This window comes from Pseudomonas sp. GM48 (assembly GCF_000282335.1).
Classification (GTDB): domain Bacteria; phylum Pseudomonadota; class Gammaproteobacteria; order Pseudomonadales; family Pseudomonadaceae; genus Aquipseudomonas.
Window position 1 is genome coordinate 1 of record NZ_AKJM01000011.1, and the last position, 57251, is coordinate 57251.

Annotated in this window: 50 protein-coding genes and 3 pseudogenes (1 of these 53 running past the window's edge); 15 read left to right on the forward strand and 38 right to left on the reverse strand. The window is 58.5% G+C overall.

The annotated features are described in order from the left end of the window. A partial coding sequence (locus PMI28_RS26530; RefSeq protein ID WP_007981882.1) for a glutathione S-transferase family protein occupies window positions 1–249 on the forward strand: 249 nt, incomplete at its 5' end. Window positions 250–501: 252 nt separating this feature from the next. On the opposite strand, the gene PMI28_RS26525 is transcribed toward PMI28_RS26530, so the two are convergent. Continuing rightward, window positions 502–960: an HvfA family oxazolone/thioamide-modified RiPP metallophore gene (locus PMI28_RS26525; protein ID WP_007981886.1), complete on the reverse strand. Its 459-nt coding sequence runs from the start codon at window positions 958–960 to the stop codon at window positions 502–504. Window positions 961–1349: 389 nt separating this feature from the next. After that, window positions 1350–2366 (reverse strand): M14 family zinc carboxypeptidase, encoded by a 1017-nt coding sequence (locus tag PMI28_RS26520; RefSeq protein WP_007981887.1) that lies wholly within the window; start codon window positions 2364–2366, stop codon window positions 1350–1352. Between the two features lie 171 nt (window positions 2367–2537). On the opposite strand from PMI28_RS26520, the pseudogene PMI28_RS29215 reads away from it, so the two are divergent. Further along, a pseudogene (locus tag PMI28_RS29215) lies at window positions 2538–3023 on the forward strand (TetR family transcriptional regulator C-terminal domain-containing protein); the annotation flags it as partial. Here the strand turns inward: PMI28_RS29215 and PMI28_RS30900 are convergent. The 6 genes from PMI28_RS30900 to PMI28_RS26485 all read right to left on the reverse strand — a co-directional run bounded on the left by PMI28_RS30900 (window position 2979) and on the right by PMI28_RS26485 (window position 9932). Continuing rightward, the gene (locus tag PMI28_RS30900) at window positions 2979–3983 is read right to left on the reverse strand and encodes a DMT family transporter (protein ID WP_007981891.1); all 1005 of its coding nucleotides are present in this window, start codon (window positions 3981–3983) and stop codon (window positions 2979–2981) included. The pseudogene PMI28_RS29215 and the gene PMI28_RS30900 overlap by 45 nt on opposite strands. Beyond that, window positions 3983–4681: an ABC transporter permease subunit gene (locus PMI28_RS26505; protein ID WP_007981893.1), complete on the reverse strand. Its 699-nt coding sequence runs from the start codon at window positions 4679–4681 to the stop codon at window positions 3983–3985. Before PMI28_RS26505 ends, PMI28_RS30900 begins: the two co-directional genes overlap by 1 nt. Window positions 4682–4699: 18 nt before the next feature. Beyond that, window positions 4700–5413, reverse strand: coding sequence for an ABC transporter permease (locus PMI28_RS26500; protein ID WP_007981895.1), 714 nt, complete (start codon window positions 5411–5413; stop codon window positions 4700–4702). 147 nt (window positions 5414–5560) lie between these two features. Further along, the gene (locus tag PMI28_RS26495) at window positions 5561–6343 is read right to left on the reverse strand and encodes a transporter substrate-binding domain-containing protein (RefSeq protein WP_007981896.1); all 783 of its coding nucleotides are present in this window, start codon (window positions 6341–6343) and stop codon (window positions 5561–5563) included. Window positions 6344–6370: 27 nt separating this feature from the next. After that, a complete protein-coding gene (locus PMI28_RS31370; protein ID WP_007981898.1) occupies window positions 6371–8374 on the reverse strand; it encodes an aminotransferase class I/II-fold pyridoxal phosphate-dependent enzyme in 2004 nt (667 codons plus the stop codon). 157 nt (window positions 8375–8531) lie between these two features. Continuing rightward, the gene (locus PMI28_RS26485; protein ID WP_007981900.1) at window positions 8532–9932 is read right to left on the reverse strand and encodes an MFS transporter; all 1401 of its coding nucleotides are present in this window, start codon (window positions 9930–9932) and stop codon (window positions 8532–8534) included. A 268-nt stretch (window positions 9933–10200) separates the two neighbouring features. On the opposite strand from PMI28_RS26485, the gene PMI28_RS26480 reads away from it, so the two are divergent. Further along, on the forward strand, window positions 10201–11088 hold the full coding sequence (locus PMI28_RS26480) for a LysR family transcriptional regulator (RefSeq protein ID WP_007981902.1): 888 nt from the start codon (window positions 10201–10203) through the stop codon (window positions 11086–11088). Between the two features lie 7 nt (window positions 11089–11095). Here the strand turns inward: PMI28_RS26480 and PMI28_RS26475 are convergent, their stop codons facing one another. Next, window positions 11096–11548, reverse strand: coding sequence for a cupin domain-containing protein (locus PMI28_RS26475; RefSeq protein WP_007981904.1), 453 nt, complete (start codon window positions 11546–11548; stop codon window positions 11096–11098). Between the two features lie 183 nt (window positions 11549–11731). Continuing rightward, a complete protein-coding gene (locus PMI28_RS26470; RefSeq protein WP_007981907.1) occupies window positions 11732–12259 on the reverse strand; it encodes a winged helix-turn-helix transcriptional regulator in 528 nt (175 codons plus the stop codon). Window positions 12260–12358: 99 nt separating this feature from the next. Here PMI28_RS26470 and PMI28_RS26465 point away from each other — a divergent pair, with 99 nt between their 5' ends. Both PMI28_RS26465 and PMI28_RS26460 read left to right on the forward strand, forming a co-directional pair. Further along, complete coding sequence (locus tag PMI28_RS26465; protein ID WP_007981909.1) at window positions 12359–12991, forward strand: isochorismatase family cysteine hydrolase; 633 nt, start codon at window positions 12359–12361, stop codon at window positions 12989–12991. Next, window positions 12991–14556 carry an aldehyde dehydrogenase (NADP(+)) gene (locus PMI28_RS26460; protein ID WP_007981911.1) on the forward strand — a complete coding sequence of 522 codons (1566 nt, stop codon included), beginning with the start codon at window positions 12991–12993 and terminating at the stop codon, window positions 14554–14556. The genes PMI28_RS26465 and PMI28_RS26460 overlap by 1 nt, the downstream gene beginning before the upstream one ends. Before the next feature lie 140 nt (window positions 14557–14696). Here PMI28_RS26460 and PMI28_RS26455 read toward each other — a convergent pair whose 3' ends face one another. The 4 genes from PMI28_RS26455 to PMI28_RS26440 all read right to left on the reverse strand — a co-directional run bounded on the left by PMI28_RS26455 (window position 14697) and on the right by PMI28_RS26440 (window position 21006). Continuing rightward, a complete protein-coding gene (locus PMI28_RS26455; RefSeq protein ID WP_007981913.1) occupies window positions 14697–16115 on the reverse strand; it encodes an efflux transporter outer membrane subunit in 1419 nt (472 codons plus the stop codon). Next, window positions 16115–19306: an efflux RND transporter permease subunit gene (locus PMI28_RS26450; RefSeq protein ID WP_007981915.1), complete on the reverse strand. Its 3192-nt coding sequence runs from the start codon at window positions 19304–19306 to the stop codon at window positions 16115–16117. The genes PMI28_RS26455 and PMI28_RS26450 overlap by 1 nt, the downstream gene beginning before the upstream one ends. Before the next feature lie 12 nt (window positions 19307–19318). Further along, window positions 19319–20560, reverse strand: coding sequence for a multidrug efflux RND transporter periplasmic adaptor subunit MexE (mexE, locus tag PMI28_RS26445; protein ID WP_007981917.1), 1242 nt, complete (start codon window positions 20558–20560; stop codon window positions 19319–19321). 152 nt (window positions 20561–20712) lie between these two features. Beyond that, window positions 20713–21006, reverse strand: coding sequence for a LysR family transcriptional regulator (locus tag PMI28_RS26440; RefSeq protein ID WP_007981919.1), 294 nt, complete (start codon window positions 21004–21006; stop codon window positions 20713–20715). A 147-nt stretch (window positions 21007–21153) separates the two neighbouring features. Here PMI28_RS26440 and PMI28_RS26435 point away from each other — a divergent pair, with 147 nt between their 5' ends. Next, a complete protein-coding gene (locus PMI28_RS26435) occupies window positions 21154–21753 on the forward strand; it encodes a TetR/AcrR family transcriptional regulator (RefSeq protein WP_007981921.1) in 600 nt (199 codons plus the stop codon). A 313-nt stretch (window positions 21754–22066) separates the two neighbouring features. Next, entirely contained in the window at window positions 22067–22345 is a 279-nt protein-coding gene (locus tag PMI28_RS26430; protein WP_007981923.1) for a DUF2790 domain-containing protein, read from the forward strand. Between the two features lie 70 nt (window positions 22346–22415). Here PMI28_RS26430 and PMI28_RS26425 read toward each other — a convergent pair whose 3' ends face one another. Further along, entirely contained in the window at window positions 22416–22988 is a 573-nt protein-coding gene (locus PMI28_RS26425) for a hypothetical protein (RefSeq protein ID WP_007981925.1), read from the reverse strand. Window positions 22989–23241: 253 nt separating this feature from the next. Then, window positions 23242–23940 (reverse strand): hypothetical protein, encoded by a 699-nt coding sequence (locus tag PMI28_RS26420; RefSeq protein ID WP_007981927.1) that lies wholly within the window; start codon window positions 23938–23940, stop codon window positions 23242–23244. Window positions 23941–24245: 305 nt separating this feature from the next. On the opposite strand from PMI28_RS26420, the pseudogene PMI28_RS30915 reads away from it, so the two are divergent. Beyond that, window positions 24246–24347: pseudogene (locus tag PMI28_RS30915) on the forward strand (GNAT family N-acetyltransferase); the annotation flags it as partial. A gap of 91 nt (window positions 24348–24438) precedes the next feature. Here the strand turns inward: PMI28_RS30915 and PMI28_RS26415 are convergent. The 5 genes and pseudogenes from PMI28_RS26415 to PMI28_RS26405 all read right to left on the reverse strand — a co-directional run bounded on the left by PMI28_RS26415 (window position 24439) and on the right by PMI28_RS26405 (window position 32615). Then, the gene (locus PMI28_RS26415) at window positions 24439–25095 is read right to left on the reverse strand and encodes a response regulator transcription factor (RefSeq protein WP_007981931.1); all 657 of its coding nucleotides are present in this window, start codon (window positions 25093–25095) and stop codon (window positions 24439–24441) included. Between the two features lie 101 nt (window positions 25096–25196). Next, window positions 25197–25805 carry a lecithin retinol acyltransferase family protein gene (locus tag PMI28_RS29225; protein WP_007981933.1) on the reverse strand — a complete coding sequence of 203 codons (609 nt, stop codon included), beginning with the start codon at window positions 25803–25805 and terminating at the stop codon, window positions 25197–25199. A gap of 156 nt (window positions 25806–25961) precedes the next feature. Then, entirely contained in the window at window positions 25962–31433 is a 5472-nt protein-coding gene (locus PMI28_RS26410) for a trifunctional serine/threonine-protein kinase/ATP-binding protein/sensor histidine kinase (RefSeq protein WP_007981935.1), read from the reverse strand. 116 nt (window positions 31434–31549) lie between these two features. Beyond that, window positions 31550–31660, reverse strand: a pseudogene (locus PMI28_RS31530) (oxidoreductase); the annotation flags it as partial. A gap of 19 nt (window positions 31661–31679) precedes the next feature. Next, the gene (locus tag PMI28_RS26405) at window positions 31680–32615 is read right to left on the reverse strand and encodes a LysR family transcriptional regulator (protein ID WP_007981937.1); all 936 of its coding nucleotides are present in this window, start codon (window positions 32613–32615) and stop codon (window positions 31680–31682) included. 389 nt (window positions 32616–33004) lie between these two features. On the opposite strand from PMI28_RS26405, the gene PMI28_RS26400 reads away from it, so the two are divergent. From PMI28_RS26400 to PMI28_RS26385, 4 genes are all read left to right on the forward strand, one after another. Beyond that, window positions 33005–33397, forward strand: a complete 393-nt coding sequence (locus PMI28_RS26400; protein WP_007981939.1) for a response regulator transcription factor — start codon at window positions 33005–33007, stop codon at window positions 33395–33397. A gap of 244 nt (window positions 33398–33641) precedes the next feature. After that, window positions 33642–34844 (forward strand): NAD(P)/FAD-dependent oxidoreductase, encoded by a 1203-nt coding sequence (locus tag PMI28_RS26395; RefSeq protein WP_007981943.1) that lies wholly within the window; start codon window positions 33642–33644, stop codon window positions 34842–34844. Between the two features lie 140 nt (window positions 34845–34984). After that, window positions 34985–35941 (forward strand): MBL fold metallo-hydrolase, encoded by a 957-nt coding sequence (locus PMI28_RS26390; protein WP_007981945.1) that lies wholly within the window; start codon window positions 34985–34987, stop codon window positions 35939–35941. Between the two features lie 286 nt (window positions 35942–36227). Next, window positions 36228–37058: an alpha/beta fold hydrolase gene (locus PMI28_RS26385; protein WP_007981947.1), complete on the forward strand. Its 831-nt coding sequence runs from the start codon at window positions 36228–36230 to the stop codon at window positions 37056–37058. 394 nt (window positions 37059–37452) lie between these two features. Here PMI28_RS26385 and PMI28_RS30700 read toward each other — a convergent pair whose 3' ends face one another. The 6 genes from PMI28_RS30700 to PMI28_RS26370 all read right to left on the reverse strand — a co-directional run bounded on the left by PMI28_RS30700 (window position 37453) and on the right by PMI28_RS26370 (window position 43866). Beyond that, the gene (locus PMI28_RS30700) at window positions 37453–37791 is read right to left on the reverse strand and encodes a hypothetical protein (protein WP_177318949.1); all 339 of its coding nucleotides are present in this window, start codon (window positions 37789–37791) and stop codon (window positions 37453–37455) included. An 8-nt stretch (window positions 37792–37799) separates the two neighbouring features. Continuing rightward, window positions 37800–38252: a hypothetical protein gene (locus PMI28_RS30705; RefSeq protein WP_177318950.1), complete on the reverse strand. Its 453-nt coding sequence runs from the start codon at window positions 38250–38252 to the stop codon at window positions 37800–37802. Between the two features lie 860 nt (window positions 38253–39112). After that, window positions 39113–40591, reverse strand: coding sequence for a DASS family sodium-coupled anion symporter (locus PMI28_RS26380; RefSeq protein ID WP_007981951.1), 1479 nt, complete (start codon window positions 40589–40591; stop codon window positions 39113–39115). Between the two features lie 54 nt (window positions 40592–40645). Continuing rightward, window positions 40646–41593: a lactate/malate family dehydrogenase gene (locus PMI28_RS26375; RefSeq protein ID WP_007981953.1), complete on the reverse strand. Its 948-nt coding sequence runs from the start codon at window positions 41591–41593 to the stop codon at window positions 40646–40648. Window positions 41594–42272: 679 nt separating this feature from the next. Next, on the reverse strand, window positions 42273–42527 hold the full coding sequence (locus PMI28_RS0128215; protein WP_033063037.1) for a hypothetical protein: 255 nt from the start codon (window positions 42525–42527) through the stop codon (window positions 42273–42275). A 448-nt stretch (window positions 42528–42975) separates the two neighbouring features. Next, window positions 42976–43866, reverse strand: coding sequence for a LysR family transcriptional regulator (locus PMI28_RS26370; protein WP_007981958.1), 891 nt, complete (start codon window positions 43864–43866; stop codon window positions 42976–42978). A 202-nt stretch (window positions 43867–44068) separates the two neighbouring features. Between PMI28_RS26370 and PMI28_RS26365 the strand changes: the two genes are divergently transcribed. Further along, window positions 44069–45130 carry an aldo/keto reductase gene (locus PMI28_RS26365; protein WP_007981960.1) on the forward strand — a complete coding sequence of 354 codons (1062 nt, stop codon included), beginning with the start codon at window positions 44069–44071 and terminating at the stop codon, window positions 45128–45130. Window positions 45131–45520: 390 nt separating this feature from the next. Here the strand turns inward: PMI28_RS26365 and PMI28_RS26360 are convergent, their stop codons facing one another. The 3 genes from PMI28_RS26360 to PMI28_RS26350 all read right to left on the reverse strand — a co-directional run bounded on the left by PMI28_RS26360 (window position 45521) and on the right by PMI28_RS26350 (window position 47107). Then, the gene (locus tag PMI28_RS26360; RefSeq protein ID WP_007981962.1) at window positions 45521–45949 is read right to left on the reverse strand and encodes a TOBE domain-containing protein; all 429 of its coding nucleotides are present in this window, start codon (window positions 45947–45949) and stop codon (window positions 45521–45523) included. Window positions 45950–46064: 115 nt separating this feature from the next. After that, window positions 46065–46418, reverse strand: a complete 354-nt coding sequence (locus tag PMI28_RS26355; RefSeq protein WP_007981964.1) for a gamma-glutamylcyclotransferase family protein — start codon at window positions 46416–46418, stop codon at window positions 46065–46067. 23 nt (window positions 46419–46441) lie between these two features. After that, window positions 46442–47107 (reverse strand): M24 family metallopeptidase, encoded by a 666-nt coding sequence (locus PMI28_RS26350; RefSeq protein WP_007981966.1) that lies wholly within the window; start codon window positions 47105–47107, stop codon window positions 46442–46444. Window positions 47108–47279: 172 nt separating this feature from the next. Here PMI28_RS26350 and PMI28_RS26345 point away from each other — a divergent pair, with 172 nt between their 5' ends. Then, window positions 47280–47921 carry a TetR/AcrR family transcriptional regulator gene (locus PMI28_RS26345; protein WP_033063041.1) on the forward strand — a complete coding sequence of 214 codons (642 nt, stop codon included), beginning with the start codon at window positions 47280–47282 and terminating at the stop codon, window positions 47919–47921. A 185-nt stretch (window positions 47922–48106) separates the two neighbouring features. Here PMI28_RS26345 and PMI28_RS26340 read toward each other — a convergent pair whose 3' ends face one another. The 5 genes from PMI28_RS26340 to PMI28_RS26325 form a co-directional block, all read right to left on the reverse strand. After that, a complete protein-coding gene (locus PMI28_RS26340; protein ID WP_007981970.1) occupies window positions 48107–48514 on the reverse strand; it encodes a hypothetical protein in 408 nt (135 codons plus the stop codon). A gap of 105 nt (window positions 48515–48619) precedes the next feature. Then, window positions 48620–49102 carry a hypothetical protein gene (locus tag PMI28_RS26335; RefSeq protein WP_007981972.1) on the reverse strand — a complete coding sequence of 161 codons (483 nt, stop codon included), beginning with the start codon at window positions 49100–49102 and terminating at the stop codon, window positions 48620–48622. Between the two features lie 143 nt (window positions 49103–49245). Then, entirely contained in the window at window positions 49246–49785 is a 540-nt protein-coding gene (locus PMI28_RS26330) for a hypothetical protein (RefSeq protein WP_007981974.1), read from the reverse strand. A 374-nt stretch (window positions 49786–50159) separates the two neighbouring features. Then, the gene (locus PMI28_RS29235; protein ID WP_007981976.1) at window positions 50160–50594 is read right to left on the reverse strand and encodes a GFA family protein; all 435 of its coding nucleotides are present in this window, start codon (window positions 50592–50594) and stop codon (window positions 50160–50162) included. 46 nt (window positions 50595–50640) lie between these two features. After that, window positions 50641–51099 (reverse strand): winged helix-turn-helix transcriptional regulator, encoded by a 459-nt coding sequence (locus tag PMI28_RS26325; RefSeq protein ID WP_007981978.1) that lies wholly within the window; start codon window positions 51097–51099, stop codon window positions 50641–50643. Between the two features lie 135 nt (window positions 51100–51234). On the opposite strand from PMI28_RS26325, the gene PMI28_RS26320 reads away from it, so the two are divergent. Continuing rightward, complete coding sequence (locus PMI28_RS26320; RefSeq protein ID WP_007981979.1) at window positions 51235–52491, forward strand: MFS transporter; 1257 nt, start codon at window positions 51235–51237, stop codon at window positions 52489–52491. A 94-nt stretch (window positions 52492–52585) separates the two neighbouring features. On the opposite strand, the gene PMI28_RS26315 is transcribed toward PMI28_RS26320, so the two are convergent. The 3 genes in view from PMI28_RS26315 to PMI28_RS26305 are tightly spaced (each overlapping or abutting the next) and all read right to left on the reverse strand, a layout consistent with a single transcriptional unit that may run on beyond the window. Beyond that, complete coding sequence (locus PMI28_RS26315) at window positions 52586–52936, reverse strand: copper-binding protein (RefSeq protein WP_007981981.1); 351 nt, start codon at window positions 52934–52936, stop codon at window positions 52586–52588. After that, on the reverse strand, window positions 52933–56091 hold the full coding sequence (locus PMI28_RS26310; RefSeq protein WP_007981983.1) for an efflux RND transporter permease subunit: 3159 nt from the start codon (window positions 56089–56091) through the stop codon (window positions 52933–52935). Before PMI28_RS26310 ends, PMI28_RS26315 begins: the two co-directional genes overlap by 4 nt. Beyond that, a protein-coding gene (locus PMI28_RS26305) for an efflux RND transporter periplasmic adaptor subunit (protein WP_007981985.1) crosses the window boundary here: on the reverse strand, window positions 56088–57251 show its 3' portion. It continues 321 nt past the right edge of the window; the window shows 1164 of its 1485 coding nt (coding positions 322–1485); its start codon lies beyond the right edge, outside the window; it ends in the stop codon at window positions 56088–56090. The genes PMI28_RS26310 and PMI28_RS26305 overlap by 4 nt, the downstream gene beginning before the upstream one ends.

A 57251-nucleotide genomic window follows, 5' to 3' on the forward strand; every position in this document is an offset into this window, starting at 1 on the left:
GCTACCGCCGAGCCAATGGCGATCCAGACACTTGGGCTGCTGGCGAAGCATTTGGACGGGCAGCCATTTTTCTGCGGGGCGGACTACAGCATGGCGGACGCCATCCTGACGCCTATGCTCGATTATTTGGAACGCGTGCCCGAAAGTGCGCAGTGGCTGAAAAAAACATCAAATCTTCGTGATTATCTTTTTCGCATGCGATTGCGCCAGTCAGGGCGCAATGTGTTGACCGAACCGAACTTTAGTTAATGCAGAAAATGATGGACTTATCGTTCGCCCAAGGGCCGCTTCGGCCGTTCTCTGCCGGTCATGGGTTACAAAGCCTGCTGCTTAAATCCGACGCAATCGGTCGTCAGAACAAATACAAATAACTGGTCAGGTCAAATGTAAACGGGTGGTCAAGTGGAGTGCAATTTCGCTCCTGACGACCAAACCAGTACTGCCCACGCAAAAAACCCTTCCTGAGCGTCAACACAGGAAGGGTTTTTTCGTTGCGGCTGATCAGTCTTTAGCCTGGCTCAGTTTGGTATACAGCTCGGTTGGTACTTTCTTGCCGTTGGAGGTGAACTGGTTGGTGCGGAATTTGTACACCTCGCCCTCGGACAGGAAACCGTCGCCGTTGGCGTCTATCGCCTTGAATTCCTCAGTGCCCTTGGGCGCAACCGCCAGCAATTCCTTGAGCGAAACGCGGCCGTCATGGTCGGCGTCGGTACGGGCGAACGAGGCATCGCCGCACTTACCCTCACCGCACTTTCCTTCTGCCTGAGTCTTTTGTGCGCTGGCTTCGGCACCGCACTTGCCTTCGCCACACTTGCCTTCGCTGGTCTTTTCCGCGGAAGCCAATTGATAGCCCTGAGGCAAGGCATCGGCGGAAAACGCCGTGGAAGCGAAGTTGATACCGCCGACCAGTGCAACTGCGATCAGGCCAATACGGGTTTTGTTCGACTGGATACGAGACATGTTGATACTCCGGAGCAAAGGCGTGGCTGGACCTTTCTGGTCGTACCACAAGGGTTAATAAACCTGGTGCGAGGTACGTTGTGCATCTCGCTTTGGCAGGTCTATTTGGCCCCAGTGGTGTATCCCGGCTGTATCCGCAAAGCGCTGGTTTTGTATGGCTGTATCCCGATTCCGTGCCCTGATACACAGCGATACACGAAAGCCGATACTCAGTTGATCAGCCTTACTGATGTCCGCAGGGGCGATCACTCGACTTTCACCTCCCCTCGACGGCCGACATCAAGGCCGTACCCCGCACACCCTGTGGACAGGACACTTGCCTGTGGCGAGGGAGCAAGCTCCCTCGCCACAGTTTTTGTGTATTTGATGTCGGGTCCGTTGGGCTATCGCTAGTTCGGGTCCAGCAACCCGCCACTCCAGTGACGCGACACCCGGCTGCCGGTGAATTTCGCCACGCCCATGCCCTGGGAAATCAACCGGTCGCGATAGCGCGTGACCAGGCGCCCCGCTTGCTCGGCATGCAGCACCACTTCGGAGGACGGATCGCCCGGCCGCCCGAGAATCCGGGCAAAGCGCTGACCTTCTTCGACAAAATCCCCCAGCTCTTTTTCAAAGATCAGCACGCCGGGTTGCGGAGCGAGGATGGTTTCCATGTGGCCCATTTCCACGGCTTCGACGGGCCAGTCAGCGGGTGGTATTTGCTCGTCAATGACACCGCAACCGCACAACCAGTTATACAGTCCTGCGGCATCCTGTTCGGCGAGGCAATCATTGACATCGCCCTGCCCGCGCAGCTCCAGGGTCGCGGCCATGCGTTTGTCGGTGACGCCTTCGCGCAACCACGGGGCAATGATGGCTTCTTCGAAGGAACCATCGCCGCCGTCATCCCAGATGATCGCCACGTCCATCTTCATCGCTGCCGCCAACTCGCGACCGCGTGGCCAGAAACTGCGGTGTACGTAGAGGTACGGCAAGGCCTCGTCGTCGGTGTGCAGGTCGAGCATCACATCGGCCGGGGCTGCCAGTTGCACCAGTTTCTTTTGCCATTCCTGAACGCAGGTCGAAGTTCGCTCCATGGCCGCCGACTGGTCGAACGAACGATTGAAGTTATGCCCGGTCGCATCGTGATAACGGCCGAGAATCCGGCCCTGGCGAAACTGTCCGATGCCCAGTGGATTGGCTTGTGGCACCACGGTCACCTGGCCTTTGAGTCGGCCCTGGGTTTCGGCGATCTGTAGCCGTTGCATCAGCACATGCAGGACCAGCATCCCGGCGATTTCATCGGCATGCACCCCGGCTTGCAGGTGCACGTTCGGCCCGCTGCCGTCGCCGGCATAGCGCCAGGCACCGACCCGCACGGCATCGCCGTTGTTGTTGCTGACACTGAACGAAATATCCTGCGGCATTGGCTTTCCCTCCCGTCATGACCGTTGAAAAACGTTGTATCGCTGCTGTCGAGACTGGTGATTGAACAGGCGTTCAACTAAGCTCGGCATCGTGGAATCTCACCCAAGGACAGCCTTGTGACAACCGATGCCCCGAAAAACCGCCGCGCCGAACCCGATGACCGTCGCGAAATGCTGGTGGCCGCCACTCTGCGCTGCCTCGGGCGCGACGGTCACGCCGGGATTTCCGTACGGCGCATCGCCACCGAGGCCGGGGTGTCCGTGGGTTTGCTCAACCATCACTTCGGCAGCATCGAGGCACTGATTGCCGACACCTACCAGCGGCTCGCGAGCGAATTGACCACGGCCCTGCTCCAGGAAATCGAACAGGCCGAGACACCCGCGCAAAAGATCGATGCCTTCCTGGAAGGCTCGTTCTCGCCCAGGGTCATGGACCCGCAACTGCTCGGCGTGTGGGTGGTGTTCTGGAGCCTGATCCGTCACTCCGAACACGTCAGCCAGTCCCATGAAAAAAGCTACCGCGCCTACCTCGATCTGATCCGCCAGTTGCTCGACGGCCTGGCGGCCAGCGAAGGCTTCGTGATTCACGACACCCGCCTGGCCGCCATCGGCTTATCGGCGATGCTCGACGGTCTCTGGCTCGAGTGGTGCCTGAACCCCGAGACCTTCAGCGCCGCCAACGGACTGCATATCTGTCGTTGCTGGATAAAGGGGCTGCGACACGGAGCATTCAGCACCGACGACGTCTTGTGAGGCGTGCCGGCCGAAGATCATCGCCAGGGTGCCGCTGACGGCGATCAACCCGGCACCGATCATCAGCGACGTATCCATCAGCGTGCCCCAGACCAGGCTCGACAAGGCAAACGCCCAGATCAGCCCGGTGTATTCGAACGGCGCGAGCAGGGTCGCGGTGGCGCGGCGGAAACTGGCGAACAACAGGAACTGACCGATACCGCCCACCAGGCCGGCGCCGAGCATGCCCAGCCAGGCGGGCGTCGGCGCTGGCGTGTGGGTCCACGGCAGTGCGACCGTCATGCAAATCACGAACACCACGTTGGTGATCAGCATCTGCTCCAGCACTGAGGTCTGTTCATCCACCTGACGCAACTGGATGTAGGTGAACGCCCAGAACATTGCTGCCAGCAGGGTCAGGACGATCGGCAACGGATCGGTCATGTTGTCGGGGCGACAGGCAATGACCACACCGACAAACCCGATGATCAGGCTGAACCACTGCCAGCCGCTGGCGCGCTCCTTGAGAATCACCGCCGCCAGCACCGTGACCATGATCGGCGCGGAGAAATACAGGGTGGTCATCTCGGCCAGGGTCAGGTCCCGGGCCGCGGTGTAGTACAGCAGCCAGGCGACAATCGACAGCAAACCGCGCACCACCAGCAGGCGTCGGCTGGGTGAATGCCAGGCCCGCTGGATCAGGCGCATGCGCCCTGCCAGCAACACTGCGGCGACCACCACCAGGCTGCGCCAGAACAGGATGGTCACCACTGAATAATCGGCCACCAGCCATTTGATGACCGCATCCTGCAACGCCAGGAATGCGTAGCCCAGGGTGCACAGGCCAATGCCTTGCAGCGAGCGATCGACTTTGGACGAACTCATCAGGCCGACCTGCGCACCGGCGTCCCGCGCCGTTCGGCAAAGGCAAACAGCGCCTCGATCAGGAACGTCAGGCACACGTAGACCCCGGCTACCAGCAACAAGGGTTCGTACACTTGCAGGGTTTGTGCGCGGACCACGTTGGCGGCGCCGAGCAGATCGATCACGGCGATGGTCGAGGCCAATGCCGTGGACTTGAGCAGCATCACGGTTTCACCCGCCAGTGTCGGCAACAGCAGACGCAGGGCCCGGGGCAAGCGCACTCGCAACAACGACTGGCGCGCCGTCATGCCAAAGGCCGACGCGGCCTCCATCTCCCCCTTGGGCACCGCCAGCAGGCCACCGCGAATTACTTCGCCGACATAGGCCCCCATCGACACCACCAGGGCGAACACGATGTACCAGTAACCATCACGCAGATAAGGCCAGAGAAAGCTGCCACGAATCAGCGGGAACTGGGCAAACAGGCTGCCCAGCCCGTAGTAGTAGATGTAGATCTGGATCAGCAACGGTGTGCCGCGCGTCACGCTGGTGTAGAACAGGCTGACCTTGGCGATCACCTTGTTTTTCGAGATCCGCGCCAGCGCCACCAGCACCGCCAGCAGGTAACCGAACACACTGGAGACCAACAGAATGATGAGGGTCGTTTGCAGCCCCCGGCCCAACAGTGCCGCATATTCAACTATCCACGCTGGAATCATTTCATTCTCTCTGCCGGTTCAGTCAACAAGAGGCATCCAGCGACGAATACGTCGCTCCAACCGTCCCGAAAGATAGTTCGACGCCAGCGTCACTGCGTAGTACAGCGCGGCAGCCGTGAGGTAGAACAACAGATAGTGGCGCGTCGAACCCGCGCCTTGCTTGGCGGTGTACAGCAGCTCGTTGGTGCCGACCACGCTGATCAGCGCGCTGTCCTTGATCAGGTTGATCCACAGGTTGGCCATCCCGGCCATGGCGTAAGGCGCCATGATCGGCAGCGTGACCCGGCGGAACAGACCGAAACCGTTGAGGCCGAACGCCTTGGCCGCTTCGATCTGGCCGAAGGGAATCGCCTGGATCGCCGCGCGGAAAATCTCCGAGGCGTAGGCACCCTGCACCAGCCCCAGCACCACAATGGCCGCCAGCGGGCCGCTGACATTCACCACGCCGTAGCCGAGCCGGGTCATCAGTGAGTTGAGGAGCATGGAACCGACGTAGTACAGCAACAGAATCAGCAGCAATTCCGGAACAGCCCGGAACAACGTGGTGTAGCCGCGCATCAGCGCCGCAATCGGCTTCGGCGCACCGAGCTTGAGGCAAGCCACCACCAGCCCGATGGCCAACCCGAGCACAAAGGCCCCGGCGGAAATCTGTAGGGTCATCCAGAGCCCCTTCAACAGCGCACTGCCCCATCCCTGTTCGGTGAAATTGATCAGATCGAACATTGCCGGCATTTCGTTCTCCAGTGGGCGGATCTGCACCTTCCCATGTGGGAGCGGGCTTGCTCGCGAAAGCGGTGTGTCAGTCGACATCAATGTTGAATGTCAGACCGCTTTCGCGAGCAAGCCCGCTCCCACAGGGGATCTGCGTTTAGCCAGTCGTCAGAACGCAGGCTTCACGCTGGTACCGAAGTAGCTCTGGGAGAGGTCGTCGTAGTCCTTGCTCGCCAGCAATTGCTGGATGGCCTTGTCGAGTCTGGCCTTGAGTTCGGTGTCGTCCTTGCGCAGGCCGGCGCCCACGCCTTTACCGAAAATCGGGTCATAAGGCACGGTGCCGAGGTAGGCCAGGTCCTTGGCATCCGGGGTTTTGACGAAGGCGGCCATGGCGGTGCCGTCGGCCATCATCAGGTCGATGCGCCCGGCAATCAGGTCGGCGTTGGCCGAGTCCTGGGTGTCGTAGTACTTAACGTCGGCGATTTTTTCGTAGTAGGTCTTCAGGTAGCTGGCGCTCACGGTCGAGTTCTGCACGCCGATGATCTTGCCCTTGAGGTCATCCGGGTACTTCTTCACCGACGTCTCTTTCGGACCGACGACGGCAATCGCCGAATCGTAGTAGGCCTTGCTGAAGGCGATCTGCTTTTCCCGTTCTTCGGTCACCGACATCGAAGAAAAGATCACGTCGATTTTCTTCGCCAGCAGCGACGGAATGATGCCGTCCCACGCCACTTCCTTGATCTCGCAATCAGCTTTCATTTCGCTGCACAGCTTGTGGATCAGATCGACTTCAAAACCCTTCCATTCACCGTTGGCCTGCTTTTCGGTGTACGGCGGATAGGGTTCCGCTGCCACCGCGAACCTGATCGGTTGCGCCTGTGCTGCGCTCATGCCGGCCAGCAATACGCAGGCCGCACCGGTCAACCAGTTTGCAAAACGTCGATTTCCCATGTTGTTTTCCCGTCTTTTTATAATGAGTTAGCGAGTCTGATGAGCGTTGACGAATTGCCGGCAACGCTCGCTGCGTGGGTGTACGAACACTTCGTCCGGCGAACCGGTTTCCTCGATCAGCCCTTGATGCAAAAAGGCGACTTTGGAAGAGACATCGCGTGCGAAAGCCATTTCATGAGTCACCAGGATCATGGTCCGGCCTTCTTCGGCGAGGGAGCGGATCACCCGCAGCACTTCCCCGACCAGTTCCGGGTCGAGTGCCGAGGTGGGTTCATCGAACAGCATGACCTTGGGCCGCATGGCCAGGGCCCGGGCGATGGCCACCCGTTGTTGCTGTCCCCCGGAGAGAAACGCCGGGTACTCGTTGCGCTTGGCCGCAAGCCCGACGCGCTCCAACAGTGCTTCGGCCCGTTCGGTGGCCTCCGCACGGCTTTCACGCAAGACCTGGGTCGGCGCTTCGATGAGGTTTTCCAGCACCGTGCGATGGGGCCAGAGGTTGAAGTTCTGAAACACCATGCCCAGGCTCGACCTTATGCGAACAAGCTGTTTGGCGTCCGACACCAGCGGTGCGCCGGGACGATTCTGGTTAAGGTGAATGCTTTCGCCATCGACCAGGATGCGGCCCTGGTCTGGCACTTCGAGCATGTTGATGCAGCGCAGCAAGGTACTTTTGCCCGAGCCGCTGGCACCGATCAGGGAGATCACTTCGCCCTCGCGGGCGGTCAGGGAAACGCCTTTGAGCACTTCGATATTGCCGAAGCGTTTATGCAGGCGATCGACTTCGATCATGGTCTTGGCCGCAGTCGGTTCGACAGTCGCGGTACTGGTCACCGTGCCGATCGCCGGCCTCGGCGCTTCACCATTGAGCACCTGGACAAAGCCGCGAATGCGCTGACAGGCCTGGGCCAGTCGCTCTTCACTCAGGGTGAACGAAAGCCGTACAAAACCCTGGGCCGGCTCACCGAATGCCGCCGCATCCAGCACCGAGACACCGGCTTCGCGCAACAGGCGCCAGGCGAATTCCAGAGAAGTCAGGCCGGTGCCGCGCACATCCACCAGCACGAACATGCCCGCATCCGGGTTGAGCACGCTGATGCCCGGGCAATCGGCCAGGCCGGACACCACCAGATCGCGGCGTCGACGATAGATCTCGCGCATGCCGTGAGTGACTTCGTCGTGGGACTGCACGGCCTTGAGCGCCGCTTCCATGACAAACCCGGGCAAGCCGTACAGCATGCTCAGCACCAGGGTTTCGACATGATTGACCAGGGCTTCATTGGCCACGACCCAGCCGATGCGCCAACCGGTCATGGCATGGGATTTCGACAGGCTGCCGATCACCACGCAGCGCTCGGCCATGCCCGGCAACGCCGCCAGACTCAAGTGTTCACGCTCGTAGGCGAGGCTCTCGTAGACCTCATCCACCACCACCCACAGGTCGTGGGCGATGGCGAGGTCGGCGATGGCTTGCAGTTCTTCGCGACCCAGCACCACGCCGGTGGGGTTGTTCGGATTGGAGAAGAAAATCGCCCGGGTGCGCGGGGTAATGGCCTTGGCCAGTACGGCGGCATCGAGGCGAAAACCCGAGTCCGCCGCACAGGGCACCCGCACCAGCGTGGCGCCGGACGCCTTGAGCGTGGCTTCGTAAGTAACGTACATCGGATCGAGGGCGATCACTTCGTCGCCGGCACCGAGCAGGCACATCGAGGTGGCGAACAAGGCGTTCTGCGCACCTGCCGTGAGAATGATGTTCGACGCCTGCAGTTCGCGGTCGATCAACCGGCTGTAGCGACCGGCGATGGCCTCGCGCAAGGCCTGGCGGCCGGCGATTTCGGTGTAGTGGGTATCCCCTTCGCGCAAGGCGTGGATGGCGGCATCGGTAATGAAATCGGGGGTGGGAAAATCCGGGTCGCCGACGCTGAGGATGATCACGTCCTCGCCTTTGCGCTGTGCCGCGTTGGCCGCGTAGTGAATATCCCAGGCGGCAACGCCTTGGCCACTGATCCGCTCTACAAAGGGTGAAAACCGCATGCCAGTGCCTCGTTCGAATTGAAGAAACGCAAGCCCGCAACCAGCCGGGGGAAGGTGGCCCTCAACATAGTCCAGACTGAACACTCGTTCAACAGAAAACTCACAAGGCTTCGCGTTCAGCGCAAACAGGTCGTTTTCACGACAGTCGCGCCGTTTTTCAGCACGAGGATGCCAGGCGCCGTGACACAAAATGACTGTACGTCCCAATGACCAGCGCAACGACGATCAACGCCGCCGCGACGGCGAACGTGACCCGCATCCCCTGCCCGACCGCTTCTGGTTGTGCGTGCAGGATATTGTTGCCGGCCGTGCCGAAGGCAAACACCGCGCCCATCACCGAAGCGCCGGTGATCAGCCCCAGGTTGCGTGACAAGCCGAGCAAACCGGAAATCACACCACGTTGCTGCGGCGCAATGTCCGCCATCACGGCGGTATTGTTTGCCGCCTGGAACAGCGCATAACCGGCCGTGAGGACCACCAGCGGAGCGAGGTAGCCGAATACGCCGACGCTCATCGGCACAGAGGGAAGGATGCAAGCGCCGGTCAACATGGCAACCAACCCGATGGCGCTTGAACGCTGCGCACCCAATCGGTCGACCAGCCGCCCGCCAGGCACACCCGCCAATGCCGCCACCAGCGGACCGGCCGACATCACCAGCCCGACACTCGCGGCGCTCAAACCCAGTGCCCCCGACAGATAGAACGGGCCGACCACCAGGGTGGCCATGACCACCGTGGTCACCAGGGTGCTCATGGCGAACCCGGCGCTCAGCAGCGGATTGCGCAACACCGGCAATTTGACCAGCGGCGATGCGGCCGTCTGCTCGACGAACACGAACAGAATCAAGCCGATCACGGCTACCAGCAGCAGTGCCGTATTGAGCGGGCCGAAGCTGCCGCGTCCAAGGGTCATTGCCAGCGCGTAAGCCAACAGCGTCAGGACCAATACCAGCGTACCGAGCACGTCGAAGTCTGGCCGGGTGGACTGCATCGCATGGCGATCAACCGGTAAAAAGCGCCAGGCGAGTCCGATCGCCAAAACACCCAACGGTACGTTGAGCAAAAAAATCCCCTGCCAGCCCACATGGGCAATCAACACGCCGCCAAGCGTCGGCCCCAGGCAAGTGCCTAGTGCCGACATCGTGCCGAGCACGCCCATCGCGCTGCCCATTTTTTCCTTGGGCACCGCTCCGCCCACCAGGGCCATGGTCAACGCCATCATGATGGCCGCGCCGATACCCTGTAAGGCCCGGGCAGCAATCAGCGACCACAGATCGGGCGCCAGGGCACACAGGATCGAGGCGACGGTGAACACGGCAATGCCGATCAGCAGCAATCGCCGTCGCCCCATCAGGTCGCCGAGCCGTCCAACGCTGACGATCAGTGCCGTGATGCTCAACAAGTAGGCGAGCACCACCCACTGCACCGCCTGGAACGACGCTGAAAACACCTCGGCCAATGTCGGTAAACCTACGTTGGCGATGCTCGTGCCCAGGGACGACAGCAACATGGATAACGACAGGCCGGACAATGCGCCCCGGATCGATATGGACTTCATTTTCTCGCGACTCCACAAATTAGGTTGTCCCGAGCCTAAGCCCAGCCATAACATGGCGGAAGACGCAGCATTTGCACTTTATACGTGCATACAACGCCTCGTACCCACAAACCAGTGTGGGAGCGGGTCTGTGGCGAGGGGGCTTGCCCCCGTTGGGTTGCGAAGCAGCCCCAAAATCTCTGATGCACCAAAGATCTTGTGAGTGCTACGCACTCAAACGGGGGCAAGCCCCCTCGCCACAGGGTTCACTCCTACAGGAACTGATCCAATGCCAGACCTGAATCTGTTGATCACTCTGAACGTGTTGCTCGAAGAAGGCAGCGTGGCCCGCGCCGCGCAGCGTCTGCGCCTGAGCCCGTCAGCCATGAGCCGGGCGCTGGCGCGATTGCGCGAAACCACGGGCGACCCGCTACTGGTGCGGGCCGGGCGCGGACTGGTGCCCACGCCTCGGGCGCTGGAGTTGCGCGAACGCGTCGGCGTGCTGGTGCAGGATGCCGAAGCCGTCCTGCGCCCCGCCGAAGCACTCGACCTCAATCAACTGGCCCGCACCTTCACCCTGCGCACCAGCGATGGCTTCGTGGAAAATTTCGGACCGCCACTGATCGCCCGCATCAACCAGGAGGCGCCCGGTGTCCGCTTGAATTTCGTGCAGAAGCTGAACAAGGACAGCACCCTGCTGCGCGAGGGCTCGGTGGATCTGGAAACCGGTGTGATCGGTGAAGCAACCAGCCCGGAAGTGCGGACCCGGATGCTGTTTCGTGACCGGTTCATTGGCGTCGTGCGTGAAGGTCATCCACTGACTCAAGGTGAAATGACGCCTGTGCGTTATGCCGCCGCCCGGCACATCCTGGTCTCGCGCCGGGGCCACGAAAAAGGCGTCATGGACGACGCCTTGAACGAGCTGGGACTGAAGCGGGACATCGTCACCATTGTCGCTGGCTTCTCTTCGGCGATTGCATTGGCGCGGGCTTCAGACCTGGTGGCCAGCGTACCGGAGCGGCACGTCGGCAACCTGTGCCAGGGGTTGCATTGCTTTGCCCTGCCGTTCCCCACGCCACCGATCACGGTTTCAATGCTGTGGCACCCGCGCATGGACGCCGACCCTGCGCATCGCTGGTTACGCGGTTGTGTGTGGGAGGTGTGCAGTCGGCAATGACCCTCGCCTACTCCTTCAGGATCAGCAGCGACTCACCTTTCTTCACGATGTAGGTCGCCAGTTCCGATGCCTTGCCCTGGCCTACGTTCTTCGCCACATGCGCGACGCCTTCGGGGATGTACAACGAATCACCGGCCTTGAGCGTCACCGGTGCCCGCCCCTCCAGCTGATATTCAAAAGTGCCGCTGATCACGTGCGCCACCTCGACACCGGGGTGAGCATGTTTGGGCGATGTCACGCCCGGATCGAAATCCACCCGCACTTGAAGGACTTCGCGATCGGCGGCACCGAGGTCTTCGCGAATCAGGTCCGTGCGATGCAGGCCCTGCTGCCAGCTTTTCATCGCCGGGGCCGGCTGTGCTTCCTGGGCTTGAGAGAGGCTCGCGACGGTGGCGAGCCCGGCGGCGGCCAGCACCAAACCAAGCCTGCCGATGGTGTGACGGGGGTTGATACGCGACATTGTCTTTCCTCCAGTTGAACCACGCCAAGCCGCGCCGAAAGTGACGCGATGCCGGTGGTTCCATTTGAAGGCCGCTGTGTATCGCCCGGGTGTCAGGAAACAGCGGATTTGTATGCCCGGGTAACGGCGAGCGTTGCGGATACTTGCAGATACAAACCCGCCGTTGCGGGCACGTCGATGGTCTTACTCCCCCGCCGCTACCGGATCGGCCCCGCGACTGCCCTTGAACGCTTCGCGCCGGGCGCTGCGTTCGGCGCGATAGGCGGCGCTCGGTTCGCTGATCAGGTCCGCGCGGCGCAAGGGCTGCCCGCAATGCGCGCAAAGCGGTCCGAGTCCGGCTGGCTCGCCACAACTGCGGTGGGTATAGACCACCGCCAGGCCTTCCCCGGGCGATTTGCACCAGGTTTCGCCCCAGGCCCGCAGCGCCAGGATCACCGAGTAGAACGCCTCGCCTTTTTCTGTGAGGTGATATTCGTAGCGCCGCGGTCGTTCGCTGTAAGCGCGGCGCTCTACGAGCCCGTCAGCCTCCATGCTCTTCAAGCGCGCCGCGACCATTTGCGGCGTTCCGCCGGTCTGCGCCTGGAGGTCGTCAAAACGGTGGCTGCCCATGAACAACTCACGCAAGACCAGCACCGTCCAGCGGTCGCCCACGACGGCTTCGGCCCGGGAAATCGGACACAGGGTTTCAGATACGGTTTTTTTCACCGACATGCGGTATTGCCTCTTTCCTAGTTACTATGATTATCATATCAGCGTAAATTCCGAGCAACTACACTTCATCATCCATGGATTCTTTTGCGGAGAGCCGCCATGTCCAACGCTACCTACCCTCTTGATCGGACGGCCTATCTGCTGGTCGATCCCTACAACGACTTTCTTTCGGATGGAGGCAAGATCTACCCCTTGATCGAGCCAATCGCCAAGCAAGTCGGCCTGCTCGACAACCTGCGCATACTTGATCACACCATCCGCGCGCTCGACATTCCGGTGGTCATCGTACCGCACCACCGCTGGGAAAACGGCGACTACGAAAACTGGGATCACCCAAGCCCCACCCAGTGCAAGATCATGCACATGCATCACTTCGCACGCGGGGAATGGGGCGGCGAATGGCACCCCGACTTCGCGCCGAAGGACGGCGACATCGTCGTGCAAGAGCATTGGGGGTCGAGCGGTTTTGCCAACACCGACCTCGATTTTCGCCTCAAGCAAAAGGGTATCACCCACGTGATCATCGTCGGCCTGCTGGCCAATACCTGCATTGAGGCAACCGCCCGTTACGCTCAGGAACTGGGCTATCACGTCACCCTGGTACGCGATGCGACCGCCGCCTTCAAACCGGAAATGATGCATTCAGCCCATGAACTGAACGGCCCGACCTTCGCTCACGCCATCGTGACCACCAATGAACTGGTTGCCGCACTGGCACAGGCAGGTGTGTGATGCAGTTGACAGGCAACCTGCTGATCGGCGCCAGTGATGTCGGCGCCAGCGAAGGAACCATGAAGGCGCTCAATCCCGCGACAAACCAGCCGATTGAACCGGCGTTCGCCCTGGGTGGCCCGACCGAGGTCGAGCGTGCCGCGACCCTGGCCGACGAAGCATTTGACGCTTACAGCCATACCTCGCTCGCCGTGCGTGCGGCGTTTCTCGAACGCATTGCCGACAACCTCGACAGAGTACGCGAGACGCTGGCCGCACGGGCCGCCCTGGAAACCGGTCTGCCACAAGCGCAACTGGAAGGCGAGGCCCTGAAGGCCGCCACCCAGTTCCGCCAATTCGCCGATGTCGTGCGCAAGGGACGCTTCCTGCAACTGGCCATCGACCCGGAACAACCGGAGCGCCAGCCACGCCCGCGCATGGACCATCGTCTGCAAAAAATCGCCATCGGCCCGGTGGCGATTTTCGGCGCGAGCAACTTCCCCATCGCCTACTCAGTCGCGGGTGGCGATACCGCGTCGGCACTGGCGGCAGGCGCCACCGTCATTCTCAAGGCGCACAACGCGCATCCCGGCGCCTCGGAAATCCAGGCCCGCGCCATTCGTGAGGCGGTGCAAGCGTGCGGGCTGCCCGAAGGCGTGTTCTCGATGGTGCGCGGCTCCGGCAATGCCATCGGCGAAGCGCTGGTCGATCATCCGCTGATCAAGGCCGTGACCTTTACCGGTTCCGAACAAGGTGGCATGGCGCTGTATCGGCGTGCGCAGTTACGTCCCGACCCGATTCCGGTTTTCGCCGAAATGACCAGCGTCAACCCGACCTTCATCCTGCCCCAGGCACTCGCCGAACGGGGCGCGCAGATCGGCGATGGTTTTGTTGAGCGCATGCTGGTCAATGTCGGGCAAGCCTGTCTCAAGCCGGCCATTCTGGTGGCCATCGAAGGCACTGGTTTTGAAGCGCTGCGCCACGCCATGAGCAAACGCGTATCCGAGGCCCCCGCACGCACGATGTTGACACCTGGCATCCATGGGGCGTACCTGAACGGTCTCTGCTCAATCGAAAACGCCGGTGCCCGCCTCGTCGCCGTTGGCTCGACATCGACCGCAGAGGTGGATGGCCGTTCAGCGCTGTTCGAGGTCGATGGCCAACGCTTTCTCGCCGAACCGTTGCTTTCACAGGAGGTATTCGGCCCGTCAGCGCTGCTGGTGAAGGTCAGGGATGAAGCGGAACTGTTGAGGGTCGCGCGCTCATTCAAGGGGCAACTCAGCGCGACCCTGCATCTTGAACAGGACGATTTGCCACTGGCCCGTCGCTTGCTGCCAACCCTGGAGCGACGCACCGGGCGCATCGTGGTCAACGCCTTCGCCCATCCGCAGGAAGTGTGTTTTGCCACCGTGCATGGCGGGCCGTTTCCAGCCACCTCGGACAGTCGATTTACCTCAGTGGGCATGACCTCCATCGAACGCTTCCTGCGCCCGGTGGCCTACCAGGGCTTTCCGGATGCCCTGCTGCCAGAGCCGCTGCGCGATGGCAATCCCTTGGGGCTGCCGCGCCTTGTGGACGGTCAATAAACGAAAATGCGTAAACCATTCCGCTAACTGTAGGAGCGAGCTTGCTCGCGATGGTCGTTAACGAAAACGCGTGCTTGCTGGCTAAGCGCGGTGCTCTTGAGTCCATCGCGAGCAAGCTCGCTCCTACAACAACGGGTTAGTCAGTTGTTTTTCGCCAGCCTGGTTTCACCACTGTCCCAACCACCGCCCAAGGATTTGTAGATCGCCACAATGGCGCGGTACTGATCAGTTTCACCCAGTGCCTGGGCATCCTCGGCATTCAGCCGTTCGCGTTGTGCGTCCAGTAACACCAGATAGTCCACCACCCCTTCCTTGTATTGCGTCGCCGCCAGATCGGCCGCGGCACGACTCGACTCGCTTTGCTTGATCAGCGACAGCAAGCGTTGCTGGCGCTTGCCGTAGTCGCTGAAGGCGTTTTCCGACTCCTCCAGTGCGAGCAACACCTGTTGCTCATAGGTCGCCAATGCACCCTCGGCCTCGGCGTTTGCGCCACGAATACGCGCCCGCACGCTGCCCAAGTCAAACGCGGCCCAGGTGATGCTCGGCCCCAGGCTCCAGGCGCGAGCGGCACTGGAACCGATTTGCGAACCACGCCCCGCCGTGAACCCGAGGAACCCGCTCAAGCTCACCCGTGGAAACAGGTCGGCGGTGGCCACGCCGACATCGGCGGTGGAAGCCGCCAACCGGCGCTCTGCCGCGAGCACATCCGGGCGCCGATGCAACAGCTCGCCGGGATCGCCAATCGGCAATGCCTTGGCGATGGCCGGCAAATCCTTTGGACTCAAGTCGATGCTCAGGGTGTCCGGGCGTTCGCCCAGCAGCGTGGCGATGCGGTTTTTATCGCGTACCTGTTCCGCCTGCAGTTGCGGCACGCTCGCCTCGACCGCCGCCAACCGCGCATCGGCACGCACCACGTCGAGTTCGTTACCCACACCAGCGTCACGCAGACTCACCGTCACGCTGCGCGATTCACTTTGATTCTTGAGGTTGGCCAGGGCGATTTTTTCCCGCAGTTGCGCACCGCGCAGCTGACCATAGGCATCCACCAATTCGGCGATCATGGTCACCCGCAGTTGGTAGAGGTCCGCCGCCGAGGCGTCTTCCCGGGCATCGCTGGACTCCAGTGCGCGCTGGATGCGCCCGAACAGATCGATCTCCCAGGCCATGTCCAGGCCCAGATCATAGCGTTCGGTATTGACCCGACGCTCAGTCAGACCCGGCACCTGCGACTTGCCCTGCTGGCTGCTGACCCGACTGGTGACCACGGGCAGATTGTCGTTGCTGATGTCATCGCGAATGGCCCGTGCGGCTTTCCAGCGGGCGAAGGCCACGCGCAAATCGCGGTTGCCATTGAGCGCTTTGCCGACCAACTGATTCAGCGTGGGGTCATCGAATTGCTGCCACCACACCGTTTCGAAACGCGTTTGATCGTAGTTGGCCCCTTGTGCCGAGACAACATGGGCAGGCGCTGTGTCCGGGGTTTTGTAATCCGGCCCAACAGTGCAGGCGGCCAATGCCGCGACCAGGAGGCTGGGAAGAAAGAGCTTGAAAGCGTTCATCAGTGTGCCTCCGGATCTATAACGTTGAGCGAGTGAACGTGGGCCGCCTTGCGCGCGGCTTTGCGCTCGATGTAGCGACGAATGAGGACGAAGAACACCGGCGTCAGCAGCAAGCCGAAGAAAGTCACCCCGAGCATCCCGGAGAACACGGCGACCCCCATGGCGCGACGCATTTCCGAACCGGCTCCGGTGGAAGTCACCAACGGAATCACTCCCATGATGAACGCGATCGAGGTCATCAGAATCGGCCGCAGACGCATGCGGCAAGCGTCCAGCACGGCTTCCAGCGGCGACAGGCCCTGGTCCTGCCGGTCCTTGGCGAACTCGACGATCAGGATCGCGTTCTTGCACGCCAGGCCCACCAGTACGATCAAGCCGATCTGGGTGAAGATGTTGTTGTCGCCCTTGGAAATGATCACCCCGGCAATCGCCGACAACAGGGTCATCGGTACGATCAGGATCACCGCCAGCGGCAGGCTCCAGCTTTCATACAGGGCAGCCAACACCAGGAACGCCAGCAATACGCAGAGCGGGAACACCAGCAACGCGGTGTCGCCGGACAATATCTGCTGGTAGGTCAGGTCGGTCCACTCGTAGGTCATGCCGTTCGGCAGTTCTTCCTTGAGCAGCTTCTCGATGGCTTTCTGGGCCTGGCCGGAGCTGAAACCGGGAGCCGCCGCGCCGTTGATTTCCGCACTGATGAAGCCGTTGTAGTGCATGACCCGATCAGGCCCCGACGTCGGGCTGACCTTGATGAACGTGGCGAGCGGAATCATTTCTCCATGATCATTGCGCACCTTCAACTGGCCGATCTGCTCCGGCTCCAGACGGAATTGCTGGTCAGCCTGAACGTTGACCTGCCAGGTGCGGCCGAAACGGTTGAAGTCGTTCGCATACAGAGAACCCAGGTACACCTGCAACGTATCGAAGATGTCGCTGACAGCCACGCCGTGAGTCTTGGCTTTCTCCCGGTCGATGGCGGCATCGACCTGCGGCACGTTCACCGTGAAGCTGGTAAACAGATTGGCCAGTTCCGGCACGCTGCGGCTCTTGGCGATGACGTTCATGGTCTCTTTGTACAGGGCTTCATAACCCAGGTTGCCGCGGTCTTCGATCTGCAGTTTGAAGCCACCGATGGTGCCCAGGCCTTGAACCGGCGGTGGCGGGAACACGGCGATGTAGGCGTCCTGAATGCTGCCGAATTTGGCGTTGAGTGAAGCGGAAATCGCCTTTGCCGACAGGCTCGGGTCTTTGCGTTCATCGAAGGGCCGCAAGCCGATGAAGGCGATACCGGCGTTCGGGCTGTTGGTGAAGCCATTGATCGACAGCCCCGGGAATGCCACGGCGCTGTCGAAACCCGGCTCGTTCATGGCGATGCTGCTCATGCGCCGGATCACCGACTCCGAGCGATCAAGGCTTGCGGCGTCCGGCAATTGCGCGAAGGTCACCAGGTATTTTTTATCCTGGGTCGGCACGAAACCGGTCGGCGTGGTGCTGAAGCCCATGTAGGTCATGGCGATCAGCCCGGCATACACCAGCAAGGCCACACTGCTGCCACGAATGACCTTGGCGACGGCAACCACGTAACCATGGCTGGCTTTTTCGAACACGCGGTTGAACGGTTTGAACAGCCAACCACCGAACAGACGATCCAGCACTTTGGAGAAACGGTCTTTCGGCGCACCGTGGGCCTTGAGCAATACCGCAGCCAACGCCGGCGACAGGGTCAAGGAGTTGAACGCCGAGATCACCGTCGAGATGGCAATGGTCAGGGCGAATTGCTTGTAGAACTGCCCGGTCAATCCCGAGATGAAAGCTGCTGGCACGAACACCGCGCACAACACCAACGCCGTGGCGATGATCGGGCCAGTCACCTCGCCCATGGCTTTCTTGGTTGCCTCGATCGGCTCGAGGCCCAACTCGATGTTGCGTTCGACGTTCTCCACCACCACGATCGCATCATCGACCACGATCCCGATGGCCAATACCAGGCCGAACAGCGACAGGGCGTTGAGCGAGAAACCGAACAGGTGCATCACCGCAAACGTACCGATCAGCGATACCGGCACCGCCACCAGCGGAATGATCGAGGCGCGCCAGGTTTGCAGGAACAGGATCACCACCAGCACCACCAGGATCAGCGCTTCGAACAGCGTGTGAACCACCGCTTCAATCGAACTGCGCACGAAGATGGTCGGGTCGTAGACGATCTCGTAGTCCATGCCCTCCGGGAAGTTCTTCTTCAGTTCAGCCATCTTCGCCCGCACCTGGTCGGAGACGTCGATCGCATTGGAACCCGGGCGCTGGAAGATCGGCATCGCCACCGCTTCCTGGTTATTGAGCAAGGCGCGCAGAGCGTACTGGTTGGAGCCGAGTTCAATCCGCGCAATATCCTTGAGGCGTGTGATTTCGCCGTCCGGACCACTGCGGATAATCACGTTCTCGAACTCCTCCTCGGTGACCAGCCGTCCCTGAGAGTTGATCGACATCTGGAAGCTCGTGGCGTTGGGCGCAGGCGGTGCACCCAGTTGGCCGGCAGCGACCTGGCGGTTCTGTTCACGGACTGCGTTGACCACATCGGTCGCGGTCAGGTTGCGTGAAGCTGTCTTGTTCGGGTCGAGCCAGATACGCAGCGAGTAGTCGCCGATACCGAACATCTTTACGTCACCGATACCGTTCAGGCGCGACAGCTCATCCTTGACGTTGAGGATCGCGTAGTTGGACAGGTAGAGCATGTCGTAGCGTTTGTCCGGCGAAGTCAGGTGCACCACCATCGTCAGCTCGGGCGAAGCCTTGTCCACGGTGATGCCGATGCGCGTCACCTCTTCGGGAAGTTTCGGCTCGGTTCGGGTCACGCGGTTCTGTACCTGCACCTGGGCGTTGTCCAGGTCGGTGCCCAGGGCGAAGGTCACCGTGAGAGTGAGCCGACCATCGGCCGTGGACTGCGAATACATGTACAGCATGTTCTCGACGCCGGTGATGGCTTGCTCGAGTGGCGCGGCAACGGTTTCACCAATGACCTTGGGGTTGGCGCCCGGGTAGTTGGCATGAATGACGACGGTCGGTGGCACCACCTCCGGGTATTCGCTGATCGGCAACTGGAACAGCGCGATGGCGCCGGCGATCAGGATCAGCAGCGACAGCACCGCGGCGAAGATCGGCCGTGTAATAAAGAACTGGGAGAACTTCATGACGGTGTTCCTTTATCCGCGAGGCGAAACGGCAGCATCGGTTTTCACCAGCGCCGGTGACGGAGCGACGGGCTGATTGCCCGCCTCGATGGCCTGCCGTTGACTGGCCAGGCTCGCGATGGTTTGCGCATCGGCCATCGGCGCATCCTGAGGGGCGACCACTGCGCCGGGACGAACACGTTGCAGACCGTTGATGACGATCCGGTCTTCTTTCTGCAAACCGCTGCGCACGATGCGCAACCCTTCGAGCTTCGGTCCCAGATCGACGCTGCGATATACCGCCTTGTTGTCCTGGTCGATCACCAATACGAATTTCTTGCCGAGGTCGGTGCCCACTGCCTCGTCTTTGATCAGCAGGCCGGCATAGGCCGCGCTACCTACCAGTTTCAATCGGGCATACAACCCGGGGGTGTATTGGCCGTCGGCGTTGTCGAACACCGCGCGGCCTCGAATGGTGCCTGTCTTGGGATTGACCTGGTTATCGACAAAGTTCATCTGCCCCAGGTGGCTATTGCCCTCCTCGTTCGACAAGCCCATGTACACCGGCGTGGTTTGACTGCGCTGGCCTTGACGGGAGAGCTGGCCGTACTTGAGGAACAGGCGCTCATCGGCGTCGAAATAGGCGTAGACCTTGTCGGTGGAGACCACGCTGGTCAGCGCCGAGGTGTCGGCGGTGACGATGTTGCCGGCGGTGATTTCGGCACGGCTGACCCGGCCGCTGATCGGCGCGGTGACGCGGGTGAAGCTCAGGTTCAAACGTGCGAGATCGAGTTGCGCCTGCACGGCATCGACGGCGGCGCGGGCTTCCTGGGCGGTGGTGCTGCGAGTGTCGGCCAGTTCCGCTGAGATCGCATTGCTGCTCAGCAGGCGCTGGCCGCGTTGCGCTTCATTAGTGGTTCGAACCAGCGTGGCGCGGGTTTGTTGCAACTGCGCTTCGAGGCGATGCACTTCGTGTTCGAACGGACGTGGATCAATCTGGAACAGCAAATCCCCTTTCTTTACCGACTCGCCATCCGTGAAGGCGACACGATCGATCTGCCCCGAAACCCGCGGGCGAACCACGACGGTTTCCGGTGCTTCCAGACGGGCAGTGACTTCATCCCACTCAGTGATGGGTTGCTCAAGCACTTTGGCGACCGTGACATGCGGCGCACCCGGAGCCTGGGCGGTATCGGGTGCGTGGCCGCAAGCAGTGATGGTCGCCATCGCCAATGCAGCAAGGGGATAACGCAAAGGTTTGAGTGACTGTTCCATGGGGGGTGTCCGCCTGACGGTTTAGGGGTTGGAGAATTCTCGGCCGCACAGGGGGCAGCGACGAATTGAACGGAGTGAACTTGGATATCATCTATAATGATGACCATCATGTTTAACGGCAAAAAAACGAACGCTCAGATCAAGCTTATGAATTAACTGGGCTTTTTACTGGAAGCCGGCAGACTGACGACAGAGCAAATGGAGTCCAACACTGGCCCAAGCGTTTGCGCTACCTGCAAGGCTCGGGTGGTCGGTTCCATTTTGTGACCAATACGTTTAAACAGCGGGTCGTTGAACAGCGTGCGTAGACGACCCAGTGCACCGCTGACCGCCGGTTGTCCCAGGGCAAGCCTTTCTGCGGCGCGGGAAACGTTGCGTTCTTGAATGAGCGCCTCGAAAACCACCAGCAGATTGAGGTCGATGTTGCGCAGATCATTACGTTTCATGGGTCAGCACCCTGTGAGGTGTTTTGACTTGAGCCATGGGCTCGGAACCGGCAAATCCATTGCCGCGAATTTATATGACACTCATCATCAATACCAGCCCCTCAGCAAAAATTTGCCAAGGCGCCCATCGGATGACAGGACCCATTCATGAAAGTGACGAAAGACCAGGCCGCGGCCAACAAGGAAGCGATCCTCAGCGCGGCCTCGAAGATGTACCGGGAAAAAGGCATCGATGGCATCGGTATCGGCGAACTTTCCCGCTCGGTGGGCCTGACCCACGGCGGCTTCTACGGACAGTTTCCCGGCGGCAAGGAGCAGTTGGCGTCGGAGGCCGTGAGCCGCACGTTCGAAACCAATATCGAAGATTGGCGAGCGGCTAAATCCATCCCCGAACTGCTCAAGGGTTACTTGACCCAAGGCCACCTGGCCAACTGGACCGAAGGCTGTCCGATCCCCGCCCTGGGCGCCGATGTCGCGCGTAACGGCGGCGCCATCAGCCATTCGTTCACCAAAGGTGTGCAGACCCTGATCGAAACACTGCTGCCACTGGTCGACGGTGAAACCGATGATGAAAAACACCAGGAAGCCTTGCGCATCCTTTCATCGATCACCGGGGCAATTCTGATCGCCAGGGCATTGGACAACCCTGGATTGTCGGAGCAATTCCTGCAATCGGTGATCGATGCCTGGTCCACGGATCCCGAAGAAACAGCCGAGGACGAAACGGACATCGATGTTGAATGCTGATCAGCAAAGGACAGCCAGCATTCACCCGTTCGCTGTCGCCCGGCTTCAGCCGACAGAACTGGAGGCACTGGCTTGCCTTGGGTGAAAATCCGTCATGACATGTTATGACTTCCTTCAGGAACGGACTTCGACCAACAAATACGGGGGTTAAAGGACGAATGGTCGAGAGGCGTCAAGCGCGGGGAATTGCCGGGAGTTTGCAGCCACTACAGACTTTTCAGGAAGGCGCGTTCGTCGCGGTGAAGTGAACTTCACTTTCACCGAGGGTCACATGAAGTCCTTGTCAAGCGAACGTCAGTAGAGGTACAGCCTTATGAACATAGCAACAGTAGTAAGTGCCGTGATTTCCAGTCTCGCACCAAGTGTATTCGACCAGAACGGCCTGCAAGAACCCGGCGCGCATGTCTCAGCCGTCGAGTACCACTACGGGATGGAAATCGATGTGAAGAAGGTGCTGCAGCGCACCGATACATCCGATAAGACCGGCATGGTACCGGTGACCCTGGTCTACGAAGACAGCGAGGGCGAGGTTCACAAGATCCGTTTCCTCGAATGGGGCGGAAGTCCGGCCAACCCTACCAACATAGCTTGATCCGCTCGTCGGCAGGGTTCTGGTCCTCGTTTGCACGGCGTAGGCCTGAACCCCGACTCGCTAGTGATAGCTACCCCGGTACCGAGTTTTTTTGCGCACCGACACTGCCCGCCCTACCGGCGACAGCAAGGGCCACGCAACAAGCCAGTAACGAGAATGCGGCGAATGCGCCCATCACATGCAGATAAGGCAGCACGTGATTCCAGGCCCGAGCCACCCCCAGGAAAGCGGCGAATAGCCAACCGCTCATGGAAAGCGCACCCAACAAGGCGAGCCGCGCACGGCCTGCGCTGCGCAGTGCGACGAATGGAGCCTTTTGCAGCAGCGGGAAACCGACTCGATGCAACAATGCACCGTTCAGGCTAAGTAGCGCGACGACAGTCACCTTCGCCCAGAGTTTCTGATTGAGCAGATAGGCTTCGCCTTCATTAAGGTAACCCTGAAGCACCAGCAACAATCCGCTTGCCCAAAGGGCCAACAGTGCGAGGCTGACGATCTTCTGGGTTTCATCAAGGTACTCAAGCCTCGCCCGGTCCAGCATTTCCTTGCGCCAACTCCAAAGCTTGTGATCAGCCTGCAACACCCTCCCCAGGGCAATACACGTTGCGAGCAGATGACCGTATACGAGAAGCATTTTGAGCATTGCCTTGACCTTATTATTGTTTGGGCGCTGCGTTCCCTGCTTCGCTGAATTGAAAACGAATGATACAAATTAGCAGTTGCACTATCAAGACGCGCACTCACTAACATGTGCGTGAGCCGTTCGCCATACGACTTTCGTCGCACGTAGAGGCGGTCATTCCTGTGGCGGATGAATGATCAGACTGCCCTGCCGTCTCTGCTGATTGTCTGCCAGGCGATACAATGCTTGAACATGGATGCAATCAGACCGGTGATCACTCGTTCAAGTCTTTGACCAGATAGCCATCTACGATTTGCGAAACGCCCGTCAACGCAGTACGCAGCAACTCCGGTTCGGTGCGATAGCGCAACGGCGTGTAGCCATAGGTGTTGGCGCCGTTGAATGCGGTGATCGGCTCATTGCGCTGCCAGATCAATTCCTCGCCGCGTTTCATGACACCGCTGACAGCAATCGTCGGGTACACCACGCTGCTGAAGCCTTGCGTCAGCGCGAAACCCCAGTTCAGGACGGTCAATTCGATCTGCGCATCGGCCGGTTCGTTTTCACCTACGATCTTGTAACGGCCGGTGGCGGTCAGTTGCTCCTCGAAACTCTTTTTGACCAACTCGCCCAGATTGATATCCGCCGTCTCCATGTTGTAAAGAATCGCATCAACCGTCGACATCGACGCCAGGTCGCCTGCCTTCAGACCTGCGGCAAATCCGGCACCACCCAAAGCAGCCTTGGTCAGGTTCGATGCACCTGCCGCCATTCCTGCGCCAGCGCCGACACCAGCGCCCAATGCCGCGCCCCATGCCTGCTCACGACCCATGTAAGTCATCTCTTTGGGTTTCCATGTAACCGGGAGAACTTTCACGGTATGGATCTGGGTACGGTATTCGGGCTTGAATTTCTGGTTGGCACATCCGGCAAGGAAAAGAACGGCAAACATCAGGACAGCAATCTTCTTCATGAATAACTCACGACGCCAAGGGAATGTGCACAGGTTGTCGTCAGCGGCAGGAGATTCTGAAGGGAATGAGGAGCGCTGGTCGCGATTGCTAATACGGCAACAGGCAGCTTCCGGCCCAGGCTGTGTGAAAACTCACTGAATACGTCGAGAACGTTGAGCTACCGGCTGGATTCACGCCTTGATTGCTTTCATCGTTGGATCATGTTCCAGCCGTACCTGCATTGCATCGACTACGGCTTCATGTTCCCGGCGCTTTACCCGGCGCCAATTATCCAGGCAGTTCTACCCGCAAGGAGAGCGATCTTATGAAGCCCGTCAGAATTCGCACCCTACAAAATGCTGATGCTGAGGCGTTGCTGACATTCGAACTGGACAATCGTGAACGGTTCGAGCGCCACATTGCCGCCCTGCCTGAGCCGCGAATACAGGCTGACAGCCAAAAAGCAATTAATCGGGTGCATCCAAAAAATCAGGAACCATTCAAACCTGTTGTTCTGATCAACGATCAAGGCGCTCCCCTAATGACTCTGCCATCCGAACCAAATCAGCAAACGACTTTGCGTGCATTTTTTTCATTGCATGCCCGCGGTGAATTTTCACGGTGATCTCGCTCAGATTCATCTGCCCTGCAATCTGTTTATTCATCAGACCTTTGGCTGCAAGGGCCATTACTTCTTTCTCACGAGCTGTCAGCGTCTGATAGTGGGCATGCAGATCTGAAAACTGCTGCTCAATTTGCCGGCGTTTGACATCTGCCTGCAGTGCGGCAGACACCGCGTCCAAAAGGTCCTGCTCACGGAACGGTTTTGCCAAAAAATCCACCGCACCGGCTTTCATCGCCTTAACAGACATTTCGATGTCACCATGTCCAGTGATGAAAATAATCGGAATATTTGCATTGGACTTGACCAACTGGCTTTGGAACTCAAGACCACTATTACCTTGAAGTCGTACATCAAGGATTAAACAGCTTGCGCAAGCTGCCTTTGGCTGTTGAAGAAACTCCGCAGTGGATGCGAACGTCTCGACCTGGATGCCGGCGGAGCGTAAAAGATTGCTTAAAGCGTTGCGCATGGAAGCGTCGTCATCCACCACGAATACCATAGAACCGTTACTGACTGGCTCATTCTCGTTGACTGGTGGATTCCCGCTCATGCACAACTCCCGCTGATCAGATGAAAAAAAAGTGTAGCACAACACTTTATGCTGCGTAAGCGTGCACACAAACATGGTTATGCCCGAAAGCACTGGGAAAATCATGCAATAAAATACAGTTCCAACGCCGAGATAAAAGAAAGCAGATAACGCGGGTAATGGAGAAATGCCCTGACTTGAGTACTACAACTTTTCCCACTAACACACCAACTGCAAAAATGTTCGCAGTTATTGGACAGAATCCTGTATTGACTTTCACCCATTCTTGAACGCGCACGACTGACAATTTCATCGTTTGAAAATTCACATGACTCCTGCATTACCCAGACAGGCTTGCCGTTTGCGAAGCTTTCAAGATCAGTCACTTCGATGGGACCAGGCTTGAGTGAACTACTAAATCCAGAGTAATGAGCTACCTCTCCGTACCCAAGGTATATCCCATGATGCACATAAAATTTGCGTGGGCTAATCAAGTGCGAGCCTATTGACAAATCACCTCCGCCCTTTTCTACATGCACTAACCTTAATGGAAACATAAAAGAGCTTCTGGGAGACTCATTGCTATCGCAGCTCTCGGCGAGCAAGCAACTTTCAAGCACCAGTGCCTTCAAATAACCGGCGAATTCCATTGCCATTAGCGCCAGGCAAAAAACGATTCCTGACCAAAGCGATGAAAATCCACTTAACAACTTAACAGCTAGAGTATTCACGACAAGTTCTCCACAACCCTTGACATGCAATATATCGCCAGGGTTGCGAAGTTTCATTTGTACATATGATTAGTTCAAGCAACCATTAATATACTTCCCCCTAAACCTAAGTATTAAGCCGAGCACCTGATTGCAAATGAACAGAGTGCCGTGGATTCAATGATGCTCGACAGGTAGTGTGAATTGAACGGTAGCACCGCGGGGTTGGTTGACGCTTGCCCACAAGCGGCCGCCATGTGCCTCGATGATCGAGCGACAGATTGATAACCCCATGCCCAATCCGGTGGGCTTGGTGGTGTAAAAAGAAGCGAAAATCTGCTCGGCGTTTTCCGAGGCAAACCCTGGCCCCGAATCGCTCACACTGACGAGCACACAACCGGCGTCATTTAACAAAGCGCTGATGTGCAATTGGCGTTCACCCTCGCTCACACCATTCATGGCCTCGAGCGCATTCATGATCAAGTTGAGCAGCACCTGTTGCAGTTCAACGCGGTCGCCTTCGATAAATGGCAAACCGTCGTTGAGTTGAGTCCGAATCAAGGCCCCACTTTTCATGATCTGGCCACGGGTGAACTCGATCATCTCGCGAATCGCCGCGTTGATGTCCACCGCCCCCTTTTGCGGTGGTGCCTTGCGGATATGCCGACGAATCCGACCCAATACATCGGCTGCTCGATTGGCATCCGTGATGAGACTGCCAAGCACTGTCCGGACCTCTTCGACCTCCGGCGGCTGCATGTTCAGCCAGCGCAGCGCGGCGTCGGCATTGAGGATGGCCGCCGCAATCGGTTGATTGACTTCGTGAGCAATCGAAGCCACAAGCTGCCCCATGGTCGCGACGCGGTTCGCGTGGGCCAACTCCGTTTGCACCTCGCGATAGCGTCGTTCGCTTTCGCGGATTTTTTCTTCCGCCTGCTTGCGCTCGGTCAGATCCAGCACGAAAGCAACCCCTTCCTTGCTGCTGGCTTCGAACATAGCCAAACCGACAATCACCGGCAGGCGACTACCATCCTTTCTGAAATATTCCTTCTCGTAGGGTTGGGCATAGCCGGTCCGCACCGCTTGCGCCAAAAAGTGCTCGCTGAGTTCACGAAACTCCGGTGTTGTCAGATCTCTCCAGCGCAGACAACCCGAGACCAGATCCTCTCGCTCGTATCCCAACATACGAAGAAATGCATCATTGGCCTCGATGATGTCACCGTCGGCATTCCAGACGAGGATCCCGATGATGTTGGCGTCTACAAGACGCCGAATCTTCCCTTCGCGCTCCGCGACCTCACGGTACAAACGGGCATTTTCCAGCGAAATGGCAGCCTGTGAGGCCACCAGTTTCAATACCGCAATCCGGGCTGGACTGAACACACGGGCGGTCAGATTGTTTTCGAGGTAGAGGGCACCGGTCAGTTTGGCCTGGTTCATCAACGGCAGGCAGAGAACCGATCGGACGTGGTGCTGACGTATGTAAGGGTCTTCGGCAAACGGGGCCTCAGTCAGGGCATCATCAAGAAAAACACTCTCACCGGTGCGCAGGACATGGTAGAGAAGTGACTCTGGCAGCAGCGCCGAAGTCATCGGTTCATCGCGCAACTGCATCGAATGGCTGCCAGTGGTCACTTGCGCGGCTATGCGGTGCTCACCCGTGTCCGACAGAATCAACACGCCTCGTTCGGCACCGGCCTGTTCGGTGGCCGTGCGCATGATCATGTCGATGAGTTTTTCCAGGACGATTTCTCCCGACACGGCCTGCGAGACCTTTATCACGGTGGCCAGATCGAGGTGTTCGACCGGTGCGACCATCGTCGTTGTCGGGCCAAGCGTTTGCTCTTCAGTCCTCAGCAATGGATACCGCGCCTCAAGCTGCCGCACCTTGCCATCAGCACCCCAACGCAGGTAGCCGTAGCGGGCGTCTTGCAGGTAAACGCGGGCTACTTTCCCAAGACCACGGGCCGCGTAGAAGCGAGACGCCAGTTCGTTAGCAAGCGCTTCGATATGGACAAAGCCGCTCTTCTGCGCCGAGTGGATGGCTTGTTCGTAAAGCAACTCGGCCTCGATCATCCGCCCTTCGACGCGGGCGATTTCGGCGTCGACCAGCGCGGCCCGGCTCGCGAAATTCTCTGGGCACTGTTGAGCCCAGATCTGGAGTTGCCGGTGATCCGCCGCCATTGCGATCAAGTGCTGCGCACGCTCGTCCATCGGGACACTGTCGCACCATCGGGCACGAGCCAGCGCGTCATAGAAGTAAAATTCAGCCTCCTCGAAGAACAGGTATGACGTCCATAGCAACTGCTGTGCCTTTGCCGCGGCTTGCATGGCTGCCCCGGGGTCGTCGGCCAGGTAGCAGGCTTGTAATTTGCGGACCCAATACCAGCACTCGGCCAATGCCAGGTCCGGATTGCTGGACAGGTGGATTTCGGTGCCTGACTCATCAAATTGTCCATCATCAAAACAACCGAAAATTGGCGTCGAACCCCGGAGCGTCCGGATCAGCGCCAGTTGTGTGCCAATGAAATCGGTGACCAACCCGAAACGCACGGTCCTGGCGTAAACCAGACCACGTTCGGCTTCGTCTAGTACCTCGGACAATGGCTCGCCGGCGAAAAGGGAGTCGGAGGTAAGGCTGTTGCCCGCATAAGCACCATATGGCAGATCACCGATCCGGTTCGCCGCAACAAATGAACGGCGCAGCAGGTCACGGCATTGCTCTACGGGCTTCATCCAGCGCACGGCAAAATTCGAGAAGCAAAGATAGGTACTGGCTTCGAATCGCTTCAGGCCTCGTTGTTCAACGAGTTCGCAGCCGAGTTGGCCGAATCGAAATCCTGCCTGGTAGTCGCCGAAACGCCGTCCGGCGACTCTGAATGCATTGGCGTAGTGCACACATGAAGCATCGCAGTTGCCCCCTTCGAGGCTCAGACTGACCGCCTTGCAGATCAACAGGTCCGTGAGGTTCGCATCCGTCTGCAAGGCAGGCGGGAAGAGCTTGCTCAGAGCGCTGACGGTCATGAGGGAGCCCGCATCTTCCATCAGCGACAATTCGATGAGTTCCTCGATTTCCCGATCGCCCAGTAACGACCAGATATGGTCGTACTCCTGGCGCACTTCATCGTCGCTCGGATGGGCCGACCACTCGATGCCCACATGCCGCAGATAGGCGAGACAGACAGCGACCGCGCCATCGCTGCGATCCATGAGCAGGTAGACATCCATTTGCAGACACACGACATTGGCTCGTTCGATCGTAGTCGTGGCGCGATCCGACAGCGCCGCCAGGCGCTTGTCCGCAACTGATAACTGTCCAGTCAGCATCTCGCATTCGGCCCGGTTCAACTCCAGCGCGAACATCAACCCATGTAGCCGCGTCCAACAACTGTCGTCCAACAGCTGCGCACCCGTGGTGAGATAGTTGAGCGCCGAAGCATAGGCCGTTGACGCCTTGGCACGCTGACCGGCCATCAGGTTGAGTTCTGCCAATTGCTCCCGTTCGGCCTGATCGGTGAGCAGCACTGAGCCGCTGTTGAGCTGGCCGACGATGTCAAAGATCGCCTCCTCCCGCCCTTGCAGGGGCGTCTGCGCTGCAAGCAGCCGGCCGATTCGCAGATGAGCCTCGGCACGAGCCCCCTTGGGGATCAGTGAATAGGCCGCTTCATGAATACGGTCATGAACAAAACCATAAGCGCCTTCCAGTCGCTGAACCAACTCCTGGCGTATGGCTTCCCACAATACCGTGCGGATCTGTGCCTGGGGGATGTCCAGAACGGTCGAAAGCGTCGCGGTCCCGGCAACGTTCCCCAGACAGGCAAGCTGCTGTAATGCCAGTTGCGTTTCAGTCGGCAAGCGGGTCAGCTTGCCAACCATCAGGTCCACGATGTTGTCGGTGTAACCCTTGGCATGGATGCGATCCGCACTCCAGCACCACAGCCTTGCATCATGATCGAAGGTCAGCAGTTGTTCGTCAGCGAGGGTTTGCAGAAACTGGATCACGAAGAACGGGTTGCCGGCGGTTTTGTCCAGCACCAACTGCGCCAGGGGCTCAATGTGCGCAAGCTCGTCATGCAACGCATCGGCAATCAACTGCTCAATGTCTCCCTTCGCGAGCGGTGCCAGAGTGATTTCATCTACCCTGCCCCCCGCGTTCCGAATGGCTTGAAGTTTGCCCGTTAGCGGGTGGACATCACTCACTTCATTGCTGCGGTAGGCACCCACCAGCATCAGATGCCGCACATCCGGGCTGGTCAACAGATCCTCCAGCAGGTCGAGCGTTGCCGCGTCGATCCACTGCAGATCGTCCAGAAACAGGGCAAGCGGATGCTCCGCCCGGGCAAATACACCGATAAAGCGCCGGAACACCAGAAGGAAACGGCGTTGCGCCTGTTGAGGCTCAAGTGTCTGCAGCGGTGGCGGCTCACCAATGATGAGTTTCAGTTCGGGAATGAGGTCAGTCATGAGCCCCGCGTTGGCATCCAGTGCGCTCTGTAATGCGTCACGCCATTGCGCCAGTTCTGTGTCGCTCTTGCCAAGCAGCGTGCGCACCAGGCTTTGAAATGCCTGCACCAGCGTCGAATAGGGAATATCGCGCCGGTATTGATCGAACTTGCCGGCAGCGAAGAGTCCTCGCGGCGGGACCAGCGCTTTGTGCAGTTCATTGACCACAGAGGATTTGCCAATACCGGAATAGCCGGTGACCAACATGAGTTCCGGCGCGCTGCTTGTGATGATCCGATCGAACGCGGCGATCAAGGTACTGACCTCATACTCGCGCCCGTAGAGTTTCTCGGGAATCATCAGCCGATCGGATGTCCCTTGCTCGCCCAACGCGAAGGCATTGATGTAGCCCAGGGACTCCCAGTCTGCCAGGCATTGCCGCAGATCATGTTCAACACTCGCAGCCGTCTGGTAGCGCTCCTCGGCGGTCTTGGCGAGCAGCTTCATGACAATCCGGGAAAGCACATCGGGGACGGTTTCGACCCGCACGCTCGGTGGCTGCGGTTTTTTCGCGATATGGCAGTGCACCCATTCTATCGGGTCAGATGCCGTAAACGGCAGCGAGCCCGTCAGCATCTGGTAAAGCGTGACGCCGAAGGAATAGAGGTCGCTGCGCAAATCGATCGAGCGATTCATCCTGCCGGTCTGCTCAGGTGCCATGTAGGCGAGTGTGCCGGCGATGGTCTCAGGCGCCTGTCGCTCACGCGGTAACCACGAGGCAAGGCCGAACCCTGTAAGCCGAGCCTGACCGTCGGAGCAATTCACCAAAATATGAGAGGGCTTGATGTCTTTATGGACGAGTCCGCGCTGGTGGAGCTTTCCCAATGCCTGCGCGATGCTAATCGCAAGACGCAGGAACGTTGGCGTTTCCATGGGGGCAACCAGCAGCTGCACAAGCGGCGTGCCACCCGTATCTTCCAGCAGTAAATACATCTGCCCACTTTCCCGCACCATCTCAATCGGACGCACCGCCCAAGAGCCATCCAGTTGATCCTTCAGGCCAAACTCGTGAGCGAAACGGCCAAGACAATCCGGAAGCGGTTGTTCAGCAGTGGGTCGTGCAACGAGAACACTGCGGTCGCCTTTCACACCCGAGCGCAGCTCCCGACAGAAGGTGCGCTCACCATCGTTCCATAATATCTGCATGTTGTTATCCATCGGAGCGAGCTTGCGTGGCTGCGGATGGATGCCCGGATTTTAGTTTTTTGACGGACGCCCCCCTGGTTGATAGAGCCTACAACAACTTCCAGCACTATTAGAACTCAGATCTGACCCAGCCCTCCGTCAGCACAAAGGTCAATGCCGGTGATAAAGCTACTTTCATCGCTGGCCAGAAACAGCGCCGCCGCACGACCTGCCGGGAAGCGCTTCACGGAACAACGTAGCCTCAATTCACGCTACGGCCAGAGGCACGGGCTGCTCTTGATGTTGACCGAGATAGCGACAGAAGTACGAACGCAACCAGCGTTCCCGAGGGTCGTTGTGGGCCGCGCCGCGCCAGGCCATGGACAAGTCCGGCGCCGGTAGCGTCAACGGCGCAAAGTCGGCACGCATCCCTTCCATTCGCTCCATGGCCCGGGCGACGTAGTCCGGTACGATCGCAATCATGTCGCTGCCGGCGAGCAAAGCGGGCAAGGCACTGAACTGCGGAACAGCCAGGACTACTCTGCGCTGCCGACCGACCAGGCTCAGGGCATGGTCGGCATCGTCGATGACATTTCCCATCGAAGAGACAACCACATGAGGCCGTCTGCAAAAGTCATCCAGATCAAGGGCGCCGGGGTCCGAATCGGCGCGCAATAGCATGGGGTGCATCGACCGCAGGCTTTTGCAATGGGCACTGGCCGGCAGTTCTTGCGCAAAGCTGATACCCACGGAAATCTCTCCCGAGGCCAGCAATTGGGGGAGTTGCCGATGGTCCACTCTGCGCACCACGAGCGTGATGTTTGGCGCCTCATCACGCAGATGCTTGATCAAACGTGGAAGCAGCGCGTACTCGACATCGTCAGAGAGTCCGATATGAAAGGTCTCGTCACTGGTCAGTGGGTCGAACGTCTGGGCACAACTCAAGGCGATAGCGATTCCATCCAGAGCTGGCGTCAGCCGCGCATGAATTTCTTCTGCCCGCGCAGTCGGCTCCATCACCCTGCCAGTGCGGATGAACAGCGGATCATTGAACATCGAACGCAGTCGTCCGAGGGCTGTGCTAATAGTGGCCTGACACAGGAAAAGTCTCTCTGCGGCCCGGGTAACGTTGCGTTCGCGCATCACTGTTTCAAAGACAATCAACAGATTGATGTCGGCACGCCGCAGATCATTTCTGTTCATCACGTTCACCGCCTAGGCACAAGGCCGCATGGGTAAGGGGACCTCCAACAACGGCTCGCTGCGCAACCCGTTTTGCCGGAGGCCAGCGAGGTGGTTCAAGCTTATGCAGGCCAACGGCAAGACGTCACTTGTACCTGGGTTCAACCGATGCATCCCTTGGTTGTGCCGCCTTGTACATGGGTATACCCGGATATCTTGTAAAACCGGACACGCGATTTTTCTAAAATGAATCGCGACTCCGTAGCACAAGACTCACCTGGGTGATTTCATTGAGCGCTCAAGTAGAACATCTACACTTTGGTCTTAGCAGATCATACATTGGTATACTTCTACGCCTTATAAGTTGGCGTATGTTGTAGTAACGGCAGAAGCTGTCACGAGCGCCCCACATGAAGCAGGATACGCAAATACGCAACTCAATGACTATCGCAATCGTCGATGATGATGACTCGGTTCGGACAGCGCTTGAAAGTTTGTTGCGATCCACTGGTTACAAAGTGAAAACTTATTGCAGTGCTCTGGCGTTTCTCAACACGAATGACCCCGCTCAGACACATTGCCTTGTTTCCGATATCCAGATGCCGGGAATGAGCGGTTTGGAGCTTCATAAGCAGCTCGTCGCGATGGGCTTTCACATTCCCACTCTATTTATCACGGCTTACCCTGAAGCCGTCCCCTCCCTTGGCACCGATATGTCTGCGCCGATTGCCTGCCTGCCTAAACCTTGTGAAACCAAGAAGCTTCTGAGCTTCATCGAAATAGCCCTCCTCCAGCAAAACTGAAAGCACTCTGAACGCCCTCTTTTGCATCCAATACAAACCTTCGTATATCCCCATACCACTGACGTATGGATTTTCTGAACCGATGTAGAAGTGCGCCGGAAAGAATCCGGAAATAACATAAATCCACAGCGGGCGACCTGCTGAACTCAACATAGACGCCTTAACTTTCGACGCCTGTGTATCGCTCCACCAAACTTGAAGAATAACTTCAAGAACATTGAAAACCTTTTTTGAGGAACAACTGATGAAACAGCATATTCTGGTTATTGGTGCGGGGTTCGGTGGTGTATGGAGTGCATTGAGCGCCGCCCGCCTACTGGATAAGCACAGTCGTAGCGACGTGGAAATCACACTGCTGGCGCCCCAGGCGCAATTGCGCATACGTCCCCGTTTCTACGAAAGCGACGTACACAAAATGTTCGCGCCCCTGGACGGGTTGTTCGACTCGGTAGGTGTGCGTTTCATCAAAGGCACCGCCGAGCACATTGATGAACTGGCAAGGACCGTTGGCTACCGCGATGAGGCTGGCCGTTGGTGCACGTTGACCTACGACCGTCTGGTACTGGCGGCTGGCAGCCAATTATCCCGCCCGGCAGTGCCAGGTCTCGGCTCCCATGCCTTTGATGTTGATCAGATCGAATCGGCGGTGCGCCTGGAGAGCCACCTGAAATCCCTCAAAAACCGCCCCGTCAGCATTGCCCGCAACACTGTAGTCGTTGCAGGTGGAGGTTTTACCGGCATCGAGACCGGCACCGAGATGCCGGCACGCCTGCGGTCAATACTCGGTGACGATCAGGACATCCGCGTGATCATCGTCGACCGGGGTACTCGGATCGCAGCTGCCATGGGGGATGAGATTCGCCCATCGATCGTCGAGGCCTCTGAACACCTGGGTATCGAATGGGTGCTCAACACCAGTGTGGCGGCGGTAGATGCCAACGGCGCTACCCTCGCCGATGGTCGTCGCATTGAAAGCCATACCGTGATCTGGACTGTCGGTTTTCGCGCGAGCCCGCTCACCGAACAGATGTCCAGCGTTCGTGATGCTCAGGGACGCTTGCACGTCGATGAGAATCTGAAGGTGCTAGGCCAGGAGCATGTCTACGCGGCTGGAGACGTCGCCTATGCCGCCACCGACGATCTCGGCAACTTCGCAGCAATGTCCTGCCAGCATGCGATCTCTCTAGGCCGTCACGCCGGAAATAACGTCGCTGCGGACCTGCTCGGTGTCGCGCCCACCCCCTACCGTCAGCCCAAGTACGTGACCTGCCTCGATCTGGGTGCCTGGGGCGCGGTATTTACCGAAGGCTGGGATCGCCAGCTCAAGCTGGTCAAGGAACCGGCCAAAGAGCTCAAGACGCAGATCAACACCCTGTGGATCTACCCGCCTGCAGCTGATCGGGCCACCGCCCTGGCAGCAGCAGACCCGATGATTCCGGTGGCCTGAAGACCCCGCCTGAACGTGTCGCCCGTGCCAGTACCGCGGGCGCCACCGGGCATCGCTGTACCCCTCGAGGAAATCCGTCGCTCTCGCGCCGAGAGCGGCTTTCGCCTGAAGTTCTTGACCCAAGCAATAGGAGAACGACCATGACACAGCATCTGAACTACCTCACCCAAAAGGGTGGAACGCATCAGAAAAGCAACAGTCAGCTGGAATCGAACATGGGCTCCGAGGAGCTGGTTCCTTCACGCTATGCCCTGCGGATCGGCGAAATTGACGTGCTGGTGGTCAGCGATGGGGTGCTGCCTCTGCCGACCGAGACGATGTCCACCAATGCCGACCCAGCCGCCCGCGCGGCCTGGTTCAAGGACATGTTCCTGGGGCCGGACGCATTTGATTGGGCGCTGAACGTACTGGTGGTGCGCAGTGGCGACAAGCTCATTCTTGTCGACGCTGGACTGGGCGGGCAATTCCCTGGATTTCCGCGGGCCGGGCAGTTCCCCAAACGACTGAAGGCCGCCGGTATCGATCTTGCGTCCGTGACCGACGTGGTGATCACCCACATGCACATGGACCATATTGGCGGGCTGCTTGTCGATGAAGTGAAGAGCCAACTGCGTCCGGATCTTCGTATCCACGTTTCAGCCACCGAGGTCGCGTTCTGGGAGTCGCCCGATTTCTCCCTCACCGCCATGCCGTCGCCGGTGCCGGACGTTCTGCGGGCAACGGCCAATCAGTTCATTAACGAGTACCGCAGCAAGGTGCGCACGTTCGAGGATGAGTACGAGGTGGCACCAGGCGTGGTCGTCAAGCTCACCGGCGGCCACACCCCGGGGCACAGTGTGGTCTACGTGACATCCGGCGGTGAGCGGTTGACCTTCGCAGGCGACGCCCTGTTCCCGGTCGCCTTCGAACACCCCGACTGGCATAACGGCTTTGAACATGACCCTGAAGAATCGATTCGCGTCCGTGTCCGCCTTATGCAAGAGGCGGCGGCGAGCGGTGAGCTGTTCGTGGCTACTCACCTGCCGTTCCCCTCTGTTGGCCGGGTGGCGGTGGACGGTGACGCTTTTCGCTGGGTAGCGGCCTTCTGGGACTACTGATCGCTTGTTGGGTTTGCGCCTGCGTCCAAGCCAAGTCAGCCCGCTCACACGGGGTGTAGAGGATGGGTGGAGGCGTGAATCTCCCTGAGCAACAAAACAGATCGAGAGACCGCCAATGAAAGACTCCAATCGAGAGATAGATCTCCAGCGTCGGGCCATATTGACAAGTTCAGCAGTAGTGGCCGCCAGTTTGCTGGTTCCGCTTTCCAGTTTTTCCGGGTTGACGCAGGCCGCTAACAAGCCCTCTACAACCCAACACAAACCAGATCACCAGGAGATGCACACCATGAACTCCATTACGACCAAAGACGGCACCCGGATTTTCTTCAAGGATTGGGGTCCGAAAGACGCGACGCCCATCGTGTTTCACCACGGCTGGCCATTGAGCGCGGACGACTGGGACAACCAGATGATGTTTTTCTTGCTCAAAGGCTATCGGGTGATCGCGCACGACCGCCGCGGTCACGGGCGCTCGACCCAAACGTGGGTGGGCAACGATATGGACACCTATACCGCTGACGTCATCGAGCTGACCGATGCGCTCGACCTTAAAGGTGCGATCCATGTCGGCCATTCGACCGGTGGGGGTGAAGTAGCGCGCTACGCCGCTCGAGCCAAACCGGGACGCGTTGCCAAGGCCGTACTTATCAGCGCGGTTCCCCCAATCATGGTTAAGTCACAGAAGAACCCCGGTGGTTTACCTCTGGAAGTGTTCGACGGATTCCGTTCGGCCCTGGCCGCCAGCCGCGCACAGTTTTACGTGGACGTGCCATCGGGGCCGTTCTACGGTTTCAATCGACCCGGGGCCAAGGTTTCGCAAGGCGTAATCGACAACTGGTGGCGTCAAGGCATGATGGGCGGTGCAAAAGCTCATTACGACTGCATCAAAGCGTTTTCCGAGACCGACTTCACCGAAGATCTGAAGGCGATTCAGGTGCCAACACTGGTCATGCATGGAGAGGATGATCAGATTGTGCCGATTGCCGACTCTGCGCCGCTCTCGGCCAAACTATTGAAGCATTCCACGCTCAAGACGTACCCAGGCTTTCCTCACGGTATGCCGACTACCAACGCGGATCAGATCAACGCCGATTTGTTGGCGTTCATTCGCGGTTGAGTACTAACACCGTGACGGCGGTCTGATCGCCGTCGCGGTGTCTGATCGCCGTCGCGGTGTCTGATCCAGGATCAACGATCATTTCAATCTTGCTGACAGGCAGCAACCGGCCAAAAGCGGTCGGTGGACAGATGAGTCCAACTTCCCGCCCCCGCGCCACAACAACGGAAGGGCTCCGGTTTTTGTGAACGACTGGGATTGATTGCTTACCCGCCCAGTTCCGCCCCCATTGCCGCCATCCTCGTCAGTGTTTCGGACTGTGCGACAGATTTCGAAAAAAAATCGCAAACCCCACGACGCTTCAGGGCTTGCGACTCATTGGCGATACGCCCCTCAAGTTCCCGGGACGTTTTCTACGGCCAGGCCTGCCGTGTTCATTACGGAACGTGCTGGCCTAGTTGTGTACCTCAACCGCGTCGACATCCGGAGCGTCTGGGGCGTCCGCCACATCCTCTCTGGCCGCCCTCGCCTTGGCTTTGTCAGCCTCTTTGACTGCGTTCGCCTTGGCTTTGTCAGCCTCTCTGGCTACGTTCGCCTTGGCTTTGGCTGCGTCCCTGGCAGCATCTGCGTCGGCCTTGGCGGCGTCCCTGGCTGCATCCGCAGCGGCCCGGGCAGCGTCTCTGGCTGCATCTGCATCTGCGCGCGGTACGCCAGCAGCTCTTGCGGCATCCCGGGCTGCATCCGCCTTAGCTCTGGCGGCGTCCCGGGCTGCATCTGCATCAGCCTTGGCCACGTCTCTGGCTACATCAGCGTCATTTCTGGCAGCGCCTCTGTCTTCCGCGGCTTCCCTTGCAGCATCACCAGCATCTTCTGCGGCTTCCCTGGCTGCATCCGCGGCGTTATCCGCGTCGTTGTCATCGTCGTTGTCACGCGCGTCGTTGTTACGCGCATTGCCTGGGCCTCTGTTCCCGACCATTCCACCATGGTCATCGTCGTTGTCATGCGCATTGCCCGGGCCTCTGTTCCCGGCCATACCGCCATGGTCAGCGTCGCCGCGTCCCGGGCCTCCACGACCGTCACCGTCATGGCCTGTTGCACCATGACCGCCACCCTCTCCTCCATGGCCGCCACCACCGTCACCACCGTGACCACCACCTCCGGAGCCTCCACTGCCGGAGCCACCGCCGCCACCGTGACCACCACCGCCTCCGCCGCTACCGCCACCGCCACCGCCGCTGCCACCATCTTTGGCATACACGCTGGAGAAGCTACCGATGTAATCGGGCACCAGGACAGTCGATGCCGACAGGACTCCGCCAATTGCCAGAGCCAACAAACATTTTTTGAGCTGCATGTTGCAACCTCCGTTTGGAGTTGCGTCGTCATCTCCGTATCGAACGCAATGTCCAGTGAGTTCCCGGCCGCCCATTAGAGCGGCCAGCCAACCGGCACGGTCATCAATCTGCAGCATTAACGAGCAACTGCGGTTTCCGCACGATCCTTCAAAGCCAGTCAGTATCGTTGCGCGGGAAATTTTCCCACGTTTATGTTGGAGGAGTGCTTTCAGCCAGAGTTCAACAAATGAGTATCAGGACCAAAGCATGCGTTGAGAAAAAACTTCAACTTGACCTATTGGAATCGCCCCTCAACCGATCGGCTGGTTGAACGAGATGAGTTTTATCAATGGGATAGACCAGGAGTTTGGCATTCGGATTTACCTAGGGAACCATGGTCGAATCAAAGAGCCAGTCATGGCGCTGGCTCGCCTGCCCGTGCTGGCATAGAGCGACTGATCGTGGCCGATTTCTGCCTCTGGCCAACGACAGCTTTGGGTTTTCGGCCTTCGCGACCGGTTGAATCCACAGTCGATTTCTGCCCTTCACGATAGGCGAGAATCGGCCAGGAGCAGACGTTGCTTTACCATACCCCTTCAGCGTAGAGGCTCTGACCTGACCCGACTGGTAACAGATCGACGCGCGATGATTGATCCATCTCCAGTTCCTCGACTGCTGCGCATCCGTACATAGGTGTCAACAGATAGCGCACCCAGTGTCGCAACGCGGTACCGCTCTTCTCAATCAGGTGGCTGGTTACTTCTATTCTCCGGTGCCGTCTCAAACATGTCCAAGCAACTGCCACCAAAGCGGGCCGACGACCAGCCAGATAACCATGTAGATGAGGCTCATCAAGAAACCGGTCTTCCACCATTCCCCCTGGGTGACGTAACCGGCACCGAACATGACCGGCCCGGAACCGATGCCGTATTGGGTCAGACAACCGTTGATGCTGCTCAGGATGCCGAGAGCGACCGCTGCAGTGAATGGCGGGATGCCGGCAGCGACCATAAGCGCCATGCAGAGGGGAAACAGAGCACTGATATGTGCCGTGGCGCTAGCGAAGAAATAATGGATGTAGCAATAGATCGCCGCCACCAGCATATAGACAGCCAGCCTCGGGAAACCCTCCAGGTGTGCCCCGAACTCCTTGCCGAACCACGAAACCATGCCGTACTCATTGAGTTTGGAGGCCAGCATGATCAGCAGGCCGATCCAGATCATGGTGTCCCAGGCGGATTTCTCATTAAGGGCATCCTGCCAGGTCAGTACACCGGTGATGAACAGCAACGAGACACCGAGAGCCGCCGCCAGCGTCGCTCCGATTTTCAGATCCTCACCGAAAATCCAAAGCACCAGCAAGCCAACGAAGATCACCGCCATGATGATTTCCTTGGCCGAGATGGGCCCCATTGCTACGAGTTCTCTCTGTGCCAGGGCCTTCGCATCGGGTGTCTGGCGAATCTGCGGCCGGACAATCCACAGCAAGGCTACCGGAATGAGGGCAAGGCACAGCAAACCGGGAACTGATGCTGCCACCGCCCATTCGAGCCAACTGATTGAGACGCCTTGGTCTGCGGCCATCTTGACCGCCAGGGGATTTCCCGCCATCGCCGTGATAAACATGCCTGCGGTGATGATGTTGGCGTGGAAGGCACAGAGGATCAGATAGTTCCCCACCTTGCCGCGCGATTCAGGGTCATCGGCATGGCTGCCGAGGACCTCCGACATCGCTCGGGTAATCGGCAGCATCACCCCACCGGCGCGAGCGGTGATGCTGGGCATGGCGGGCGAGATAAGGAGTTCAGTCATGACCAGTCCATAACCCAGCCCAAGGGTTCGCTTGCCCAGCAGCCGCATGAACAGGAGTGCGATGCGGTGCCCCAGTCCTGTCTTGATCACGCCTCGGGAGATAAAGAAGGCGAGCATCACCAGCCAGACGAGGTCCGTCCCCGTGGATTTGGTGACGTCGGCAAAGGACACGACGCCAACCAGCACGCCCACCGTGGCGCTGATAATGGCTACCGCCGACATCGGAAGAGGGGCGGTCATGATGCCGGCGATGGTGGCGACGAACACGGCGAACATGTGCCACGCTTTCACGTCGAGGCCAGCCGGCGCCGGCAGGAACCAGAGGACGATACCTATGCCTACCGGGACGAGAAATTTCCAGACATTACTGAGATGCCCTTCCGATGGCGTCGGTTTCGTCGTGGCCGGGCTTGCAGGTTGCGAATCCTTTGCGGGTAATACAGCCATGATATAAACCTCTTGGCGGCACTGTTCGGTTTATTCAGAGCGTGCGCAATTTCCCTAACGGGCGAGAAGCACGCTGTCGGTTGCCTCTTTGACGATGCACGCACTGCGCTGCAAGGCCTCGCGCTCGATGGGGCCGAGTTCCGGATAAGCCAGTAACTGCGCACCTCTGCCATTGACCACCATCGGCAGCGACAAACACACTTCCGGTACGCCTTCGACTTCAGCATGCACGACAGCGACCGGCAGAATGAGGTCGGTGTTATGTACGATGGCCTGGCAAATTCGCCCAATCGCACTGGCGACTCCATAGTGGGTGGCGCCCTTGCCTTCCTTGATGAGCGTGGCTGCCTCGTGCACGGAGCGCAGGATCAGATCGCGGCTGGCAGGCCCCAACTCTTTACCGCTCCTGGCCAGGAACATATCGAGGGGCATTCCGGAGACCGTCGCACCGGACCAGTCGATCAACGCGGATTCGCCGTGTTCGCCGAGAACGTAGGCGTGAATCGCAGGCGCCACGACGCCCAGCCGCTCGGAGAGCAGCGATCGCAGTCGCCCGGTATCGAGGGAGGTGCCGGTGCTGATAACGCGCTCGCGCGCGCAACGCAGGCGGTCAAAAACGACACTGGTCAACACATCGCAGGGGTTGGTCGCGATTACGTAGATCGCATCTGGGGCCAATGGTGCAGTGCGATCCACAACTTCCGCTGCAATGGCCGCATTGGTTCTGGCCAGGTCCAGACGAGTCTGCCCTTGCTTCAGACCGACACCAGCGGTGATTACGATGATGTCCGCGTCGCGTGCGTTCTCGTAATCACCGGCATAGAAGCGATTGTGCCCCCAGAATGCTGCAGCGTGGGTGAGGTCCAGCGTCTGCCCTTCGGCCCGTACTCGCGCGACATCGATGATGACGATCTCGGCGCTCGGAATAGCCACGGCCGCAAACAGGGCTGCTGATCCGCCAACCAATCCTGCACCGACGATTACGATCTTGGGTTGCCGCATCGCATGCCTCCCTTCGCGCCAGGAGCATCGGACACCAGAACCAGGCATCCGCCAGTGGACAGTCAACCTTGAAGTGGCGCGAAACCTACATGAGCCGACAGCTCGACTACTCGGGCCGGCTCTCAATCGATTTCGTTACACACATCTTTTGCGTAATTATTGAACAGCGCACTCGCCCCCAAGGGTCCAAGGGGGTGTCCTTCAAGGCGAGCGAGCCAAAAAAACGGAATATTTTCAACAAGCTTTGTTAACGGCTAGCCGCACATGGCGAGTTCCTCATTGGGAACAGGCAAGAAAAGAGTAGCTCAACATCAACTGGGTGCATGCCCGTAAATTTGGGAGTAATCGCACGCCAGGGTTTTCCGGGTAATCGTAACGATCACGGTAGGGATGGTGATTAGGCTAGCGTGAGGCCCAATCGGAACAGCCTGACAGATAGCGTTCTCTCAAGGCAGTTGGTGACAGCATCTTCGACTCGCTCGTTGCCATCCGCCGGCGTGGGGTCTGCGTAGCATTGATGTGCAACCTGGGAATGGTTGCAATAGAGAATTGCCAATGACCGCAACGGGTCGACTGTTGCCTTCCGCCACAGGCAGCAATCGGCTGAGTAGTCAGTCATGCCCGACTGCTTCTGATCCCGCACAGACAGATCTGACTCTTGAGCCCGGCCCGTGAATGATCAGGGCGCACCAGCAGCCATTCTCAGTAGCTGAGAAAAATGGTTGATGGCTATGTTGATGTCATCCCTCGTGTCGCCATCCCACGCTTCAATCGTTTCCAACTCGGCCCTGAGGGATACGATGCGCCTCTCGATCTCTGCAAATTCCGCGGCCCCGCATTGCGATGCAATCGCTGCCCATTTTTCATGTGGGATCCGCTCCTGGATGGAAAGCCCTGACCGAGCTTCCGCGATCAGCGTTGAAAGTCTGCTCATCGAATTCTGTGTCCTGAACGATAAAGGGCGCCACAGATTCTAACCATACTGGCGTCCGATTTCGGCCGATTCTGTTGAAAAAGTCGGCCATGGTTTGCGCATCAGAAAAGTACGCGTCCGAGATTGGAATCTTTACTTTTGGCAGAGGCTTCCAGACTCGGATTTCACGTAGCAGCATGCAAAAACGACGATTTCACCAGTCAATGATCAGGCAGTTTGGGCTGAGCGACTTTTTCAACAGAGTCGGCCAGTTTCGGTCAGTCGACCAATGGTAGACAAATGACCGAATTGGCCGAACGGCGGCCATCCAACTCGCAAATCCGGATTTCCGTTCCCGAACTGAAGCGGTCCTTCAGCCTTGCGCCGCGAAGAACTGCTATGCAGCGCATTCAGCCCGCGCTGCCGCCCCGTAGGAGTCCTTCGCAGTTGAGCGAAGCAGACGATAGCGTCACTGCCCCTGCACTTGACGCAAGGCTTCGACAATGAGGGCCAATGCAGGAGACGAACTACGGCTGGCGTAATACAGGTGGTATCCGGGGAGGGTCTGCGACCAATCATCCAGAACCGAGACGAGGTGTCCTGCGGCAATGTGCTCACCGACGGCATCGTCGGGAACCCACGCCAACCCGTGTCCGGCCAACGCCGCCGCGACGACCATGTCTCTCGAATTGAACACCAGCCGCCCCGTGACGTGCACATGGATGGTCTTGCCGCGCCGCTTGAACTCCCATGGCAGCAGACCGCCGTGGGAAGGCAGGCGTTGGCAGAGGCAATCATGCTCGGTGAGATCCTGCGGAGTACGGGGCCGAGGATGGTGCTCGAAGTAGTCGGGGCTTGCGACCACAACCAGGCGCATGTCCGGCGCAATGCGCATCGCGATCATGTCTTTGGCCACATCGCCGCCCAGACGCACACCGATGTCGAAGCGCTCCGCCACGATGTCGATGAAGCGGTTGTCGCTGCTGATCTCCACCTTGATATCGGGGTACTGCGGTAGCCACGGCTGCAGCCGGGGCCAGAGCAGCGTGCGCACCGCATGCTCGGTCGCAGTGATGCGGACGGTGCCGGCCGGCTTCCCGCGTAGCTCGCCCAGCACTGCCAGCTCAGCTTCGATTTCCGCGAAGCGCGGGCCGACTGTCAAGTAGAGCCGCTCCCCCGCCTCGGTGGGCGACACGCTGCGCGTGGTTCGGTTGAGCAACTTCAGATCAAGCTTGCGCTCCAGCGCGCGAACGGTCTGACTCAGTGCGGACTGCGTCACGCCCATCTGCGCAGCAGCGCGCGTGAAGCTGCCAACGCGCACGACGGCTGCGAACGCCGCCAAGTCGTCGTATCGTGCCATTGATTAGCTAGCCTTATGAGCCCATATCGTTTCAGAAGTATAGTCAATCAGTACTCCTCCACCTAGAGTTCGCGTCATCGACTCACGACAGGCAGACGGCATGAAGACCGGTCGAGACCGTGCTCGCCCTGATCATTGCGCCCCGCCTGCTCGGCAGCCCGCGCCAGTCGCGTCGTCCTGACAACTCTCGAAGGAAATTGACATGAAGCAACGCACACTCGGCCGCACTGGCCTGTTTGTCTCCGAACTCTGCCTGGGCACCATGACCTTTGGTGGCAGCGGCGTCATCGGGAACCAGATCGGTGACCTGCAGCAGTCCGACGCCGAACGTCTTGTGGGCCAGGCGATCGACGCCGGCATCAACTTCATCGACACCGCCGACGCCTACGCGGGGGGTGTGTCGGAGCAGATCATCGGCCAGGCGCTGAAGAACCTGAAGGTGCCACGTGAGAACGTGGTCGTCGCGACCAAGGTCTTCAACGAAACCGGGCCCGGACCGAACTCCCGCGGCGCGTCGCGCGGCCACATCCTCGACGGCGTCAAGGCCAGCCTGAAGCGGCTGCAACTCGACCACATCGACCTGTACCAGATCCACGGCTTCGACCCGGCCACGCCGATCGGGGAAACCGTCCGCGCGCTCGACCAGTTGGTGCGCCACGGCCATGTTCGTTACGTCGGCGTGTCGAACTGGGCGGCCTGGCAGATCGCCAAGGCGCTGGGCATCGCCGAACGGCTGGGCCTGTCGCGCTTCGAGTCGCTGCAGGCGTACTACACCATTGCCGGGCGCGACCTCGAACGCGAGTTGATCCCGATGCTGAAGAGCGAAGGTGTCGGCTTGATGGTGTGGAGCCCGCTGGCCGGCGGCCTGCTCAGCGGCAAGTACACGCGTGAGCAGCGAGGCGAGGAAGGCAGCCGCCGCACCACGTTCGATTTCCCGCCGGTGAACCGCGATCGAGCCTACAACTGCATCGACGCTATGCGCCTGATCGCGCAGGCGCATAGCGTTTCGGTCGCCCAAGTGGCGCTGGCCTGGCTGCTGCACCAACCGCAGGTCACCAGCGTGATCGTCGGTGCCAGGCGGCCCGAACAGCTCGCCGACAATCTCGCGGCCACAAACGTAATGCTGAGCGCCGACGAGCTTGCAGTCCTGGACGAAGTGAGCCGCCTGCCGGCCGAGTACCCCGGCTGGATGTTCGAGCGTCAAGGCGAGGTTCGGCGCAAGCAGTTGCTGGAGGCGCACGTGCACTCGCGACGCTCCACGTAAAGACGTTCAGAGAGCGCTTTCTTTGCCGCTAGAGGTTGTGCAAATGTATGTCCCTTCTCCCTTGGGTTCGTGTATTCGTGCGGCGCTTATCCGGAGGAACAGTCAGTCTCGTCAGTAGCCTTGTTTTCACATTTCATGTTGGCGGTAGTCACCCGAGCGATTAGCGGCGAGCGGCCGCTTGTCGGTGCCATTGCCGTCGTTCGGTCTGGTCAAGCCGAACGGCCGAGAAGGGTCGCACGCAGCCCTTCGCGACAGGCACCGATCGGCCAGGAGCAGTCATTGGTTGACTGCCTATGTCTGGCGGCATAACAGCTCCGCCAGACATAGCTGACCAACAACATCCTTGCACCACTCAGCGTAAAGACGTCCAGTGTGGACCCCCGTGATCTTTTAGGCTGGAACACCCAGAATGATGTGGGAAGCCTTAATAACCGCAGTGGCGCTGACGCCCGGCTTCAAACCCAACTCTGCAACAGCATCACGGGTAACAATCGAGTACACCTTCGAGCCACCGGCCAACTCAATGACCACCTCGGCGTTGACAGCCCCATCGTTGACACTCAGCACTTTGCCTTCCAGGCAATTGCGAGCGGAGAGGCGAATGTCGCTGGACTCGGTCATCAGCATGACCCAAGGCGCCTTGATCAAGGCGATGGCCTCTTTGCCCACCGAAATTCCGAGGTTGCGGATGCTTTCCAGGGTCACCACGGCAACCAATTGTTCACCGCCCGGCAAAGTCAAACCCACTTCAGCATTAACCGCACCTTCTTGTACTTTGCTGACCTGGCCTTTGAATACATTACGTGCACTGACTTTCATGAGATGAGCCCTTTGTTGACTTTCTGGTTAGGATTTTCGGAGCATCATTAAGCTTAGCGCTGTGTACTAACAACCATAGCGCTCAACGCCTCTTCAGTTTCCGCATCGTCGGAATTCAGGCCTGCACGTAGACCCAGGCAGTGGTTCCAGACTTCAACACGACCCCTACCCGCCGATAATCGGCCACCTCATATTCATCGGCAGCTGCCAACTCGTTCGCGGTGATCTCGAACACAGTGCCGGCGATTTCATCCGACGGGTCACGGCTCTCTTGCACTATGGGGTGGTGGGTTTTCCCACTCGCGGCCAGCACTTCCGGATCGGTGATCTCGACCCAGTTCTGTTTGTACCCCGGCAGGCTATCAGCTCGCCCTTTCAACTCGCGCCCGAAGGTGGACAGCTGGACGGCCGGATCTTGCAGGGTGCCATAGGAGAACAGCAGCACCGGTTGCTCGGTTGCGTGGGTCATGGGAGTTCCTTGGTTGAAGTCGTTCAGATCAGCAGGTCTTCATAAAACGCGCCAAATGGACGCTCGTGATGGGCAAGCTGGATTTCCAGAATCCACAGGCCGGTGTTCGGATATTGATCCAAATCCCCAAGGTCACCGCCCCGGTAAATCGCATGGGGAAAATCACTGACCCTGTGCCCCTTGATGTCGAGGTTGAGCTTCCACCCCATGGCCTGTGCCTGAGCGGCGGCAAAGTCGTAAAGCGCCACCCCGGAAACCCGCTCACTGCGCCAGAAGCTTTCGACTCGATTGAACAGCTCCTTGGCCGCCGCAGCACAGGCGATCATTTCTGGATCGGAGCCCGTGGTGAATGTCGCGCCGGCATCACCTTCATGCCCTTGCCAAACCACGCCCATGTCGATGAAGAAAATATCTTCGGCCCCCAACTCGGGATCGCCATCAGAGCGCTGCTTGAAGGTCTTGAGCGTATTGGCACCGAAGCGGATGAGCAGTGGGTGCCAGATCCGATCCATGCCCAGTTCCGCAAGGATCTCCTTACCCCGCAACTGCGCCTCGGATTCGCGCATACCGGGCGTGATGACACGGGCGATCTGATCGATAGCCGCCCAGGTCATCTGCTGTGCGTGACGCATCGTTTCCAGTTCGTAACGCTCACCTACCGCTTCTTTGCTGCTCAAGACCGTACTCATCATTCACTCCCTTGGTAAGAAAGCGCAGGCCAAGCGCTATATAGTTTTGTATATTGCGATACTCAATATCAAAGATAAAGCCATGACCCAGGCTTCACCCAACCTTATGACAATCGCTAGCACCCAGACCGATGATCAATGCAGCGCGCTAAATCACTCTCTCAAGCCCACAGTGACCAGCATCCGCCAGCGCAATCAGCACCTGATCCTGAAGGCAGCAAGCGAAGAGTTTTCAATGACTGGCTTTGACGCCACCCAGACTCGTGACATCGCGGCGCGTGCCGGGATTCCCAAGGCAAATCTCTATTACTACTTTCAAAGCAAAGAGAACCTATACGCCCGAGTACTGCTGAGTTTTGTTGAGCCACTGCTGAAAGCTTCAGCGGCATTAAGAGAAAGCGACGACCCGGTGGTTGGCTTGCAGGCCTACATACACGCCCGTATTCGCATCATTCAAGAAAACCCTCACAGCTCAAAAGTCTTCAGTCACGAACTGTTGTTTGGTGGAAAACATTTACCTGAGGAGTGCAAGAACTCGCTGCAAGCCGAAGCTCAGCGCAACGTCGATTGCCTGCGCAGCTGGATTGATCGTGGCCTGATCGCACCAGCTGATCCCGAACATTTGATGCTCTTCATCTGGTCAGCAACCCGAACCTATACGAATCTCGGTTGGCAGATGTCACTCATAACGGGCACACCAAAACCGGACGACGCAGACTACAAGTGCGCGGCGGCGACCATTACGCGGATGGTGCTGAGCGGCGCGGTTCCAAAAACAGAGAAAGGAATTAAAGCCGCAGCATTTATAACTTGAACAAACACCAACATTCTGTTGCTAGTGATTCGCCTACCAACAACGGTGGCCCACAAATGGCCGCTAAGGGTCGGTTTCAGCCGGTCGTGGAAGGCAGAGATCGGCCAGTTGCGGACATTCGGTATGTCACGAAATTAAGGGCGGCTCAATCCTCAGTGTATGGCACGTTAGGTTGACACTTTTAATCATTGGTTCTCAGCAGGACTGCTCCACATCAGCACGGCCAGAATAGCTGCAGCGATGATGCTGGGCGCAAATAAAGCGATACTGACACTAGGCGGATGGACACCGAAAATCATGGCCGCAGCTGCAAGCATTCCGCACAACAAGCCGACCATCAGCCTGACCTTGCTTCTGAATCTGGGACGCGACCACAGTAGTCCAAAGTAGATGCGCCACCCCGAATAAACCCCAAGCCAGCCGAACACTACCATTGGGAGTGTCATCCAAGCCGAGAAATCGCCTTGTGACAAAGTCCCGATTGAAACCATCAACCCCATAATACCGAATAATGCAGCAAAGGCTGTCGGCGGAACCATTACAAACAACGCCATTATTGTGAGTAAAACTCTACGTTTTGTGAGAGGGGTCACTGACCGGCTCCTGTGGTTCTATAACCAAAAAAGAATAGTCACCATATTCGATTGCAGCTATTAAGCCAGGAGTCCTGGCCTGCCATCGAGTTACCCATTGACGAATCAGTGACCGCGCCTGAGCTTCCAGCTTTTCCATATGAGCATCAGATGAGCAAATGCCGAGAACGAGAAAAACATAAATACGAGAAAACGAACCTTCTTACTCTTCCTGGACTCATATTGCTCTTCGCACTCACCTCCTGAAGAACATCGAGCAGAGCAAAGCTTCACGCCGTCGACACTGCAGTCCAGCAAACTGCCATTTATGAAAGACAACTCAATCTCTTTACCTTTTGCCTCTCTGAACAATCCAGGCGCCCGGGTTAATCGAAAATCCAGCTGCTTATATCGACCTGACTCCGAATCTCTAACTGTGATTACGGGCACTTTACCACCGATGAAATGAACTGCCCTGCCACGAATGAACTCAATGTCGGCTCCACGGTAGCCATAGGAATCGACAAAAATGAGCAGAATCAACGCGACCACTCCGAGGGCGCCGAAGGTCAACCTGATCTGCTCAATTCCTCCTTTCGGCCATTGCATTTCAATTCCTCATTTTTCCCGCAGCGAGTCTGGAACCATCACTGCTCAGGTCAACGTGAAAAACAGATCTGCCCTCGCACCTTTACTCAAGAACCCCGTTATTTATTTCGCACAATTAAATCGAATTAGCCTTAACGGTTTCTTCAGTTAGAAAACACATATCGCCCATTGACTTTTCTCGGTGAAAAAAAAGCCCAATCTGGAAATATCTTCTGGCGAACGTAGCATACATAAACAAACATTCCGATGCCTATGGTCGAGCCGACAAGCATTGTGATGGAGCCCGAAGTTACCCCTTCAACTTGCCCCGCTGCCGAACCCGCATATAGAACAATGTATGCATTGTAAGCTCCTGCCAGATGATTGTAGAACCCCCAGACAAACAAGAGCGGGACAAGTGCGCACAAACCGCCAATTACCCATCTAGCGTTAGGTCCAATAGTTGAACCTATACTAAAGCCGATTAGAAGAGCGAGTGCAGCCTGGATAAACATTAGTGTAATAACGGCATTAACTTTGCGGTCATGTATATCGCAGAGGTAGGGGTCAGCAGTTGTAGCGATCAAGCTGGCAAGCAGGCTGTCCTTGACCCCTTGGCCTGATAGCTGAGCGAATACTTCCGATCTAGGTACTCCTGACGAGAGCAGATCTTTTACTTTGGCTTTAGCTTCTTTTTTGTTCATATTAGTGACGACTCAGTGGCAAAAGGACAAATTGTGATGACGCCTCAAGCGAGGTGATCACGTTTTCACGAGCCTGCTGGATGGTGTTCCCCTCCAACGCGTACAGGTACCTGACCAAGCATAGCCACTAATTTGCCATTGTTATTCACGACGGCAGCCATGGCCGCTTTTTGCCTGTCTGGACTGACCGCCATGGGTCGCACGCAGCCCTTCGCGACAGGCAAAAACCGGCCATTTGCAGTCGTTAGCGAACGGCTGCAATGGGTTGTGGATTCAACCGGTCGTGGCGGACAGCAACCGGCCAGAATCGAACGGTGGTAAACCGAGTGTTGACCAGGCTTCCCATTCGTCTCTATGCCGACCAGGCCCTTGAGTCAATCAATGCTGACCTGAAGTTCCTGCAAAAGAAATTCAAGTGAATCCGGGGCTGCGCGATGACTTCTTTCCGAGCGTTGCTCATCCCATGGCATAGCGTCATCGGTGCAGAAATCTCCAACACACTCCATGCTCAGCTCGCCATCGAGAAGTCCAAGCGGAATCCAATAGTAAGGCGTCTCGCGCAGAGCATTAGGCACAGTCGAGCCACATCCCGAGCAGAAGTCATTCCTGTACCCGCTGGCTTTGCGCCAACTGGTGATTGCACCCTGCCCTTCTTCCCATCGAAAGTCGCGGGCTTTGACCAGCGTGGCGAGGTTATGGCCGACCCCGGTTTGCTTGCGGCATAAGGTGCAATGGCAGCGATAATAAAATCCTGGTTCAACCCCCAGGGAAAAACGTACAGCCCCGCAAAGACATTGTCCTGATGCCATGGATACCTCCTTTGAAGAACGATTCATCGGTATTTTTTTGATTGATTCACGACTCGCCTGCAACAAGTCTGACTCTGTGGCAATCGGAGGGTCCGAGTTTTTGACCGCTCGAGGAGCGAACTTCAATCGGCATCAGAGGCTGGCCGAACTCATTGTCCAACAACACAGAACGCGTCTCTTGCCGCTTGAACAGGAAACGCTCGCCCCACTGCCTCATGCTGACCACAACCGGAAAGATCTCACGTCCTTTGTCCGTAAGGACGTACTCCTTGTAGGCACTTCCGTCTGATGCCGGTCGAACGTCGAATACACCGACTTCAACCAAGGTTTTCAGTCGCGAAGCCAGAATATTTTTGGCCACCCCCAAGCTCTTCTGAAATTCGCTGAATCGGCGAATGTCGTCAAACGCGTCGCGGATGATCATGAGCGACCATCGATCCCCAATGACCTCCAGTGTTCTTGCTACCGGGCATTCGGTGCTTTGCGATGAAGCGTCTTCAACCATTGTATTTACCTTTTGGATAAGGACTGCCAAGTCTATCGTTCAACCCCGAGGAATGTGGTTGCAATTTGAAACCTAATTCGACAACAATCGAATCAAGTTTTTAATTGAAACCAGTTTAACGCCACGGAGGCACACATGACAGCAGATGCCGACTCAGTCACCAAACCTTCAGTCAGGCATGCCAATAGCGGAGAGATCAGCAATGCAGCCCGGTCTCCGGGGCTTTCTCCATCACTCACGCTTTTATTTTCTGTCACCTGCGCGCTCGCGGTCGCCAATGTTTACTTCGCACAACCGCTACTCGACTCAATGGCTCAGAGCCTGGATGTGGCCACTTCGATGATTGGGGTTGTGGTGACGGCGACTCAGGTGGGTTACGCGTTGGGGTTGCTGTTCATCGTTCCTCTGGGCGACTTGTTAAACCGAAAGTGGCTGATTCTGACCCAAGTGCTGTTGTCTGCGGTTGCGTTGGCAGGGGCCGGCGCCGCACAGCACTGGCTGACCCTGTTGGCAGCCATGATCGCTGTGGGCTTGTTGGCAGTGGTGGTTCAAGTGTTGGTGGCCTACACCGCCGTGTTGGCAACGCCGTCACAACGTGGACAAGCTGTAGGAACCGTCACCAGTGGTATTGTCCTGGGCATTCTTCTGGCGCGGTTTACCTCCGGGTTGATTGCCGATCTGGCAGGCTGGCGCGCCGTCTATTTCGTGTCCTCAGGATTGATGCTGATCATCGCGGCGGTGTTCTGCAAAGTGCTTCCTCCCGTCGTATCACCACACAATCAATACACTTACCCAGCGCTCATCCGCTCGCTGTTCATGCTGTTCATCACCGAACCAGTGTTGCGGATCAGGGGCCTGCTGGCCTTACTGATCTTTGCCGCTTTTTCCGTGCTATGGACCTCTATGGTTCTGCCGTTAAGCGCCCCGCCACTGTCGCTTTCGCATACAGCCATCGGCATGTTTGGCCTGGCCGGCGTCGCCGGTGCCCTGGCTGCCAGAAGATCCGGTCGCTGGGCCGATCAAGGTTTCGGGCAACGCGTGACCGGCATTTCCCTGGCGATCCTGACGCTTTCCTGGTTGCCCATCAGTTATGCCGAGACGTCGCTGTTCGCGCTGGTGTGTGGAGTCATCATGCTCGACTTCGCGGTGCAAGCCGTGCACGTCACAAACCAGAGCCTCATCTTTGCTGCACGACCCGACGCCCAAAGTCGCATGGTCGGCGCCTATATGTGCTTTTACTCGGTAGGCAGCGCGCTGGGCGCCGCGGCCGCGACGCAGGTTTATGCGCTATGGGGCTGGAGTGCAGTCAGCCTGCTGGGCGCGTTGATAAGTGCGACTGCCTTGGTCCTGTGGTTTCTCACGATTGCAGCGCTTCGAGGATGGCGGTCATGACGATACCGATGTGGATGCTGCCGGGGTTGGCGAGTAGATCCATTGGTAATGACCGGCACGACAAAGCGTGTCGGTCATTTTCACCACTGTCGTTTCACTTTTGAATAGACACAATCGTGGCTTTGCCGCCCTCTAGCCGAAAGGAAAACGCTACGCGGTCTCCGGCCTTCAGCCCTGTCAGTTGGTCTTCCGTTACGGAGAAGGCCATGGTCATCGGTGGCCATTGCACGGCTGGAACAGCGCCGTGAGCAATGGTCACCGTGTGCTTCGTCGTATCGATAGCCTTGATCGTTCCGTCGGCGTTGGCCACTGGAGCCTGCTTTGTTTCCTGCTTCATCTGCATGCCTTCCATGCCGTCCATTTTCATGCCCGGCATGTCTTCTGCCAGGGCCGAAAGAGACAGCGTAACGAGGGTGCCTGCAACGGCGATCCGGATCAGTTTCATATGACTTTTCCTTGGTGGTGAGTGGGTTCAGCAATCAGGTGCCGGCGGCGCATCAGGCGATAGGCTGCCGGAATGACAAACAGGGAAAGCAAGGGAGCCGTGACCATACCGCCGACCATGGGCGCGGCGATGCGGCTCATCACCTCGCTGCCGGTTCCGCTGCCCAGCAGGATGGGTAACAGACCCGCAATGATCACGGCGACGGTCATGGCCTTGGGGCGAACGCGCTGCACAGCGCCTTCACGAATCGCTGCCAGCAACCCGCGCTCAGTGCTGTCGCCAAGGTCTTCACGTTCGGCCCAGGCATTCTTCAAATAGAGCAGCATGATGACGCCAAACTCGGCAGAAACACCGGCCAGCGCGATAAAACCGACCCCCGTGGCCACCGACAGATTGAACCCCAACAGGTAGAGGAACCACGCCCCTCCCGTCAGTGCAAACGGCAGAGTGGCCATGATCAGCAAGGCCTCATCGAAGCGAGCGAACGTCAGGTAGAGCAGCACGAAGATGATCAACAACGTGGCAGGCACCACCAGTTTCAGGCGTGCGTTTGCCCTTTCGAGAAACTCGAACTGCCCCGAGTAGCTCAGGCTCATTCCTGGCTGCAACTTGACCTGTTGATTGACGACCCGACGCAGATCGGCGACCACCGAGGCAATGTCCCTGCCTCGCACATCGATGTACACCCAGCCTGATGGCCGTGCGTTCTCGCTCTTGAGCATCGGCGGACCGTCCGTGATCTTGATCTTTGCCACTGTGCCGAGGGTGATCTGGCTGCCCGACGAGGTGTAGATCGGCAATTGCTCCAAGGCACCTGGCGAGTCGCGCCACTCACGTGGATAACGTACGTTGATCGGGAAACGCGCAAGCCCTTCAATGGTCTCCCCTACGTTTTCACCTCCTATGGCACCGGCCACGATGGATTGCACATCGGCGATGTTCAGCCCATAGCGGGCGGCGGCCTTGCGGTCGATGTCCACGTCTATATAGCGACCACCGGTCAGGCGCTCGGCCAGAGCCGAACTGACACCGGGCACATCTTTGGCCACCCGCTCGACTGCCTGAGTCGCGGCATCGATCTCCGTCAGGTTGGTGCCGGCAACCTTCACGCCGATGGGGCTCTTGATCCCCGTAGCCAGCATGTCGATACGGTTGCGAATCGGCGGTATCCAGATGTTGGTCAAACCGGGAACGCGCACCACGCGATCCAGTTCTTCCACCAGTTTTTCCTGGGTCATGCCTGGTCGCCATTGCTCCTGCGGCTTGAACTGAATGGTGGTTTCGAACATTTCCAATGGCGCCGGATCGGTCGCGGTTTCGGCACGGCCGGCTTTACCGAAAACGTGTTCGACCTCTGGAACGGTCTTGATCAAGCGATCGGTCTGTTGCAGCAGTTGCGCCGCTTTCTGCGCCGACAATCCCGGCAGGGCCGATGGCATATAGAGCAGGTCGCCCTCGTCCAACGCGGGGAGAAACTCGCCACCCAGGCGAGACATTGGCCATAGCGCGCTGACAAAAACCAGCAGCGCCACCAGCAGCGTGATCCTGGGTCGACGCAAGACGGCGTCCAGGGCTGGCTGGTAGATCCTGATCAAACAGCGGTTCAACGGGTTCTGTTGTTCACTGGGAATCCGTCCGCGAATCCAGTAGCCCATGAGCACAGGCACCAGGGTCACTGACAATCCCGCCACTGCGGCCATGGCATAGGTTTTGGTGAAAGCCAGTGGACCGAACAGCCGCCCCTCTTGTGCTTCCAGGGTGAACACCGGAATGAACGACAGGGTGATGATCAACAAACAGAAGAACAGTGCCGGCCCTACCTCTGCCGCCGCTTCGGTCATTACATGCCAATGACGCTCGCCCCTCAGTTCCTCTCCTGGATTGGCCACGTGCCAGGTCTCAATCTTCTTGTGGGCGTTCTCGATCATCACCACGGCGGCATCGACCATGGCGCCGATGGCGATGGCTATCCCGCCCAGGGACATGATGTTGGCGTTGATCCCCTGGTAGCGCATGACGATGAAAGCAATCAGCACCCCCACCGGCAGCGAAATGATCGCCACCAAGGATGAGCGCAAGTGCCAGAGGAAGATCCCGCAGACCAACGCGACGACGATGAATTCTTCGATCAGTTTGTGGCTGAGGTTTTCAACGGCGCGGTCGATCAGCTTGCTGCGGTCGTAAGTGGTGACGATCTCCACCCCGGCCGGCAAACTGCTTTTCAGTTCGTCGAGCCTGGCCTTGACTGCTGCAATGGTCTCGCGAGCGTTCTTGCCGCTACGCAATATCACCACGCCGCCGACTGTCTCGCCTTCGCCGTCGAGCTCGGTGATGCCGCGCCGCATTTCCGGTCCCAACTGAATCGTGGCGACGTCGCCAAGGGTCACCGGCACACTACCCGAACCCAACTTGAGCGGGATCGCGCGAAAGTCATTGAGCGTCTTCAGGTAGCCGGAAGCCCGCACGATGAACTCGGTCTCCGCCATCTCCAGCACGGCCCCTCCGGTTTCCTGGTTGGCTTTGCCGATAGCGTCGCTCACCTCTGCCTGAGTGATGCCAAGACTGGCCAGCTTGAGCGGATCAAGTTGCACCTGGTACTGCTTGACCATGCCACCCACCGTTGCCACTTCCGCAACGTTCGGCAAAGTCTTGAGTTCAAACTTCAAGAACCAGTCCTGCAATGCGCGCAATTGCGCCAGGTCGTGTCCGCCACTGCGATCTACCAGTGCGTACTGATAGATCCAGCCGACTCCCGTCGCATCCGGCCCCAACGCCGGTTTGGCGCTGGCCGGCAAGCGACTTTGTATCTGACTCAGGTATTCCAGCACACGCGAGCGGGCCCAGTACAAGTCAGTACCGTCTTCGAACAGCACATAGACAAAACTATCGCCAAAGAAGGAATAACCACGCACGGTCTTGGCGCCCGGCACCGACAGCATGGTGGTGGCCAACGGGTAGGTCACCTGGTTCTCGACAATCTGCGGCGCTTGTCCAGGATAAGGGGTGCGGATGATCACCTGGACATCGGAGAGATCCGGCAACGCATCAATGGGTGTGCTTTGCACTGACCAGATACCCCAGGCCGTGACGAACAAGGTCGCCAACAGCACCAGGAATCGGTTGGCTACCGACCAACGAATCAGGGCCGCGATCATGGCTGGCTCCCCGATTTTTCCAGGCGCTCAACACGTAAACCGTCATCCGTCTGGCTCACCGCGACCCGAACCTTGTCGCCCGTTTTGAGACCCTGCCTCAGCGCCGGACTGGCGAGTGGGAACGTCATCGTCATGCCAGGCATGCCCAGTGTCTTGAAAGGGCCATGGGCGAGCGTGACTTCTTTGTCGTTGATCTCGACGATCTGCCCATCCGCCTCATGCAAACTGGAGGCTGCTGCGTTGGGTGCTGACTCTTCCTGCGAGCTTGCAACAATACCCTTGAGACTGGCCTCCGAGTCGAGCAGAAACTGGCCTGACGTAACAACCTTCTGGCCTTCTTCCAGACCTTTCAGTATCGCCGTCTTGCCATCGCTTTCCTGCCCGGGCTGCACCTCCACCGGACGGTATCGACCGACGTCTTCGGCAAGCATCACCAAGGCACGTCGGCCAGTGCGAATGACCGCCTCGCTCGGCACCCACAACACACTGTTCTCAGTCGAGCGGCTCAGGCGTACCTGCGCCGTCAATCCCGGTCTGAGGCGCCCGTCCGGATTGGGCAGTTCCACCCGCACGCGAAGGGTGCGACTGTCCGGATTGGTCTCGGGCAAAATCGCACTGACTTCGCCACTGAGTATTTTCCCGGGGAAGGCCGGCAGACGCGCTTCGACCGCCTGCCCCACGGTGATAGATCCGGCATCCGATTCGGGAACTGCCACGGCTAGCCAGACACTACTCAGGCCATTGACGCGGGCCAGAGTCTCGCCAGCCGCCACGGTCATACCCGCACGTACATTCAGTTCTTGCAGCACACCGCCAATGGGGCTGGTGAGCGTCAGGTAGGGCTGAACCTTACCGCCACGCTCTACCTGAGTAATCAGTGTTGCCGGCATCCCTGTGAGCCGCAGTCGCTGGCGGGCGGCAGCCAACAGGTCAGCATCACCGTTGCGCCTGAGAGCAAGGAACTCTGTCTGGGCGGCGGCCCATTCCGGCACCAGGATATCCGCCAACGGCGCATTGGCCTTGAGCACATCACCGGGAGCATGGGCATAGACCCGTTCCACGAAACCAGCTGTGCGTGCCTGGATCACCGCGACATCACGTTCGTTGAACACCAGGACACCGGTCACCTCGAGGCTGGAGTCAAAGATGCCACGGATGAC

What these genes read in the sequence shown, in the direction of transcription:
- PMI28_RS26525 (WP_007981886.1), bottom strand. Translation starts at nt 960, where the DNA reads ATGTCTCGTATCCAGTCGAACAAAACCCGTATTGGCCTGATCGCAGTT.
- PMI28_RS26520 (WP_007981887.1), bottom strand. Translation starts at nt 2,366, where the DNA reads ATGCCGCAGGATATTTCGTTCAGTGTCAGCAACAACAACGGCGATGCC.
- PMI28_RS30900 (WP_007981891.1), bottom strand. Translation starts at nt 3,983, where the DNA reads ATGAGTTCGTCCAAAGTCGATCGCTCGCTGCAAGGCATTGGCCTGTGC.
- PMI28_RS26505 (WP_007981893.1), bottom strand. Translation starts at nt 4,681, where the DNA reads ATGATTCCAGCGTGGATAGTTGAATATGCGGCACTGTTGGGCCGGGGG.
- PMI28_RS26500 (WP_007981895.1), bottom strand. Translation starts at nt 5,413, where the DNA reads ATGCCGGCAATGTTCGATCTGATCAATTTCACCGAACAGGGATGGGGC.
- PMI28_RS26495 (WP_007981896.1), bottom strand. Translation starts at nt 6,343, where the DNA reads ATGGGAAATCGACGTTTTGCAAACTGGTTGACCGGTGCGGCCTGCGTA.
- PMI28_RS31370 (WP_007981898.1), bottom strand. Translation starts at nt 8,374, where the DNA reads ATGCGGTTTTCACCCTTTGTAGAGCGGATCAGTGGCCAAGGCGTTGCC.
- PMI28_RS26485 (WP_007981900.1), bottom strand. Translation starts at nt 9,932, where the DNA reads ATGAAGTCCATATCGATCCGGGGCGCATTGTCCGGCCTGTCGTTATCC.
- PMI28_RS26480 (WP_007981902.1), top strand. Translation starts at nt 10,201, where the DNA reads ATGCCAGACCTGAATCTGTTGATCACTCTGAACGTGTTGCTCGAAGAA.
- PMI28_RS26475 (WP_007981904.1), bottom strand. Translation starts at nt 11,548, where the DNA reads ATGTCGCGTATCAACCCCCGTCACACCATCGGCAGGCTTGGTTTGGTG.
- PMI28_RS26470 (WP_007981907.1), bottom strand. Translation starts at nt 12,259, where the DNA reads ATGTCGGTGAAAAAAACCGTATCTGAAACCCTGTGTCCGATTTCCCGG.
- PMI28_RS26465 (WP_007981909.1), top strand. Translation starts at nt 12,359, where the DNA reads ATGTCCAACGCTACCTACCCTCTTGATCGGACGGCCTATCTGCTGGTC.
- PMI28_RS26460 (WP_007981911.1), top strand. Translation starts at nt 12,991, where the DNA reads ATGCAGTTGACAGGCAACCTGCTGATCGGCGCCAGTGATGTCGGCGCC.
- PMI28_RS26455 (WP_007981913.1), bottom strand. Translation starts at nt 16,115, where the DNA reads ATGAACGCTTTCAAGCTCTTTCTTCCCAGCCTCCTGGTCGCGGCATTG.
- PMI28_RS26450 (WP_007981915.1), bottom strand. Translation starts at nt 19,306, where the DNA reads ATGAAGTTCTCCCAGTTCTTTATTACACGGCCGATCTTCGCCGCGGTG.
- mexE (WP_007981917.1), bottom strand. Translation starts at nt 20,560, where the DNA reads ATGGAACAGTCACTCAAACCTTTGCGTTATCCCCTTGCTGCATTGGCG.
- PMI28_RS26440 (WP_007981919.1), bottom strand. Translation starts at nt 21,006, where the DNA reads ATGAAACGTAATGATCTGCGCAACATCGACCTCAATCTGCTGGTGGTT.
- PMI28_RS26435 (WP_007981921.1), top strand. Translation starts at nt 21,154, where the DNA reads ATGAAAGTGACGAAAGACCAGGCCGCGGCCAACAAGGAAGCGATCCTC.
- PMI28_RS26430 (WP_007981923.1), top strand. Translation starts at nt 22,067, where the DNA reads ATGAACATAGCAACAGTAGTAAGTGCCGTGATTTCCAGTCTCGCACCA.
- PMI28_RS26425 (WP_007981925.1), bottom strand. Translation starts at nt 22,988, where the DNA reads ATGCTCAAAATGCTTCTCGTATACGGTCATCTGCTCGCAACGTGTATT.
- PMI28_RS26420 (WP_007981927.1), bottom strand. Translation starts at nt 23,940, where the DNA reads ATGAAGAAGATTGCTGTCCTGATGTTTGCCGTTCTTTTCCTTGCCGGA.
- PMI28_RS26415 (WP_007981931.1), bottom strand. Translation starts at nt 25,095, where the DNA reads ATGAGCGGGAATCCACCAGTCAACGAGAATGAGCCAGTCAGTAACGGT.
- PMI28_RS26410 (WP_007981935.1), bottom strand. Translation starts at nt 31,433, where the DNA reads ATGCAGATATTATGGAACGATGGTGAGCGCACCTTCTGTCGGGAGCTG.
- PMI28_RS26405 (WP_007981937.1), bottom strand. Translation starts at nt 32,615, where the DNA reads ATGAACAGAAATGATCTGCGGCGTGCCGACATCAATCTGTTGATTGTC.
- PMI28_RS26400 (WP_007981939.1), top strand. Translation starts at nt 33,005, where the DNA reads ATGAAGCAGGATACGCAAATACGCAACTCAATGACTATCGCAATCGTC.
- PMI28_RS26395 (WP_007981943.1), top strand. Translation starts at nt 33,642, where the DNA reads ATGAAACAGCATATTCTGGTTATTGGTGCGGGGTTCGGTGGTGTATGG.
- PMI28_RS26390 (WP_007981945.1), top strand. Translation starts at nt 34,985, where the DNA reads ATGACACAGCATCTGAACTACCTCACCCAAAAGGGTGGAACGCATCAG.
- PMI28_RS26385 (WP_007981947.1), top strand. Translation starts at nt 36,228, where the DNA reads ATGAACTCCATTACGACCAAAGACGGCACCCGGATTTTCTTCAAGGAT.
- PMI28_RS30705 (WP_177318950.1), bottom strand. Translation starts at nt 38,252, where the DNA reads ATGCCAAAGATGGTGGCAGCGGCGGTGGCGGTGGCGGTAGCGGCGGAG.
- PMI28_RS26380 (WP_007981951.1), bottom strand. Translation starts at nt 40,591, where the DNA reads ATGGCTGTATTACCCGCAAAGGATTCGCAACCTGCAAGCCCGGCCACG.
- PMI28_RS26375 (WP_007981953.1), bottom strand. Translation starts at nt 41,593, where the DNA reads ATGCGGCAACCCAAGATCGTAATCGTCGGTGCAGGATTGGTTGGCGGA.
- PMI28_RS0128215 (WP_033063037.1), bottom strand. Translation starts at nt 42,527, where the DNA reads ATGAGCAGACTTTCAACGCTGATCGCGGAAGCTCGGTCAGGGCTTTCC.
- PMI28_RS26370 (WP_007981958.1), bottom strand. Translation starts at nt 43,866, where the DNA reads ATGGCACGATACGACGACTTGGCGGCGTTCGCAGCCGTCGTGCGCGTT.
- PMI28_RS26365 (WP_007981960.1), top strand. Translation starts at nt 44,069, where the DNA reads ATGAAGCAACGCACACTCGGCCGCACTGGCCTGTTTGTCTCCGAACTC.
- PMI28_RS26360 (WP_007981962.1), bottom strand. Translation starts at nt 45,949, where the DNA reads ATGAAAGTCAGTGCACGTAATGTATTCAAAGGCCAGGTCAGCAAAGTA.
- PMI28_RS26355 (WP_007981964.1), bottom strand. Translation starts at nt 46,418, where the DNA reads ATGACCCACGCAACCGAGCAACCGGTGCTGCTGTTCTCCTATGGCACC.
- PMI28_RS26350 (WP_007981966.1), bottom strand. Translation starts at nt 47,107, where the DNA reads ATGAGTACGGTCTTGAGCAGCAAAGAAGCGGTAGGTGAGCGTTACGAA.
- PMI28_RS26335 (WP_007981972.1), bottom strand. Translation starts at nt 49,102, where the DNA reads ATGCAATGGCCGAAAGGAGGAATTGAGCAGATCAGGTTGACCTTCGGC.
- PMI28_RS26330 (WP_007981974.1), bottom strand. Translation starts at nt 49,785, where the DNA reads ATGAACAAAAAAGAAGCTAAAGCCAAAGTAAAAGATCTGCTCTCGTCA.
- PMI28_RS29235 (WP_007981976.1), bottom strand. Translation starts at nt 50,594, where the DNA reads ATGGCATCAGGACAATGTCTTTGCGGGGCTGTACGTTTTTCCCTGGGG.
- PMI28_RS26325 (WP_007981978.1), bottom strand. Translation starts at nt 51,099, where the DNA reads ATGGTTGAAGACGCTTCATCGCAAAGCACCGAATGCCCGGTAGCAAGA.
- PMI28_RS26320 (WP_007981979.1), top strand. Translation starts at nt 51,235, where the DNA reads ATGACAGCAGATGCCGACTCAGTCACCAAACCTTCAGTCAGGCATGCC.
- PMI28_RS26315 (WP_007981981.1), bottom strand. Translation starts at nt 52,936, where the DNA reads ATGAAACTGATCCGGATCGCCGTTGCAGGCACCCTCGTTACGCTGTCT.
- PMI28_RS26310 (WP_007981983.1), bottom strand. Translation starts at nt 56,091, where the DNA reads ATGATCGCGGCCCTGATTCGTTGGTCGGTAGCCAACCGATTCCTGGTG.